The sequence below is a fragment of the Sphingorhabdus profundilacus genome (genome assembly GCF_009769755.1).
GTDB lineage: Bacteria > Pseudomonadota > Alphaproteobacteria > Sphingomonadales > Sphingomonadaceae > Sphingorhabdus_B > Sphingorhabdus_B profundilacus.
Map to the genome: position 1 here is coordinate 1437294 of NZ_SDWJ01000001.1, position 56275 is coordinate 1493568.

Below are 56275 nucleotides of genomic sequence, written 5' to 3' on the forward strand. Positions count from 1 at the left end.
TCCAATTGGCCGCGCAACACGCCGGTCACACTGCAAACACTGGCAACATGGATGATTTCATCCAGCGATAACAGCGCCACCGATGCGCTGATGCGGGTTTTGGGCCGCGATGCCGTTGAGAAAAAGCTGGCCACAATTGGCCATAGCGACCCCGACAAAGCATTGCCGATGCTCAACACAGTCGAGGCCTTTGCCCTGAAAAGCAATCCCGACCTGCGCCTTCGTTTTCAAAAGGCGACCGAGGCAGAACAGCGCAATCTGCTTGAAAATGAGGCTGCTGCGCTGGCATTTGACAAGATCATCCCATCCAATCTGGGGTCGGGCCCTGTTGCCATCGACAGTATCGAATGGTTCGCCTCACCTTCAGACATCGCCACTTTGATGCACAATATTCGCCAAACCGGCAGTCAAACCGCGCTTGATGTGATGGCGGTCAATAAAGGGGTTAGTCCGGTATCGGCCGAAAAATGGCAATATCTGGGATATAAAGGTGGCTCGGAACCCGGCGTCATTTCCATGAGCTTTCTGGCCCAATCCAAAGCAGGCGACTGGTATGCCATCACCGGCAGTTGGAATGACATCAGCAAAGACGTCAATAATGAGTTATTTGTGGCGTTGATGGCAAGGTTACTGGATAGCGTGGCAGGCTAACTGGTCCAGTTCCAGCAAAGTCAGGCAGTCAACGCCTCGACCAGCGCTTTCACCTTCTTTTGACGCCATTGAGGCAGCGGCGCGACAAGCCAATAGGCAAGTCGGCTTTCCTTGGCGTTGTCCAGCGCCTTTACCCGGCCCGCCGCGATATCGGCTTGCGCCAATAGATGCGGTACATTTGCACGGCCAAGACCGATTGCCGCGGCGTCTATTGCAAGCCCGGCATCGGAAAGCCGTAACGCTGGCAACCCGTCGGCGACGGGGCAATGCGGCCAGCTAATCGGTGTGTCGGCCCCGCCTTCGGGTGCACCAACGGAGACAAAGGCACCCTCGGCAAGACGAACGCCTTCATGCTCGCCCGGCCCATCGGTCAGGCGGATGGCCAGATCAAGATTGGCTTCGGTAAAGTCAATATCTTCATCCGCCGAAACCAGCGTAAAGCGCGTATCCGGATTGGCCTGCCCGAATTTTGCAAGCCGGGAAGCCAACCATTTGGCGGTAAAATCGCGCGGGGCGGCTATGGTCAAGGAGTTGGACGACTGCCCCGCCTGCATGGCGCGCACGGCATCTTCGAACATCAGAAAGCCCTGTCGCAAAGCCTCCAGCCCTGCGGTGCCTTCACCGGTCAATTCCAACCCCTTGGGCGTGCGACGGAACAGCACCACGCCCAGCATATCTTCCAACGCCCTGATTTGCTGACCGACCGCAGCCGGTGTTACCGCCAGTTCATCGGCTGCCTTTGTAAAGCTCAAATGCCGCGCGGCGGCGTCGAGGACGCGCAGACCATTGAGCGGCAAATGCGTCCGTTTCATCGCGCAGTCGCCGGTGCCAGCAATTTGAAGCGCGGAATTTCAGCCAAAAAGGTGCTGCCATCGGCACGGATGAAGCGATACTGCCCCTCCATCATTCCACTAGGCGTTCCCAGCGGGCAGCCCGATACATAGTCATGGCTTTCACCGGGGTTCAGCAGCGGCTGTTCACCGACCACCCCATCGCCATCGACATGGTTCACCATCGCCCGGCCGTCAGTGATTTTCCAGTGGCGGGTCAGCAATTGCACCGGTTCGTCGCCCTGATTTTCGATCCGGATATGATAGGACCAGAACCACCGCCCCTGCGCTGGCTGGGACTGTTCGTTGAGATAATTGGGCGCGACACGAACGGTGATGCCATCGGTCGTCGCGCTGGCGGTGAAGAAGGAATCCAGAATATTGCTCATAAACCGGCCACCTTTAACGCCTGATCCAGATCGTCGATCAGATCCTGCGGATCTTCCAGCCCGACGTTGATACGGATCATCCCTTCGCCGACGCCCATTGCTTCACGGCCTTCTGGCCCCATGCCATGATGTGTGGACGATGCCGGATGGCACATCAGGCTGCGGGCATCGCCGATATTGTTCGAAATATCGATCAACTGCAGGGCATTCAGCAATTGGTGCGCCTGCTTGCGTCCGCCGTCGAGGATGAAAGAAAAGATTGGTCCGCAGGCCTTCATCTGGCTCATTGCCAGATTATGTTGCGGGTGGCTGGCAAGCCCGGGATGCAGGATCGTCGGCACGCGCCCTTCCAGAAATTTGCCGACTTTCAGCGCATTCTCCGACTGCCGCATGGCGCGTAGTTCCAGCGTTTCCAGCCCCTTGTGCACCACCCAGGCATTGAAGGGGGAGAGGTTCGGCCCCGTATTGCGTTGAAACGGCAACAGCACTTCATCGATCCATTTCTGTGTCCCGCACACGGCACCGGCCAGCACGCGGCCCTGCCCGTCCATCAATTTGGTGGCACTATAGGCCACGACATCCGCGCCATAATCCATGGGACGTTGCAGCACGCTCGTCGCAAAGGCATTGTCGACAACGGTGGTGATGTCATGTTCTTTTGCCAGCCCACACACATAGGCCATATCCACGATATCCATCGTCGGGTTCGCCGGCGTTTCGAAGAAAAAGACTTTGGTATTGGGTTGGATAGCTGCTTTCCACGCGTCATTGTCGCGGCTGTCGATGGTGGTTGTCGCAATCCCCCATTTCGGCAGCAGATTGTCGGTCAGCCAGCGACAAGACCCAAAAGCCGCCCGCGCCGCCACGACATGGTCGCCCTGTTCCAATTGGCACAGCAACGCCGTCGTCATTGCCGCCATGCCCGTGGCTTGGGCTCGGCAAGCCTCGGCCCCTTCCATCAGCGCGATGCGTTCTTCCAGCATCTGCACCGTCGGATTTTGCAACCGGGAATAGGTCATGCCCTCGGCTTCACCGGCAAAGCGGGCCGCGACAGTCTCGGCATCGTCATAGGTAAAGCCGGACGACAGGAATAAAGCTTCCGACGTCTCACCATGTTCGCTGCGCCATGTGCCGCCGCGGATAGCTTGGGTGGCGGGGCGCCAAGTGCTGGTGATAGCGCGATTCTGGCCGGTGGTTTTCTTCATGGGTCGCTTTTCGGGTAGCAAAGGGTTCAGGTCAAGGCGGCAAGAACGGCATCGCCCATTTCACGGGTCGATAGCGTGCCACCTAAATCGGGGGAGCGCGCGCCACGTGCAAGGGCCTTGGCGACTGCCTGCTCGATCCGGTCCGCCTGTGATGCATATCCAAACGAGTAGCGCAACATCATCGACGCGGACAAAATGGTCGCCAACGGGTTAGCCTTGCCCTGCCCGGCTATGTCTGGGGCGCTACCGTGGATCGGCTCGTAAAGGCCCTTTTGCGCGCTGTCGAGTGAGGCGCTGGGCAGCATACCGATCGATCCGGCGCACATGCTGGCCTGATCCGACAGGATATCGCCGAACAGATTGCCGGTAACGATGACATCAAACTGCCCCGGATTACGCACCAACTGCATCGCGGCATTATCGACATACATATGGCTGAGCGCGACGTCAGGATATTCCTGCGCGGTTTCGATCACAACATCGCGCCACAATTGCGATGTTTCCAGCACGTTGGCCTTATCTACCGAGCATACCTTTTTTCCCCGCGCCATAGCGGTTTCAAATCCGACACGGGCAATCCGGCGGACTTCATCCTCATCATAGGACATGATGTCATAGCCTTCGCGCTTGCCGTCGACAGTTTTACGCATGCCCTTTTCACCGAAATAGACGTCGCCATTCAGTTCGCGCACGATCACCATATCAATCTGGCTGGCGACTTCGGGGCGCAAGGCGCTGGCATCGGCGAGTTCGGGAAATAATTTGGCAGGACGCAAATTGGCAAAAAGGCCAAGTTCTTTCCGCAAACCAAGGATCGCCTGTTCGGGGCGCAAATGCCGTTCAAGCGCATCGCAATCAGGATCGCCCACGGCACCGAATAAAATGGCATCGGCGCGTCTGGCAAGGTCCAGCGTTTCGGGCGGCAAGGGATGTCCGGTCGCCTTATAGGCCGCACCGCCGACAAGCGCCTCCTCAAAATGGAGCGAGTCGAGCGATAGTGCTTCCAGCACGCGGCGGGTCTCCGCAATGACTTCGGGTCCAATTCCGTCACCGGGAAGCAAAGCAATGAGCACGGGTCCGATATCCTTCCGGTATATGATATGAAAAGTCCGGTTTCCCTTGCCGTCCCCGCCCCGATTAGGCAACCGCCCTTTTTAGCCTGTCCACCAGTCGTTCGCGCGCCGCCATGACATCGGTACGGCGTTCCCCCAGCACATGGGCCACCAACCGCTCCCTGTTCTGCGCCATCATGGCGACAGGCGCACCATCGCGCACGCTGTCCTCAGCATAGCCCAGTTCGGCCAGCAGCAAGGTTTCATATTGCGCCACGGCCCCTGCCCAAACGCGTGCTGCGGGGGCCAGTTCTATCGCAGATAGCACGCCGTCCAGTGCACTGTGTAGCCTTGGATAGGGATGCGCTTCTGGCAGAGTCGCAGCCGTCAAGGCGGTTACCCAGTCAATCGCTGCGATCGCCAGCGGTTCGGATAGCAGATGTGCGCGGCTGTGCAGAGGTTCGGCCACAAGGGTCGCCAATTGCCCCGGTGTACGCACCCGCCATTCGCCCTTGATGACATTGCCGGGAATAAGCACGGGCCGCAAATTCCGGCCCCGCGCGCCTTGCACATATCCGGCAAGTAATCCGTCATCGGCGCTGAACGCCCTGACGATGGCCCCGGTTTCCCCGTGGCTGCGTACCGAGCAAATGATGGCGGTGGCGCTAATATGCATAGCCTATCATGCCAAGCTGGTGTCCTTAGGGGAAGCGATATCCCCTATTCGCTAAGCCGAGATTTTGAAAAGCGCTGCGCCTTCATATTTTTCGGCCTCGGGTTCGAACAGCTCATCAATTTCAAAATGGCTGTCGGTAATTTGCAGATCGTTCAGCCCTTGCAGATGGAAGGCGCCAAGTTTCCTTTCACGCGGCGGTTCGCCGTGCTTTTCAAGGGTGATGGCATCGATGAACAGCGCATTATTCTTGGTGTACAGGACATGCGGCGCAAGCTTCATGGCAACGCCATTATAGACCGCCGTTACACATTTTTTCAGCGCGATGGCTTCCAGGAGAAGTTGATTTGTAGACATGGCGACAAGTTATCGCAGCCACCGCTTCGCGCAAGTGTAAAATTGTGCAGCGCAACACAAAATCAAGCGGACTTGCAAAAATCGTGACCAGCGATATTTTGGCGCTTCATCTGAGGAATTTATGCAAGAGATTGCCACCCGTTAATCCAGCGCCTGCGGATCATCCGCAGACCTGATGATTTAGCCCCGGCCTCGCCATGCGCGCGGGCCGGTCACTAAACCTATTCAACGGGTTACATTCCATGAATATTTCAAAGCATGAACAGCGCGTACTGCACGCGCTGGCCCAAGGCGGTTCGATTATCCACCGCTTTGACGAACGCGGACATATTGTCGAGGTCGACTGCATGAACCGCGATGGCTGGCGTCTCGCCGATTGCACGCTGGCCGTCTTTCACAAGTTGCGGCGCAGGAAACTGATCGGCAGCATGGGCGGCGCGCCATATCGCATTACGCGAGAAGGTCTGCGCGCAGTCAGGTCGCAACTCGACAACCGTTAGCGTACAGAGGCCGCATGGCTGGCGATCAAGTCCACCATGCGGTCCACCTGCGACGGCGGCAGGTCGTGCGCCATGTCGTCGATAATCTCCAGCCGAGCACCCGCGATATGGCGGGCGATGTCTTCGCTGCCTTCTTTCGGGACCAGCGGGTCCGCGCCGCCATGCACGACGAGGGTCGGCACCTTGATCGATTTCAACCGGTCGACCCGGCTGCCATCCGCGACAATAGCGAGGAGTTGCCGCTTCATGCCCACCGGATAATAACCACGGTCAAAGGCCCGTGCGGCCATTTCGGCATAGGTGCTTTTTGGACGCGCCGGATCCGCAAAAGAGATGGATTCGAGTGCTTCGGTACCCAGCCTGATCGCCTCTTCGCGCGTCGGGTTGGACGGCCGCGGTGCCATCAGACGTTTGCGGATGTCAGCGCGCGGTCCGGGCAGACCCGGCTTGCCACTCGACGACATGATCGATGTCATGCTCGCCACCTTGTCGGGATGATGTGCCGCCATCAATTGCACGATCATACCGCCCATCGACGCCCCGACAATATGAGCGCGGGAGATGCCCAAGGCATCCAGCAAAGCTACCCCGTCCTTCGCCATGTCGGTCAGACTGTACGCTGTCTTTACAGGCAAACCGAAACGCGATGCGATCATGGCCCACACAAGGCTGCCCGCCGGGGCGCCATCCATCCGCTGCGATAGCCCGACGTCGCGATTGTCATAATGGATCACACGAAACCCCTGGACGACCAGTCCCTGAATAAATGCTTCGGGCCAGGCAATCATCTGCGTCCCCAGCCCCATGACGAGAAGTATCACCGGCGCATCAGCGGGGCCTGATTCTTCATAATAAATCTCTATGCCGTTGGCATTGATCGTTGGCATATATTTCCCCGCTTCTATGGATATTGTTGGCGTGCATGGACGATGTTTACAATCTCTACGGTATCCGTGCTGACGCGATAGATGATAATGTAATTAGGATGGACGACGGCTTCTCTTGTCCCGGCGACACGGCCAGCGCGATATAGATACGGATGGTCGGGCAACCGTTCCGCACATGTTTCCACCGCTAAAAGCAGATTGTTTGCCGCTGCCCAATCATGATCAGAAATGAAGGATAATATGACCTCAAGGTCCGCAATTGCGCTAGCGCGCCATATGAGTTTTAGCACCGCGCTTCGTTTCAACTATTTTACGCGCACGCCCCATAGCCTCGTCATGGGACACGGCAGGGCTGTCCTCATTTAGCGAATCTGCAACCTTCTGGTGCAGCCAAGCTTCATAGGCCTTTGCTTTTTCAACCGTGTCGAATTCGGAAACAATGGGGGAACGCAGATTCATCGCCAAAGAATACGCCTTTCATCAATAATATCAAGGGGCGCCCATCATCCGTTAGAATGATAGAAATCATGCACCGTCTGCGCCACCGCCGCCGATACGCCCGGTGTTTTTTGCAAATCTTCAAGGCTCGCGCTACGCACCGCCCGGGCGGTACCGAAGTGCATGAGAAGCGCCTTTTTGCGCGATGGGCCGATACCCGGGACTTCGTCCAAAGGACTTGCGGTGATGGCCTTGCTCCGTTTGGTCCGGTGCGCGCCGATGGCAAAGCGGTGCACCTCGTCACGCAAACGCTGGAGGTAGAACAAGACCGGCGCATTCACCGGCAAGGTGATTTCACGGCCGTCCGGGAAGTGGAAGATTTCACGCCCCTCGCGCCCATGGTTCGGGCCCTTGGCGATGGCAATCAAGGGAACATCTTCGACACCAATTTCTTCAAGTGCGGCTTTCACGGCGCTCATTTGTCCTTTGCCGCCGTCGATCAACACGAGATCAGGCCATTGTCCGTTATCCCGGTCAGGGTCCTCTTCCTGCGCCCGGCCAAAGCGCCGCTGGAACACTTCGCGCATCATGGCGAAATCGTCGTCCGTCGCCGCCTGCTTGATGTTGAACTTGCGATACTGCCCCTTGATAAAGCCTTCCGGCCCGGCAACGACCATGGCGCCAAGGGCGTTGGTCCCCTGGATATGGCTGTTGTCATAAATCTCGATCCGTTTGGGCGGTTCGGACAGTTCGAACAGGTCCGCCACTTCCTGCAAAAGCTTGCCCTGCGTGGTGCTCTCGGCCAGCCGCCGGTCCAGAGCTTCTTCCGCGTTGCGCGTGGCCTGCGCGACCAGACGCACACGGTCGCCGCGCTGGGGAACGGCAATTTCAATCTTGCGCTCGGCCCGCTCCGACAATGCCTGTGCCAGCAGATCGGCCTCGGCCAGTTCACGGTCGAGCAGGATGAGGCGTGCAGGCGGCACATCTTCGTAAAATTGCGCGAGGAAACTGGTGAATACCTCGTCTTCGCCAAGCTCCGAAACATGGGATGGAAAAAAGGAGCGGTGCCCCCAATTCTGTCCCCCACGAATGAAGAAGGCTTGAATGCCCATGACACCATTGCGGTGGGCGAGCGCAAAGATATCGGCATCGCCGATGCCCTGCGCGTTGATCGCCTGACTCCCCTGAATGAAGGTCAACGCCTTGAGCCGGTCGCGCAACATGGCGGCACGTTCGAAGTCCAACCCTTCGGCAGCCGCTTCCATCTCGGCGGCAAGCTTCGCCTGTACGCCGGAGGATTTGCCATCGAGAAAAGCTTTGGCGTCGGCAACGAGATCGGCATAGGCGCCATCATCAATCCGGCCAACGCACGGCGCGGAGCATCGCTTGATCTGGTACAGCAGGCACGGCCGGTCGCGGTTGTTGAAAAAACTGTCCGAGCAGCTGCGTAAGAGAAACAGCTTTTCGAGTGCGTTCAATGTCTGGTTCACCGACCCAGCGCTGGCAAACGGGCCATAATATTGCCCCTTATGCCGCCGTGCCCCGCGATGTTTCTGGATGCGCGGGAATTTATGATCGGCGCGCAGCAGGATGAAGGGAAAGCTTTTGTCGTCACGCAGCAGGACATTGTAGGCTGGGCGGTACCGCTTGATGAGCTGCGCTTCCAACAGCAAGGCTTCGGCTTCGCTGTTGGTCGTGACGATCGTCATCGACCGCGTCAGCGCCACCATGCGCCGCAACCGGTTCGGCAGCCGGTCAATCTGCACATAATTGTTCACGCGGTTTTTAAGCGCGCGCGCCTTTCCGACATAAAGCACATCGCCGCGCGCATCGTGCATCCGGTACACCCCCGGTTTGTGCGGCAAAGTCTTCAGGACATTGCGAATGGCCGCAACACCGGTTTCCAGATCCGGCGCATCGGCACCCCGCACCGCATAGGTCGCCTTCTCCTCGTTGAAACGGGAGGCTGCATTTGGCTGATCGGGGCGGTCGGCTTTGGACATAGGTCTAGGGTCTGGACCTCTTAAATGGGCTGGCAAAATTTGCCAGCCCTACCCTGTTTTTAATTAAACCTATTGCTCGCGCGAACTCATGAAGTGCCACACTATTCCAAAGCCCAGTGCGGCGCATATCCCGACAAGCAGCAGATTAGGCACGCTCATGAAGCATATCGATCATTATCGCCGTCCTGATCGCCGCCATCATCGCCGCCGAAGCCGAAAAAGCGTTTCAGCGAGACAAGCAAACCAACGGTGCCAAGCGCAATCAGCTTCCAGAATTTGAGGAGCAAGATCAACAGCCCCTTGAACAATCCGGTTTTCGCGACCGCTGCCGCCGCACCCCCCGTGACCAAAGCAGCGAGGCCATATTCAGAAACCTTATCGCCATCCTTATAGGCCGCATACCGTTCATCATTATTGAACGAGAAGCCCTTATTGGCCTCACGGAACGCCGCCAGATCGGATTGAAGCGTATCTTGCGAGGTGACGAGCGCGGCATCCATCACGCCGCGACGGCCCAATATCCGCATATGGTAGTTTATGTTCTGACCCGAAGGTGATGACAGGATAACCCCATATTCAAGATTATGCGTCACCTTGTCATAATGCGGTGATACGGCCCAACCGACGGTCGTCAACGGTTCCAGCCCCTGTTCCCGCCGCGCCTCATTCTGGGCAGCATCGCTGTCCTTCATTTGCTGAAGCAGCGCTTTGGCATCTATTTTTTCGTCATCGCGCACATAGCCGATGTCGGAAAAGCTATAGACTGCAAACCAATTCGAATTTTTGGATGCAATGGTGTACGAATCATTTTCCGGCAGATTACCCGTCAATTGCAGGAATTTATTGGTCCCGTCGGCATCCAGATACTGCACCATATTCGGCAACTTGATCGATGCGCGATCCGTCACCTGCGGTTTCTGCGGAGCCTCTACCCACGGTAAAGCTTGAAATTGCGCCTGTACTTGCGCCGCACTTTGATCATTTTGTGCAAGAACCGGCTGCGCTACCATGGCCAGAAAGACCAACGCCGCGCGTGTTACATAGGCTGAAAATTTCATAGCTTTCCCCTTCAATGGGCCGAAGGGTAAAAGTCAGCTCTTAAAAATCAACGATAAACATTGCGAATTTGCTTTTTTAATAATCCGCATCTGCACCGCGTCAATTTTCGCCAAATGCGGCGGCGGCATAAAATCAGTTTAGCGCGTTAATCGAGTCGTCGATGAGTGTTGCATCAGCCTTCGCATCGTGATGCGTGGCAATCAATTGCGCTGCAGCAGCTGCGGCGGCACTGGCGGCCTTGGCGCGAACGTCGGCGATGGCGGCGCGTTCAGCAGCCGCAATTTTTTCTTCCGCTGCTTTGGCACGACGCCCAATCAAAGCGGTCGCATTTTCCTTCGCTTGCGCCACGATCAGCTTGGCTTCGTCTTCAGCCGCCGCCTTCATCGATTCTGCATCGATTGCAGCTTGCTTCGCCTTGGCCTCATATTCGGCCTTGATGGCTTCAGCCTCGGTACGCAGCGCAGTGGCGTGGTCAAGCTGCTCCTTGATACCTGAAATCTGCTTGTCGAGCGCAGACGCGATCATGGCAGGAACTTTTTTCCACAGCGCCAGAGCGATGACGACAAGCATGGCCAATGCAACCAGCATCGTTGCGTCAAAACCCAATGCGGATGGCGCTGCATGTTCTTCGCCGCCCTGCGCTTCGGTCGATGCGGCGGTCGCTACTACAGGCCCGTGTCCCATCGCCGCATGATCTTCAGTGGTCAGTTCCGGAATTTTTACTGCTTCAGCCATTTGCCATTACCGCTTTCACTGCCGAAGCGGCTTGCGCCGCACTTACCTTGGCGCCTGAAACCTTTGCAACGATATCTGCCGCAGCTTCTGCCGCAACGCTTTCGATGCTGGCCATTGCAGCGGCGCTGGCCTTTGCAAGGTCAGCCTCAGCCGCCGCCAACTTCACGCCGATTTCCGCATCTGCCTTGGCAAGGCGCTGTTCCGCGTCCTTCGCAGCCTTTGCCTTTGCTTCATTTGCCTTGCCTTGCGCCACCAAACGAGCTGCCGCAAGATCAGCTTCACCGCTGTCACCCAGATTATCCGCCTCGGCGCGCGCGCCTTCGGCGGCCGCAAGGTCGTCCGCAATCTTGCGATCACGTGCGTCCATATTCGCTTCAATCTTTGGCAACATGCCTTTGCCGATCGTGAAATAGATCAGGCCAAAGACAATCAGCAGCCAAAAAAACTGCGACGCATAGGTTTCAAGAATTTGGGCAATTTGGGGCATGATACTAGGCTGTCCTTATTGAAGATTGGGCCCCGGCGATGTGCCGGGGCGAAACCGTCAATCAAGCAACGAAGATCAGGATCACTGCGACGACGAATGCGAGCAGACCGAGAAGTTCAGCAGCCGCGAAGCCGATGAACAAACGGCCCTGCTGGCCATCAGCCGCTGCAGGATTGCGAAGAGCGCCCTGAAGGAACGATCCGAAGACGTTACCCACACCACCGGCGGCAAGGCCGGCACCAATTGCTGCAAGACCGGCACCGATCAACTTTGCTGCTTCTGCGTCCATGATATTAACTCCTGTTCAAAACTAAAATGCGTGGTGGAAAAACTCAGTGTAAATTGACCGCGTCGTTAATGTAGAGCGAGGTCAAAAGCGCGAAAACATAAGCCTGAATGGCGCACACGAGCAGCTCAAGCAGGGTGATGCCGATCATCAGAATGAACGACGGTATGCTGACCACCAGCGGCACCCATGCGGCCTGTGCGTTCAAACCGTTGATGACGAAACCGGCGAGCACCTTCATCAACACATGTCCGGCGGTCATTGCCACGAACAAACGAAGTGCGAGGCTGAAAGGACGGATCAGGAAAGAGAAAAGCTCGATCAGCGGGATCAACCACAACAGCCACCAAGGCGTACCGTGCGGGACGAAGAGGCTGAAGAAATGGAGACCATGGCGCCAGAAGCCGACGACCAATACCGTGCCGAAGCTGAGCACTGCCAGTACGGCCGTGACGGTCAGGTGGCTGGTTACCGTGAAGGGATGGACGCCGGGCACGATACCGAATGGCATCATGCCCATAAAATTCGCCATGAGGATGAACATGAACAGCGAGAACACCAAAGGCACATATTTCTTGCCTTCGGGGCCGACGCTTGAGGTCACCATATTGTTGACAAAACCGGTCACGCCTTCGACCGCCATTTGCCAGCGACCGGGAACCAGATCGCGCTTCATTCCGCCCCACATGAAGAGCCAGAGAGCGCCGAGCACAATCAGCATGAACAACGAAGAGTTGGTGAAGGAGACGTCATAACCGCCAATATTGAGCGGCGCGAGCGGCTCAATCTGGAACTGGTGCATCGGATCGATTTTGCCGCTTTCGCCTGCCACGTTCACTACCCTGTATATGCGCGTCAAGCGCCCGGGCTATTCCGGACGCTCGTTGGAGATCTTTATGATATTCCTGAAGGCGACTGCGATGCCCAAAAACATGCAGACCAACAGAAGCGCAGGGGAAGTGTCGAAGAGGCGGTCAAACAACCAGCCCACTAAAGCACCACCTGCAGGACCTGCGATCAATTCGGTTAGAACCCTGTTCCCTTGCCGCATTCCTTTGGCCGGAACCTGATCCTTACCCGAACGAACCGCTTCGGCTTTCCGCGCCGCTTTCAGCTGCATGTCTAACGAATCGAGCCGAGCGTCACTTTTACCGTTGCCATCCTGCCCGGAGTTGTTCGATGCCATGTGATTCCTACCTTTTTACGAAGAGAAACCGCCACGAAATCGGGGCAACCCCGCCTAGGCACGGGCGCTTTAGGAGAGGGCACCCGACAAGTCAACAGCCGCGCCGCAAGATTGTCGCAGCGCAAAAGAAAAGAGCCGCGCCATTTGTGGCACGGCCCTGTTTCGTCTGTCCGCGTTCCTTATGATCAAGGGCAGCGCGAGTCCAATTCCGGCTTTCCGGCGTCGCGTGTTTTCCATTGTCCGCCGGGGGTCTGGTATTTTTCACCCGCCACGGTGCGTTCGGCGATCAACCGGCATCCGCTTCGCAGCGCCATTTCCTCAACCGTCGCGCCATTGGCCAGTGCTTCCTTGGAATAGGCCGCCTTGCGCTTGATGTTGATGTCATCGACCAACGCCTTGATGGCAGGTGATGGCGGGGTTACAAAACCCAGATAGCCATCGGCCTTTTCACCGACCAGCCCGCTTTCGCGTGCACCTTGATAGGCCGGATCACGTCCTGCCTGATATGCGATCGCACCCGATGCTGCGGCCCCTAACGCCAATGCGGCAATGACCATTTCAACTGACTTTTTCATCAAAATATCTCCGGATTCTCTTCAATCACCTTTTCAGACGCCGCAGCCAGCTTGTACAAAATTTCTTGCCTTATTGCGATGTTCAAGTTGATCACGATCGGTTTGTCAGGTGCCGTGACTTGCACACATCCTGACAAAACAGACACCATGACCGGTGTTAAAATGAGTATCACTTTCCCCATGTTACGGCGAATCGCACTATCCATGCAGTTCGTCAATTGCCGTTGGTTATGCCTCATTGCCGCTTTCCCTTTGCTGAATGGTTCATTCATCCTTTTGTTCATCTTTCCTGGTCGACAACTGTTCGGGCGGGATTGGAGCTTCACCCTTTTGTTGATCGATCAAAAACTTCAAATCACGCTCGGCTGCATAGCTCGGATCATAAAGGCCCCGGATCGAGCCGATGAGTTTCAGAAACTCCGCCTTCACACTCACATTGAATTTAATGGGTATCCGCGCCAATTGCTTTGTTATGAAATTCTGTTTCGCGCCGCTGCCCTGTTGAAGGCCGGTAAAGCTGATGTCGGTCACAATTTCACCGTCCAGATCGCCGCCCACGCCAATCGTGAGCGAGGTATAGCGGATCGAACGCAATGCGTTGAAAGCGAAATTGGCAAACGTGCCCATGTCCTTATAGGCCAGTTCGCCAAGATAGCTCACTTCGCCCCCGCCCGGACGTGAGATCAAAGCACCGCCAACAATCCGGCCGCCGTCCTGATTGAAAATCATCGGCAAGGTTCCATCAAAAACACCCGTTACACGCAAATTCTGAAAGTCATAACCGGCCAGGAATTTTTCAGCATCAACACCCACAACACGGAAAGTCAGCCGCCTTTCCTTTTCGACCCCGAAATCCAATATTGTCGGCTCCAATATAAGCTCGCCGCCGGCAAATGGCCAACGGCCTGATTCAATGCGGACCTGCTGATCGGGCAACAATTGATAGCGAACCGTCCCGTTCAACGCGGGAATACCAGGATTGACCGATGCTATTGTCGCAATCTGTGCCAGTCCGGTTTCAAGCCCGAGAAGGTCTGTGAACACCATTTGGGTCGTAAGGCCGTCCACCGGGCCGAAGGCAGCGGCCAAATTCATGCCATCGGTCGAGACATTGCCACTGCTTCGCACGCCCTGGCTGTCCCATTCAATCCGCCCGTCACCCGAAACTATGCCATCGACATTGGCAAAAACACCCAAGACCAGCGGTGTCAGCAAATTTGGCTGGAACCGCTCGTCAAACCGTAAGTTATCCACCGCCAAAAGGGCGCGGCCGTTGCTGTTCCCAAGATCATGCCGGATATCCAGACCGGCAATGCGGGTGCTGGTTTCTGGTTCCACCAGATTGCCGATCGCACGGATGATGTTGTTTTCCAGCGTCAGCATCATATCCGGGACGCGCATCGGCTCGAAACGGTCGACCTGTTCGGCATCAAGGACTTTCAGGCCGCTGTCCAAAGTCAGGACATTGTTCAAATACCGCCAGTTACCCGCCGCTTCATCAATCAACAAAGGTACTGCGCCAATCTTGCCGGCACCGCCGGTAAGCGTGCCGCTTATCCCTTCGGAATCAAAGCGCCCGGTGAGCGCGGCCAGAGCGAATTTTGTGAAATTGTCGGCCTGACCAATTTCGAGCGCGACGTCACGCGCGACGAACCCTTCGGCCAGGCTGAAGCGGATCGAGGCACTTTGCACCATAAGCGGTGCGTCACCCAGACTGCCGCTCGCCTTGAAATTTGCCATTTGCGCTGCAAATCGCGTTACACCATTGCCGGTCGCCAGCATCGCCTTTCCCGCATCGGGACAGAGCCGCAACTCCTGTCCGCGCAGTGCGAAATTGGCAATCCGAAGCGAATCGAAACGTACCGACTGGCACCGGTCATACAACGAAAAGACCTTGCCATCATAACGCCCCGAAAGCGGCAGGTTCAGACCATTGACCCGTCCGCCCGGAATTGGCCCCGACAGCAATGCGCGTCCATCAAAACGCCAATTGCCATAAGGTTTTCCATAGAAGGCCAGCCCGGGAACGGCGAGCCGCGCCTGACCATTTGCATAAGGCGCAATGACGAGATTGCCGCTCCATTGGTCACCGGCAGATTGACGCAGAGACAATGTCGCGCTCGGCAATGCCCGCCCGCTGAGTGCCAGATTAACCGGCGCGCCGATGCGCCAACCTGCGGCAGAAGACTGGACACTAAGCGGGCTGTTTTGCCGGATTTGAACGCCCGACGCGCTTTTCAACAGAAAAGACGCAACATTTGCCCCCATGCGCCCCTGAAAATCGCGAAACATATCGAAATCCAGATTGGCATCAAAGCGATCCCCTGTCCTTTCAAGCGCAGGAGCCATCTGCGCCATCAATGGTCCCACCGGCATAGTGCGCGTTCCTGCGACAAGTGCCTGAATGCTGCCCAAGGACCCGCGATCCAACGCCCCCCCTTTGAAGCCCAAATCCCCGCGTGCAGACAGCGCGAATTCCGCATTTTTGACGCCTGCATAGCCTTTCGCATTCAAGGAGAGACGCGGAACCGTCAGCGGTGCAGAGCGCAGGGCGGCAGAGTCCAAAGCGAGCGCAAAATTCGTCCGGCTCAAACCTCCATCAACCGACAGACGCCCTGATGCTGCTTTTAACAGCATGTTGCGATAGCGGACTTCCCGCGCCGCAAAGCTGGTAGTGCCGACCCATTTGTTCAACGCTTCCGACAATTTGACATCCACATCGAATGCAGGCGCCGATATTGCCAGCCCAAGCGGGTTGCATGATATGGACGCGGCCGACAATGGGCCGACAAGATGCGGCTGTCGCCATTCCAGCAACAATTTCCCATCAAATTTCACCAAAGGTGCGGCGCAGCCGCTTGCGACAATTGCCGATGACCGAAGCGCAAGGTCGGCCACGAACCGGTTGCGAAGCAGGCCTTTGCCATTAAGCGCAGCCGCAATTTTCCCCCAAGGCGTCTCAATCAGCGCTGTTGCGTCTTTGATCTCCAACCCGATGTCGGGCCATTCGAACGGCTCGGTGGATTCAGGGTCTGCAAATTTGTCGAGTTCGCCAAATGTCAGCTTGCCGTTGATATAACGCCCATGCAACCTCACGCCCTGCGCGCGCACATCGCGCAGGCTGGCCCCTGAAAAATTAAGCGCCACGTCGACTTCAACCTGTTTCGCGGTCAAATCGGGATTAGCGGGATCGCCGATGACGAGATTGCGGATTCGCTGGGTGCGAAACCCTATTTGGTCGATCTGGTAGGTCGCACGAACATCTCGGCTTTCCAGCGCGCTCTGCACAAAACGGTCTGCGATGCTGTTCCGCTGTCCCCATGCGATCAACAGCAGCGACACGAACAGCAATGCAACAGCGGCAAAAATAATCCGCTTCCATCGCCGGCCACGAAATGGTTCGGGCGCGCTAACTTGTGGCAAATCCGTGTCGGCAGCATCCTGCATCAGGGCCAGATGCGGGAAAGGACTTGGCGTTGCAATGCCATTTGCGTCGAGTGGCTTGATTGAGCCAAAAAAATCTTGGAAAAGGCGATGTATCGCAAAAGGATAGCCGAGATGGATGCCGCCCAAGGAAATGACACACATCATGGCGCCGGCCATCGTGCGCGATTACGGACCCGCTTGCTCGAACAGGGTGGCGATTCACTTCACGACCATGAATTGATCGAATATCTGCTCGCATTGGCGATCCCGCGTAAAGATACCAAGCCATTGGCCAAGCAGCTGATTGCCCAATATGGCGGCTTTTCCGCGCTGCTGACCGCCGATGCAGAGAGCATTGCCCGGCAACCGGGCATGGGCGACACCAGCACGGCGGCACTTAAGATAGTTCAGGCAGCGGCCCTGCGTTTGTTAAACGAACCTGTGCGCGCGCAACCCGTGCTGGCATCATGGCAGTCCTTGCTGGATTATTTACGCGCCGATATGGCCCATCTGACGATCGAACGGGTGCGAACACTTTACCTCAATAGCAAAAATATGCTGATCCGCGATGAAGTGACGAGCGAAGGCTCAGTCGACCAAGCCGCGATTTACACCCGCGAAGTCATTCGGCGCGCGATGGATCTTGGCGCCACCGCACTCATTCTCGTCCACAACCATCCCAGCGGAGACAGTGCGCCCAGCCGCCAGGACATCGCCCAGACAAGGGACATTATTAACGCCGCCAAAGGCTTTGGCATTTCGGTTCACGATCATATCATCATCGGCAAGGACGGTTTTTCCAGTATGCGGAGCGCCGGGCTCATTTAGCGGGTGGCCAAAACTGTGCGGGTGCAGCATAACCGGCCCATGCATTCTCCCCTCCCCCTAAAAACACCGATTGGTGACAAAGAACTCACGGTCATGATGGCGTCGTTAATGGCGCTCAATGCCCTTGCCATCGATTCCATGCTGCCCGCATTTCCGGCCATTGTCGGCAATCTCAGCCTCGCTGAACCCAATAGCATCCAATATATTATCTCGATTTTTCTGCTGGGCACTGGCGTCGGGGCGTTGGTTCACGGACCTTTGTCCGACCGCTATGGCCGCAAACCCATTTTGTTGATCGCCACGGTTGGCGCCGCCCTTTTTTCCCTGGCGTGCAGTCTTTCGACAAGTTTCGAAATGTTGCTGGCGATGCGTTTCTGTCACGGATTGATGGCTGCGGCGATGGGGGTTCTGGTCGTATCGGTCATCCGTGACAAATTTGAAGGCGACGCGATGGCCCGGCGGATGTCGACGATTTTCCTGATCTTCATGATCGTGCCGATCATCGCCCCGACCATCGGGCAATTCGTGCTGCTATTCGCCGGTTGGCGCACGATTTTCGATCTGATGGCTTTCATGGCACTGGCCGCCGCCATTTGGGTCTATTATCGATTACCCGAAACGCTGCATCCTGAAAATGTCATCATGATCGAACCCCATGCGCTGGCCAAGGCATGGAAAAAGGTACTGATCCACCGCAATGCCGCAGGCTATATGCTGGGCGCTGGCATCGTTCAGGGGGCGCTGTTCGGCTATCTGAACAGCTCCCCGCAATTATTTGACGAAGTGTTCAACGCGGCGGATTTTTTCACGATCGGTTTTGCTATTGTCGCACTGGGAATCGCCGCGTCCAATTTCACAAACTCTAAAATTGTCGAAAGATTTGGCGCGCGTCGTGTTTCGCAAACCGCGTTGATTAGTTTCATCATCCTCGGGTCGCTTCAGGTGGCGGCCGCCGAATTTGCACCGACGTCGCTGCCCCTGTTTCTGATTTTGCTGACTGCCAATATGGCAATGGTCGGTTTTATCGGATCCAATTTTTCGTCAATAGCAATGACGCCCTTCGGCGATGTTGCAGGGGCCGCATCGTCGTTCCAATCCTTTGTCAAAACGATATTGGCCGCCGGAATTGGCGCGGCCATCGGGCAGCAATTCAATGGCTCCGTCCTGCCCGTTGCTGCCGGGTTTGTCTTGTGCGGCCTGATCGCGCTGGGCCTTGTTCTGTGGTGCGAACATGGCAAATTGTTCACCCGCCCCGGCACTGCGCCAAAGATCCCCAATAATCCGCGCGGGTAACGATTGGGCCCTGGGCCATCGTTGGTAACCGAGCACCGTCGTGGATACATAAGCCTCGTCACCGGAGCACAAGCACCGTCACCCTGAAAACACCCCCTACACCGTCACCCTGAACTTGTTTCAGGGTCTTAGTCCTTGGACGTTGAAAACTAAGACCCTGAAACAAGTTCAGGGTGACGGTGTGGTGTTAACTCAGGGTGACGGCGAGGTGTTACGGTGGGGTGTTACGGTGGGGTGTTACGGTGGGGTGTTAACTCAGGGTGACATTATGCAAAAACAAAAAAGGGAGGCCGAAGCCCCCCTTTTCTTTTGACTGGCAGACAAGCCCTTAATTGTCGTGCACAGGGCCCGGGAACTCGCCCATGTCGGGCGCATCGTCCATCATCTGGTCATGCTGCAGGTTCGAATTCCGCATGCCATAGATGAAATAGAGCGCAATCGCACCGATCAGAAAGTAGATGAAGAACACCAGCACATTATAAGGAACGGTCGTGATCAGATAGAGGCACGACAGGATCCCCAGTGCAGGTGTGATCGGGTAAAAGGGTACCGAGAAGCCGCGTGGCAGATCAGGTGCTGCACGACGCAGATAGATGACCGACAGGCACACAATGGCGAAGGCCGCCAAAGTCCCCACCGAGGTCATGTCGCCCAGTACATTGATGTCGAAAAATCCAGCCGCAACGGCTGTAATCGTGCCGACGAGCATCGTGTTGATATAGGGTGTGTGGAACTTTGGATGCACCCGCGAGAAAATCTTGGGCAGCAAACCGTCACGCGCCATGGTGTAGAAAATACGCGTCTGGGCATACATCAGAACCAGCACAACCGACGTCAAGCCGATGATAGCACCGACCTTGATCGTCTTTGCGAGCCAAGCCCATTGCGGACCAAAGCTGTCGACAACAACAGCCACCGGATCCGGCACGTTCAGCGACGCATAGGGAACCAGCAAGGTCATGATGGCAGCAACAAGCATATAGATGACCGTGCAGACTATCAGTGACCCGATGATACCAAAGGGCATGTCACGTTTCGGGTCCTTGGCCTCCTGACCCGCAGTCGATACGGCTTCAAAACCGATATAGGCGAAGAACACGATCGATGCCGCACGCATGATGCCTTCGACACCGAATTCGCCGTCACCGGTGTTTTCAGGAATGAACGGCGTCCAGTTGGTCGCGATATATTCGTTAAGGTTCGACAGAACGATAAAGCCGCCAACAAGAATGAAGGCCGCCAAAACGCTGACCTTGATGGCCACGATGATATTATTGACCTTCGCCGATTCCGACACGCCCACCATCAACAGCAACGCAAGCGCCATGCAGATAAGGAAGGCAGGAAGGTTGAAGATCGCCGTTACGGTTGCGCCATTGACCAGCACGGGCGCGCCATCACGCATCAACATCTGACCGGTAGGCCCGGTAAGTTGCGCCGGTATAACAAGCCCGAAATCCGCGAGCAAACTGACCACATAGCCGCTCCATCCGACCGCGACCACCGACGCGGCAAGGCCATATTCGAGCAGCAACAAAGCCCCCATGATCCAGGCAACAAATTCGCCCAGCGTGGTGTAGCTATAGGTGTAGGCGGAGCCGGATACCGGCAAAGTCGACGAAAGTTCGGCGTAACACAAGCCTGCAAAAGCGCAGACAAGGCCGGCAACAACAAACGACAGCATGACCGCTGGCCCCGCGTGCAGAGCAGCCGCGCTGCCGGTGCGGACGAAAATGCCTGCCCCGATAATACAGCCAACCCCCAGCAACAGCAGGTTCCATTTGCCCAGCGAACGTTTCAATTCGCTGCTGGCCGTTTCTCTTTGGACTTGCGCGATCGTTTTGCGCGCGAACATGCGCTGCATCACGGTTTGCGGTTTACTCGCCATCTTCTTCTCCCCGAAGGATTGTTATTTAGGGGAAACTAACCGCAAATGCGAAGCGCGCAACTTAATTTCAACGAACAAGCATCGGCCCCAAGGGTTTTCCACCAAAAATGTGGACATGCAGGTGCGGAACTTCCTGATGTGCGTCAAATCCGGTGTTTGCCAAAAGACGATAGCCAGGCTCCACCAGACCCAATTCGCGTGCGACATGCCCTACCGCCCTTGTAAATCCTGCTATTTCCGCATCACTCGCCTTGGCGCTGAAATCATCCCAGCACACATAGGCACCCTTGGGAATGACCAGAACATGGTCGGGTGCCTGCGGATTGATATCGTGAAAGGCCAATGCCCATTCATCTTCATATACCGTCCGGTTGGGAATTTCCCCACGCAGGATTTTGGCGAAGATATTCTGGTCGTCATAGGGCTGTGTCGCATCAATGGGCATAGGTCACTCCGTTCTGCTGGCCTTTTCTGCTATTCCCGATATGCCGTCGCGGCGGTCCAGCTCGGTCAGCACGTCGTCGACCGACACGCCGCCTTCTGCCAAAAGGATCAACAGATGAAATATCAGGTCGGCGGCTTCGGCAGTCAATTGGGCGGCGTCGCCGGATAGCGACGCAATCACCGTTTCCGTCGCTTCTTCCCCGACCTTCTGGGCAATTTTTTCGCGGCCCTTGGCAAATAGAGCGGCGACATAGCTGCTGTCGGCAGACGCGCTGCGGCGTTCGGCAATTACCGTTTCCAGCCTGTTGAGCGTATCGCGCATCATATATCCTTTTGTAACGCAGCCACCATAGCGCGGTCTTCTGCCGGAATTAGCCCTTCGAGTACGCGCCAGAATCCGGTGACGGATTCCTGTCCTGCCGCAGCATAGGCGGTCGCAAGGCTGGTCCGCAACGCTTCGAACAACTGGGCTTCGAAGGTTTTGCCTTCCCCGGTCAGCCGCAAAAGCTTTTGCCGCCTGTCCGCAGACCCGCTGCGCGTCTCGACCAGATTGCGGGCGGACAGATCGTTCAGCACACGCCCAAGCGATTGTTTTGTGATCGCCAATATCTTCAGCAACTCGCTGATTGTCAGGTCCGGTTGCCGCGCAATAAAATAAAGCGCACGGTGATGCGCGCGGCCCAGTCCGTGCTCGGCCAGTCCTTCATCAATCGACCGCGTCAGCCGAGTGTATCCGAAAAACAGCAGCTCCACACCGCGGCGCACCTCATGCTCACGCAAAAAGAGCGGCGAAGCAGCGGGCGTTGCAGGTGCGAGAGATGGGACAGCCATATTGACGTATCTTGGCGCAGCCCATAGGACAGTGCAAGCCCTTAAGGGACGAACACAACAACGTATCGAGAGCAGATATGACCGCTGGCGCATTTCCATTTGAGGCGAACCCGAATCCGGTTGATGCCGCCCGCCGTACAGAACTGCTCGCCGACCCCGGCTTTGGCCGCGTCTTTACCGATCATATGGTCACCATCCGCTATTCCGATAGCAAAGGATGGCATGACGCCAAGGTCGGCCCGCGCGGCCCTTTGACGCTCGATCCGGCCACCGCAGTCCTCCATTATGCCCAGGAAATTTTCGAAGGGCTGAAAGCCTATCGCCTCGCCGATGGCACGATGGCCCTGTTCCGCCCCGAACAAAATGCGCGCCGGTTCCAACGCTCGGCCAAGCGCCTTGCCATGCCGGAATTGCCGGAAGACCTGTTTCTGCAATCCTGCCGCCAACTTGTTGAAGTCGATCAGATTTGGTTTCCGCCGGTTGAGGGCGGATCAATCTATCTGCGCCCCTTCATGATCGCCAGCGAAGTGTTTCTGGGCGTTAAGCCGTCGGCGGAATATCTCTATATGGTCATCGCCTCGGCCGCCGGTAATTATTTCAAGAGCGGCGCGCCCGCCATCAAAATCTGGGTATCGGAACATTATACCCGCGCCGCGCCGGGCGGCACAGGCGCGGCCAAATGTGGCGGCAATTATGCCTCCAGTCTGGTCGCCCAATCGGAAGCCATCCACAACGGATGCGATCAGGTCGTCTTTCTCGACGCGGCGGAACATCGCTGGATCGAAGAATTGGGCGGCATGAACCTGTTCTTCCTCTTTGATGACGGTACACTGATTACACCGCCGACGGACGGCACAATCCTTGAGGGCATCACCCGCGAATCGATCATCATGCTGGCCCGCGAACAGGGATTGAACGTGCGTGAAGAACGCTATGCCATCGACCAATGGCGCGCCGATGCAACCTCAGGCAAGTTGGTTGAGGCTTTCGCCTGCGGTACCGCTGCGGTAGTGACACCTGTCGGCAGTGTGCACAGCCAAAACGGCAGTTTCACCATTGGCGCCGGTGGTCCCGGGCAAATAACCCAGCAATTGCGAGCCAAACTGGTCGATATCCAGCGCGGCACCGCGCCCGATCCACATGGATGGGTGCAGCCGATAATTTGATCGAAAATACCTGCTTTTCAGCAATTGCCATTGCCGAAACTCGCGCTATAAGGCCGCCGCAGCACAGGAGGCGCAAGTCACCTTATTGCGTTAAATGCCAAGATGATGGGGCGTCGCCAAGCGGTAAGGCAGCGGCTTTTGATGCCGCCATTCGCAGGTTCGATCCCTGCCGCCCCAGCCATCTTCGCTTTTTACACCGCTTCACACATTAGCAAGCTTTGTAAATGGTTGTAACAATCGGCAACCCGCACTGGTGCTGATAATGATTACCTTATATTCGACCATCGGAAGGATGAGGGAGCTGACAAACGTTCAGAGATTCTATTCTCTACCGTCACCCTGAACTTGTTTCAGGGTCCATCGTGAGGCTTTGACAAAAGATTGAGACCAAATGTCTCCTTATGTCTTGGCCCTGTTTGCAGGTGCTTCCCGGCTATTGCGGAAGTGAACTGGGAAATGGACCCTGAAACAAGTTCAGGGTGACGGTGAGAGCGAACGTAGCGTGATGCCGGGTTAACTTGTCAATGACGAAAAGAAACTAAAAAAGTGCCATTGGGTAGGGTCAAACATATGCGTGTTGTAATAGCCGACGACGAAACGGATGTCGTTGCATTTCTGAAATCGATTGTGGAAGAAATGGGCCACATCGCCGTTAGCTATGCAGACGGCAATATCTTGGCGCAGGCGCTGATGCGGGAGACTTTCGATCTCGTCATATTGGACTGGAACATTCCGGGGAAAGACGGAATCGCTTTATTGAAATGGATGCAGTCCGCCCTGCCCGACCATCCGCCGGTCATCATGATGACCAACCGTTCGGCAAAAAAGGACATCAGCGATGCCTTGAACGCGGGCGCCGATGATTACATCACCAAGCCGGAAGACCGGTCGGTCGTCGCCGCCCGCATCAACGCCATGTTGCGGCGCAATGCAGGTGCAGGCGCGTTCGATACAGAGGCGGTGTACGGTAAATACCATCTCAACCGGCTGGACCAAAATGTTACGGTGAACGGTCGCAGCATCACCATGACCGCCAAAGAATTTGAACTGGCCGATCTTTTTTTCCGCAACGCCGACCGCACTTTATCGCGCAACTACATCATGGAAACAATCTGGCGCACCAACGCTATACTGGCCACACGCACGCTGGACATGCATATTTCGCGCGTCAGGGCGAAGCTTGATTTGCAACCCGAAAACGGATTTCGGATTTTTACCGTATTCGGCTATGGCTATCGTCTGGAGACCATCGCAACAAGCAATTGACGGGACAATTTATGCGGCCAACCATCAAACGGCTTGCAACAGCTTTTTCTATTTTTCTATTTGGCCTTTGCGGCACCAGTCCCGCCTCAGCGCAGGCGGATGACGGCCCGATCGAATATATCGTCCGCAAGGGCGATACATTGATTTCGCTGGGCCAGCGTTACTTCCTGTCTCCACAAAGCTACAAAATGGTCGCGCAGCAAAACCGGATCGCCAATCCGCATAAAATTCCTGTTGGCAAAAAACTCGCCATTGCGCGACATCTCTTGAAGTTTCGCGCCGCATCTGCAGAGCTTATCGCAGTTCGGGGCCGGGTTACACTGGGCGAAAGCACGGCAATCACCGGGCAGAAGTTGCAGGAAGGGGCTGCGATCGCCACGGGCCCTTCCTCCTTTGCGACCATGATGCTTGACGATGGCTCGCGCGTTTCCTTGCCGTCCAACAGCGCCATTCGTATCCGTCGGCTGCGTACCTATGTTCTGGGCGGTATATTGGACTATGATTTCGATGTGGAACGGGGCGGTGTCCGGTCATCGGTTGTGAAACAGAAATCAACAGATGACCGTTATCGCGTACGGACTCCAAAGGCCGTTTCCGCCGTGCGCGGCACCGATTTCCAATCCCGTTTCGACCCCGAAACCCAAAATGATTTTGCCGAAGTTGTAGAAGGCGCGCTATCGGTTGACGCAGGTGACGCAAATGCGCGCGCACTTCCCGCTGGCAACGGACTGGCGGTAACGGCCGATGGCGGCGTTATCACAGAGGCGCTGCTCGGTCCGCCGGAGATATTGCAGTCGGGCAAATTGCAGTCGGACGACATGGTAAGCTTCGTCGCTGCGCGCGCCATTCCCGTGCGCTACACCATTGCAGCCGATTCCGGATTTATCGAACAGATTGCAGACAGCATCGCGCCAGATGGAAAGGCGCTATTTGCCGGCCTTGCAGATGGCAATTATTTTGGCCGCGCGCGCGCCATTTCGGCAACCGGGATTCAGGGCTTACCTGCGACCTTCACCTTCAAACGCCGCCTGAACAGCATTTCGGGCAGCGCCGGAAAGGAGGATCAGGGCTTTGTCTTTCGCTGGCGTGCCGAAGGTTCGGGTTTGAAACGCTATCATTTCCAATTATTTCGCAACAGCACAGACAGCGTCGCTTTTGTTGATGAAGCGGGGCTGGATGCCACGATGGTGACATTGTCTGATCTGCCGCTGGCCGATTATTTCTGGCGGGTAGGCTCGGTGCAATATGGCGAGGCTGAGGTTGCGATCAGTTGGACCCCGTTGGAGAAAATCGCGGTGTCGAGTCCCTGACCATGACGATATTCTGTCTTTGCGATAACGGCCACGCACGCAGGTGAATTTGCGGCTTCGCCTTGCGGTTGAATGGGTGCTGATCGGGATGTTCGCGACATCCATTCTGGTCGCCGCCCTCCACTGGAAGGGAACTGCATCGTTCGACCATCTGCTCTATGACCAGCTAACGGCTGCCCAAAGACCCGCAGCGGACGGCGATATTTTAATCGTGGCAATCGATGACCCCAGCCTTTTGGCGCTGGGCAAATGGCCATGGGACCGCAAACTGCACGCGCGTCTGATCCGCAAGATCCAGGGAAAGCAGCCACGCGCCATTTTCTTTGACATTCTGCTCAGCGAGCGGAGCGAACCGCAAGCCGACCAAAGTCTGGCGGCGGCAATGGCTTCAGGTCCAGCCCCCCTGTTCATCCCCCTGCATTTCAGCACACCAGGAAACAACGGGCATGATTATGACACGATTTTTCCGGTTCCCGCCTTTGTACAAGCGGCAAGCGGATTGGGTCATGTAAACATTGCGTTCGATGATGACGGCATCGTGCGCCGCACATCGCTGTGTTTTGCGCCCGATCCAGACGGGAAATCCTGGCCGCATCTGATGACCCTGACCGCCAAGGCCGATCGCGCGGACATTACCGGGCCCCGATGCGCTGTGCCGCGGCTCATTCCCTATTCGCACCGTGGCAGCTTTGCCGAAATTTCTTATGCCGATCTATTGGCAGGGGAAGTGCCAGATGCCCTGATCCGAAACAAATTTATCATCATCGGGGCAACGGCTGCGGGAATGGGCGATAATTTCCCGACACCCAATGGTGAAGGCGGGATGCTGTCCGGTGTTGAAATCATGGCCAATGTTCTGGCCGCCACACGTCGTGGCGATTTTATCCGCCCTTTGTCCGATATACCCACATATGCACTCTCTTTGTTACCCATGTGGGTGCTGATGATCATTTTCTTACGTTTTCGTCCGCAATTGGTGCTGACCATTTCATTGGCGACTTTAATCGGCATTTTGGCGGTCAGCATTCTGTTGCTGACAAACCGTATCTGGTTTCCCCCAGGAACGGCGTTGTTGGGCGTGTTGATGGTCTACCCACTGTGGGGCTGGCGCAGGCTGCAGGCGATCAGCACATTCATGGACACCGAACTGCGGTCATTCGACCAAAGCGACGACATGCGGGTATGGCCGATTTCCTATAGTCAGGCGACGGACATTGTCGGCCGGCAAAGCGAAGCCCTTGCCCATGCAATCGATCATATGCGCGACCTGCGACGTTTCGTATCAGACACCCTTGCCGACCTGCCCGACCCGATGTTCGTCACTGATCCCGATGATCGCGTCACCTTGACGAACAAGCTGCTCGATGAACGTCTGGGGGTTGATATATATGGTCGGCTGCTGACCGATGCACTCGATCTGATGGTGGTTGCAGAGCAGCGGCCACAGGTTGACCGATATCTCGGCCAACCGCCTAAGAAGGATCAGGAATTTGTAAGGTTCGTGTCACCTGCCCAACTGACCTTTGTGATGCGCCGGTCAGAAGTACGCAGCGATTCCGGCGATTTGCGCGGTCATATCCATTATCTTACCGACATAACGGCGCTGGCCAAGGCAGAGGTCGATCGCGAAGAGGTGTTGCAATTGCTATCCCACGATATGCGCGCACCGCAATCCACGATCATCGCCCTGCTGGATAGCCCGATCAATGCCGATGCCAAAAAAAGGATTGAACAGAACGCGCGGCGGACGATGCAATTGGCGCAAGACTTTGTCGAAATCGCGCGCATGGGGGAAAGCGATTTTGGCGGCGAAGACGTGCTTCTGGTCGATCTTGTCCGCGAATCAGCGGACAGCTTATGGCCATTGGCGCACGAACGCGGCATCCGCTTTTCATTTCATGACACGAGTGACAGCGCCTTTGTCTGCGCCGAACCTGAAAGCCTGCACCGCGCGATGTGCAACCTGATCGACAATGCAATCAAATTCAGTCCGGATAATGGCGTTATCCGGGTCGAGATATCCCATCATGCCAAGGCCTATGTTGCCGTCACGATTTCGGATCAAGGTTCGGGAATTGATGCGGACATATTGCCAGCGCTATTTTCCCGATTTGCAACGACCAGGCATCAAACGGGCCGCTTTCGGGGCGTTGGGCTAGGCCTTGCGTTTGTGCACGCGGTCATCACCCGCCACAAGGGCAGCGTGACCGCGCAAAATGGGGAGAATGGCGGTGCCCGGTTTACCGTTACCTTACCGGAAGCGAGGGACGAATAAGATCATGAAATTATGGGGTTATGTTGCAGATCTAGGACGCCAGGTTAAACATATCGGACCTTTGCGCTTTAACCAGCCGCGCTAGGTTTTTCGTCAGAAGGAAAAAGAAAAGAAGGAATAATGGGATGCGCTAAAACGTAGAATTGCAGTATTTCTCCTTTTTTTCTTTTTCCTTCTGACGAAAAAATTGCTCGACACCGGAAATCACAAACTTCCCATGCAACCCCAAAAAACCTATTCGACAGCGTTCCGCCGGATCAGGTAACTTCCCCGGGGCTTGCCCAAATCTGCCACAGCCGCGTCGACCATTGATGGCATCGCGTCTGACAAGGGCATTTTGCAATGATATTCCGCGACGCGGCTGCGGTAAATTTCGGCTCCGTCGGCGATCCGCGTCATCGTTAGTCCGAGCCGGAATTCCTTGTCGGCACAGTTTTGAAGGGGTTTGCGGCCTTTTGCAGCGGACAGATTTTGCGGTCCAGTGGTGCCCAAGGCCAGCGCAGCATCGCGGGAATCGACCGTGATTTGCAAAAGAATTGCGGCATCATCTGCGGGCGCAAACCCTTGCGCTGACAGGGCATCCTGAACAAGAACATAAGCGCGCCTGACATCGGCGGACGCCCCTTCGGCCATTGCAATATGATAGGTCTGTGCGCTCAGCGGACCTGTGCCAGAGCTATGGATCCGGGTTTCCACACCCGAAGAACAAGCCGTAACGAAAAGGGTGATGCCGATGAGTTTAAATAGGCGCTGCATGGAGCGGCAATATCAACGCCTGTACCCAACATGCAACAGTTACATCGTCTCGCGCTTATTTATCGGGTGACAACAAAATACACGACATAAAACCAGCTGAAAATTCCGTGGATTATAGCCCATAATACAGATTGATGCGTGGTGTAGCTGATAACCATTGCGAGCGCGCTTCCGAATCCGATACCTGATTTGACCACTGTACCTTGCATGGCAAAACTCCTTTTCATGCGGCTTGCCGGGCGCGTTCATGCAGTTCCTGGTTCAGCATTTCAGCCAGCAAGAATGCCAGCTCAAGCGACTGCGCCGCATTCAACCTCGGGTCGCAATGTGTGTGATAACGGTCGGCCAACCCTTCATCGGTAACTGCAACCGCACCGCCTGTGCATTCGGTCACATTCTGGCCCGTCATTTCGATATGGATACCGCCACCAAAGCTGCCTTCGGCACGATGAACAGCAAAGAAACCGCGCACTTCGGCCAAAATGCGCTCGAAAGGCCGGGTTTTGTAACCGCTGGCTGATTTCACGACATTGCCGTGCATCGGGTCGCACGACCAGATAACAGGGTGGCCTTCCTGCATTACCGCGCGAACCAGCTTGGGCAGGCCGCTTTCGACCTTGTCATACCCATAGCGCGAAATCAGCGTTATCCGCCCTGCTTCGCGTGTTGGGTTTAGCGTGTCGAGCATCAGTAACAAGGCGTCGGGTTCCAGACTGGGTCCGCATTTAATGCCGATGGGGTTGCCGATTCCGCGCAGATATTCGACATGAGCAGACCCTTCGAAGCGGGTGCGGTCGCCGATCCACAAGAAATGGGCGGACGTATCATACCACCGGCCGGTCAGGCTATCCTGACGGGTCATGGCTTGTTCGTAGGGCAGCAACAATGCTTCATGGCTGGTGTAAAAACTGGTCCCCTTGATCTGTGGAACTGTCTCGGGCGTGATTCCGCAGGCCTCCATAAAGGCCAATGCCTCCCCGATGCGGTCGGCGGTTTCTTTGTATTTCTGCGCCCATGGTGACCGCCCCATATAGTCATGGGTCCATGCGTGCACTTGCTGCAGATTGGCATAGCCGCCGTTGGAAAATGCACGCAGCAGGTTAAGTGTCGATGCCGCCTGGCTGTATGCGCGCACCATTCGCGCAGGGTCAGGTGCGCGACCGGCTGCGTCAAATTCGATATCGTTGATGATGTCGCCGAAATAGCTGGGCAATTCGACACCATCAATGGTTTCGGTCGGGGTGGAACGCGGCTTGGCAAATTGCCCGGCCATCCGGCCAAGCTTTACAACAGGCACCTTACCGGCGAACGTCAGCACGACCGCCATCTGCAAGATGACGCGGAATGTATCGCGGATATTGTTGGGGTGAAATTCGGCAAAGCTCTCGGCACAGTCGCCGCCTTGTAAAAGGAAAGCCTTGCCCTCGACGACCTTTGCCAGATCAGCGGTCAGGTTGCGCGCCTCCCCTGCAAACACCAGCGGCGGGTAATTGCGAAGGGTTTCCTCGGTCGCGGCAAGCGCGGCGGAATCCTGATATTCGGGCATGTGAATGCCCTTGGCGTTTCTCCAACTATCGGGCGTCCAATCCGTCGCCATGCCCATCACTCCAGCTTTTATCATTTCAAAGGGGCGCCCTTTAGGCTCATTTTCTATGCACTAGCAAGCAAAAGCGGCAATTTTCCGCCACTTTTGCAATTTGCAACTGTGTCGCAGTGTTTTAGTATAATAACTGCCAAATTCCCTGTTGGCAAATTTGCCAAAAGGCGTCTATCAGACCGGCTGAATCGCCCTGACAATGAAGGTGAAATTGCCTCCTATGTCAGGATATCATGGGGTTTCGACGGTATTGCGGACTTCAAATCCGCGTCGGTAATAAGGGCAGCATATGGCTACGGTCAAAAAGACAACAGGCACATCCAAAGCTCCACGCAAAAAAGCGTCTGAAGCTTCAGCCGAATTAACAGAAACAACATCCAACGCGTCTGCACAAGACAGCGAAACGTCGCACAGCGAAGGCGAAGGCGTTCGTCGCCGCGACTTCATTCACATTGCAACGGTTAGCTTTGCCGGTGTCGGCGCAGCTGCGGTTGCCATCCCTCTTGTCTCACAAATGAGCGCCAGCGCAGATGTCCTTGCGATGGCGTCCATCGAAGTTGATGTGTCCGCTATTCAGTCCGGACAGGCCATTAAAACAAGCTGGCGCAAGCAACCGGTGTTCATCCGTAACCTGACCGCACCGGAAATTGCCGAAGCGAACAAAGTAAACATCGGTTCATTACGCGAACCGCAGACACTTGCCGAGCGGACCCAGCCGGGGAAGGAAAACTGGCTGATCACAATGGGGGTTTGCACCCATTTGGGTTGTGTCCCGCTTGGTGCCGCAGCTGGCGAGGTAAAGGGTGAATATGGTGGCTATTTCTGCCCATGCCATGGTTCACATTATGATACAGCAGGCCGCATCCGCAAGGGGCCTGCTCCGCTGAACCTGAAGGTTCCAGAATATGCATTTCTTTCCGACACAGTCGTAAAAATAGGTTGAGGAGCTAAAACAAGATGAGCTTCCCTTGGGCAAATGAGTATAAGCCGCAAAGCGCAGTGACCAAATGGGTGGACGAACGTCTGCCTTTACCACGTCTTGTGTATAACGCGATTGGCGCAGGCTATCCCGTTCCGCGTAACCTTAACTATTTCTGGAACTTTGGTGTGCTTGCCGGTGTTGCTCTGGTCATCCAGATTGTAACCGGCATCGTTCTTGCCATGCATTATTATGCCAGCGTTGAAGGTGCATTCAATTCCGTTGAACATATCATGCGTGATGTGAATGCTGGCTGGTTTGTCCGTTATGCACATATGAACGGGGCCAGTTTCTTCTTCATCGTGGTGTATATCCATATCTTCCGCGGACTTTTCTATGGCTCTTACAAGGCGCCGCGTGAAATGATCTGGTTGCTGGGTGTGGTCATCTTCCTGTTGATGATGGCAACTGCCTTCATGGGTTATGTACTGCCTTGGGGCCAGATGAGCTTTTGGGGCGCGCAGGTGATTACCGGCTTTTTCTCCGCAATTCCGTTGGTCGGCGAGCCCTTGCGGCAGCTGTTGCTCGGTGGCTTTGCCCCCGATCAGGCGGCATTGAACCGCTTTTTCTCGCTGCACTATTTGCTGCCCTTTGTGATCGCAGGCGTCATCATTCTGCACATTTGGGCATTGCACATTCCAGGTTCATCAAATCCAACGGGCGTAAGTATCAAGGGTGAGCAGGACACTGTTCCTTTCCACCCTTATTATACGGCCAAGGACGGCTTCGGCTTGGGTGTATTTCTGATCGCTTTTGTCGCCATTACCTTCTTTACGCCAAATCTTCTGGGTCATCCGGACAATTATATTCCGGCCAATCCACTATCTACGCCAGCCCACATCGTGCCTGAATGGTATTTCCTTCCATTCTACGCGATCCTGAAGGCATTCACGGTCAATTTCGGTATCCCGTTCACAGGCATCGTGCTGATCGAAGCCAAGTTGATGGGCGTGTTGGCGATGTTCGGCTCGATCCTGCTGTTGTTCTTCCTGCCTTGGCTGGACACATCGCCGGTGCGCTCTGGACATTATCGTCCGCTGTTCCGCAAATTCTTCTGGTATGGCTTGATTCCAAGTCTGGTCGTACTGACATATTGCGGCGCTCAACCACCCTATACCCAATGGGTTGTTCTTAGCCAGGTTGCGGCGGCCTATTATTTCGCGCACTTCTTAATCATCCTGCCCATCGTTTCGCGTATCGAGCGGCCGCTTCCGCTGCCAAATTCGATTACCGAAGCAGTGACGGGTAAGCCGCTCCAAACGGCAACGGCGTAAAACAGGGAAAGCCTCTATAATGGTTCGTTTAATTGCTTTTTTGGTAGGCGTGTTTTTCAGCGGAATGCTGCTCATCGGCCTTGTTGACACCGTCGTCGGTGCTATCAAGGAACCTGCCCTGCCGACCGCCGAACATGAATTCCACAAGACGCCGAAAGCAGTAAGCTTCGCGCATGATGGTCCTCTGGGTAAATTCGACACCGCCCAACTGCAACGCGGATTGAAAATATATGCAGAGGTATGTTCGGCCTGCCACAGTCTGAAACTGGTATCATTCCGTGATTTCGCGGCGCTTGGCTATGATGAGGATCAGGTTAAGGCCATCGCAAAGGGCTGGAAAACCGAAGTTCCATCACTCAATCCGGAAACAGGCGAACCGGCAACGCGCCCTGCCATTCCTGCGGATAAGATTCCTTCGCCTTTTGCGAATGAAGTCGCGGCACGTGCCGCAAACAACAATGCACTGCCACCTGATCTTTCGTTGATTACCAAAGCGCGTGCCAACGGCCCTGCTTATGTCTATTCGTTGTTGATCGGTTATGAGAACGGGCAGCCTGCGGAACTTCTGAAAAAATTTCCTGATGCGAAGACTCCCGACGGTTTGCATTACAATCCGTATTTTGCCAATCTCAACATCGCAATGGCGGCTCCGCTAACTGCCGATGATCAGGTTACTTATGACGACGGCACCAAAGCAACCAAGCAGCAGATGGCCAAGGATGTTGCCGCTTTCCTGACCTGGACCGCTGAACCGAAGCTGGAAAACCGGAAAAGCGCTGGCTGGGCGGCTCTGGGCTTCCTGATCATCTTCACCGTTCTGGCATGGATGTCTTACAAGAGCATCTGGGCGGACAAAAAGCATTGATCGCCTGACGCACGAGGATCGAGTATCAAAGAGGCTGCGATTTGCAGCCTCTTTCTTTGCAATCGACCCGTTGACGACAGGCCAAGTTGCTGGCAATAGCAGCGCGCTCATGGGTTAAACCGAGAGATGCGGGTATAGCATAGTGGTAATGCACTAGCCTTCCAAGCTAGCTAGAGGGGTTCGATTCCCCTTACCCGCTCCACCGTTAACCCCTGTCGGGGCGAGCACGGATTGGAAGCGTCGCGTCGCCATTATCAAAACAAAGCTCGGGATTGATCGTGCCTGTCTCGATCAGACAGCAAAATAACTGTCGGCCTCCGGTCGCGTGGATGTGGGATCGCGTCCGAAGGCCGATGTTTTTGAGCGTAGCGGGTTCCCGCCAACCTCTGCAGACTGAATAGAAAGCCACTTCAGATGGACCAGTATCGCGGCAAACGCCGCTCAAGAAATGGCTGACGTACCAGTCTATCAGGTAAAACGGCATCGCCATCTGATAGTTTAAGGTTTTTCGAACTTTTTTTCCGAAATATGATTTTAAAGCAAAGGAGAACGGAAAAAGGAAACCCGACGTTCAGCGCCCTTTCTCGTTTCGAAATCACATCAACCCGTTGGCTGCGCTTTCCAGCTACCGCTGTTTTGATATTCCGGCTTTATATTCGTCGCCTGCGGCAGTTTCTCGCCACTAAATTCAGTGTTGCTGAGATAATTAGGCATTTCCCGACCATGTTCCAATGTCGAAAATGCAGGCGTCGCCCTGTGTTGCGTTGCGCCGGCGTCTGGGTTTGAGTAGGATTTCAGTGCCCGTTCGGCATCAGCCTCCGCCTTTAGCCGTGCCGCAGCAAACTCCGTTTCATACCGCTTTTGTAGTTCGACCGGATCAAGGCTATCAAATATCAAAGGTTGCGATGTCCTCGGTTTTGGGCCGGGAAAGGGTTCGATACCTGCATATTTGCGAAAGAATGCGGAGAGCCGACCAGCGTTGCCTTTCCAACTATAAAATCTGTGAGCGCCAATTGTTGAAATGAAGTTCAAGCTGGGAGCCCAATAGGGATATACATAAGTTGCATGATAATGTGTCGCCGTACCGACGGGTGCGTAAACATAACCAGCCAAAGCTTGGGCTGCCACATTTTGGGCACGCAGCCAAGATGTTCGCGCTGGTACCCGCGCCATGGATCCGTCACAGCTATAACTAAACTGGCAACCGGTTGCGCGTTCAGAACCTTGATAAATGACGCCGCAAACGCTGTTAGGAAAGACTGGGTGGCGCATTCTATTCAGAATAACTTGAGCAACAGCACGCTGGCCAGCCTCTGGTTCATTTGCGGCTTCGTAATAAAGGGCATCGGTCAAACATTTCAACGCGCGACTATGTTCAGCGGTACCTGAACGCAGCACGAAAGGTCGTGCAGCATTGACGGTAGCTTCTGTTCCAGTTGTGGAATCCTGAATACCGTTCAAAATAGTTTCTTCACCCTGGTTTGCGTTAAGCGGAGTGGGAGTTGCAGATAAACTTTGATCGATGTAAAATAATGCCGATCCGGGGAAATTTTCAGCGGGAAATTCCGCATCCCATTTCATCGCGGAGCGCTCCATCACATTATCAGTCCGGCCAAACGGCGCTATCTGTGCCACTGAAGGCACCAGTGCCAAAAGTGCAAATGCCAGCAAAACAAGCATAATCTCGCGGGTTCCAATGAAACGCCGGTGCGATTGCTTTCGCGTAGCTCTTTTGCGCGGTGCATGCACTTCGTTAATCGGTTCGTGGATCATATGGCACTTTACAAAACAAAGTCGGACAGCGTTAGAAAGCTTGCCATTACATGAATATGCCGCACGAAGCGCCTGCGTTTTTCAGGCTGTGCCAGTGTGGGACGAGGACCATCGAACATGTTAAATGATGTAAAATAAACAACGTTATGAAGTGCTTATTACTAATCCTGCAACCGCCGATGCCAGAATGAAAGCCCGCACCAAACGCCCTTTCCGGCCCAAGCGCAAAATGGTCCGCACGGCGCCATCAAAGCCTTGTCCAGCGCGAACCTGTTGAACCATCATGTTGAATTCTGGGCCCTCGAGCATTTCATTCGAATAGCGCAACCTTTCAACCATCTTGCGCCGAACATAGGCGGCTGCTTGTTGATCGCCAAATAGGGTACCGATCTCTTCAAATCGGGGGAGCGTGTGTCTATCGTCGAACAGACTGCCTTTTCCTCCGGACCGCCTGATATGATCGAGCCATGCAATTGCTGCGGCTTTTGCCTGTTCACCCGCATGCTTTTGACTAATCTGGGTCGCACTTCTGCGATACAGTAAAAGCCGTTCTGGCAGATTACAAATGTCAGTGCATAAGGATGCCCTGAGCCATAAGTCATAATCTTCCGCATGGCGGAAAGCTGGGCGGTAGGCGGATAGGCGGCGGATGAGCGTTGTTCGCATCATCACCGAAGGGTGACAAACCGGGGGGCCTTGTTCCAGCGAAAGCCGCGCTGCAACTGGGGTCAGCGGATATTTCTCCCTTGCGCGTGTAAGTACCCCATTTTCGTCAAGATCGTGGGTGTTGCACCCCAAAATACCGACGTGCGAATGGTCCGCAAGATAGGCAACCTGTCGTGACAGTCGATCCGGCATGGAGATGTCGTCGCTATCCATTCTTGCCAACAAGGGCGCGCGGGCCGCGGCCACCAGTTCGTTCAGACTGGCCACAAGGCCACGATTTTCCCTCTCAATCAACCGAATGCGATCATCGGTTTTGGCTAGATTACGCAAGATTTCCGAACTGCCGTCGGTCGACCCGTCATTCACAATCAGAAATTCGAAATCCCTAAAATGTTGCTGCAATATAGATTGCACACAGGCATAGAGATGCGGTGCGCCGTTATAGACGCTCATAATTACGGAAACGCAGGGCCCTGTTGCCATCAGGCGTTACTAACCGCTAATCGTCACAAATTGGTTTCCAATGGACAGGAATATGCATGCGGATTGCGCTTTATCAGCCAGACATCGCCGGGAATGTCGGCGCAGTTTTAAGATTATCGGCCTGTTTTGGAGTTCCTTGCGACATCATCGAACCCTGTGGCTTCGCCTTTTCCGAACGCGCATTGAGACGCGCCGGCATGGATTACGCCATCAAAGCGGACATAAAGCGTCACGCCGACTGGAATGCATTTTCCAATGCTATAGCGCCGGCAAGACTGGTGCTGATGACTACCAAAGGTTCAATCTCGCTGCCGAAATTCTCGTTTCAGAAAGAGGATATCATCCTGATGGGTTCAGAAGGTTCGGGGGTCCCCGAACATGTCCATAGCCATGTGACCGCGCGCGTTCACATTCCTCTTCGTCCTGAGTTTCGATCCTTGAATGTTGCCGTATCGGCTGGCATCGCATTGGCCGAAGCATTACGACAAACCAGTCAATTTCCCGGAGAGTGTGCGTGACCTTGACATTAGACACCCGCCAGCAAGCCGCCCGCACGTGGTTTGAATCGCTCAGAGACCGGATATGCGCCGCATTCGAAGAAATTGAACGTGAGGCAGGGTCATCTGCTGATTTTCAATATTCGCCTTGGGACCGCACTGACCATGACGGATCGCCCGGCGGCGGCGGTGTGCGCGGCGTAATGAAAGGGCGTGTTTTTGAAAAAGTCGGGGTAAATGTTTCAACCGTAGGCGGACGCTTCAACCCGGAATTTGCAAAAACAATCCATGGCGCCGCAGAAGATCCGAATTTTTTTGCAACCGGCATCAGCCTTGTTGCCCATATGTCCAACCCGCATGTTCCAGCTGTCCACATGAACACGCGATATCTGGTCACGACCAAAAGCTGGTTTGGAGGAGGCGCAGATTTGAACCCGCCTATTCCTTATGAAGAAGATACAGCCGATTTTCATGCGCGGTTGCGGGCCGCCTGCGCCCCATATGGCCCCGATGTTTATGAAAAATATCGGGCGTGGGCCGAAGATTATTTCTGGATACCACATCGTGGCGTCCACCGCGGCGTCGGCGGAATTTTCTACGACCATCTTGAAAACAGCAGCGACGCCCTGTTCGAACAGAATTTCGCCCTGACACGCGATGTTGGCGATGCGTTTCTGGACATTTTCCCCAAACTGGTTCGCCGCCGAATGTCGATGGAATTTACACCGGAGCAAAAACAGGCCCAGCGCAGATGGCGTGGTTTATACGCCGAATTCAATTTGGTTTATGACCGGGGCACGACTTTTGGACTGAAAACCGGCGGGAATGTCGACGCCATATTGATGAGCCTGCCACCTGACGTGGCGTGGGATTGAGTTTTAATGCCCGAATATTATCAAATCCGGACCATTGGTCCCGACCTATCCGCAAACATCGATTGGGAAATCACCCATGGTTTAACCCCATATCCCGAAGCGGTGGCACATATGGAAGGGTTGCAGACAGCCATTCGCGAGAATGGCGCGCGAGAACTGGTGTGGTTGCTGGAACACCCGCCTTTATATACCGGTGGAACGAGTGCAGATCCGACAGAACTGCTCAGTCAACAATTCCCTGTTTACAATAGTGGACGCGGCGGTCGCTACACCTATCATGGTCCGGGTCAGCGGGTAGGTTATGTCATGCTGGACCTGGCAAAGCGTGGCAAAGATGTTCGCAGCTATGTCCACGCCCTGGAAGGCTGGGTCATCGATGCACTGGCGCAATTTGACGTCAAGGCCCGCCGAGCCGATGGACGCATAGGAATTTGGTGCGACACGCCTATGGGGCAAGAAGCCAAAATCGGTGCGATTGGGGTCCGCATCCGGCGTTGGGTAACAATGCACGGCTTCGCGGTAAACATCGCGCCCGACCTTGGACATTTTGGGGGCATTGTTCCATGCGGTATTGCCGAATATCCTGTGACCAGCCTTGCTGATTTAGGTATCGGGGTATCTTTGAAAGACTTTGACGATGCGCTTGCTTCGACATTTACCAAATTCCTCGACACCCTTGCCAAATCAGGCTGAAAATATAGGGTCGCGACGCAGCCACCGGAGAAACATAAATGCGTGCCTATTTATTGATTGCGGCCATTTTCTTGCCGGGCCTTTCGGCCTGTAGCGACAACAAAGAAGATAATCAGGTCACTGCAACCCGAATGGATGATCTGGGCAGTTTGGAAGGCACGATTAGCGACGATATGATCAACACCGATATGTCGACGGATGAAGGACCCTATGAATCGGTTGTACCGGCCGAAGTAAAGCCGGAAGCTAAAGCGGAAGAAAAACCGTTGGAGGAAGCAGAGATGCCGATACCGGTTGTTACGGACGAAAAAGCGACCACCGAATGAAACTGTCTGATCCATTGACACTGCCCTGCGGTGCCCGATTGCCGAACCGCATTGCAAAGGCCGCGATGACCGAAGGGTTGGCCAATATTTATGGACAGCCGACGGCTGAACTCGAAAAATTATACAGCATCTGGTCCGATGGCGGCGCCGGGCTGCACATTTCCGGAAATATACAGATAGATGGCGACCATCTTGAAAGGCCAGGGAATGTTATAATTGACCGGATGCCATCGCCCGAAATGCGCGCGGCACTTATGCGATGGACCGCTGCGGCAGCACGGGGCGGCAATCATTTTTGGGCGCAGATCAGCCATGCCGGACGGCAGACAATGAAGACGGTCAATCCAAAACCCAAGGCCCCATCTGCTGTAAAACTCGGGTTGCCGGGCGGACAATTTGGAATGCCGGTCGCTCTTGCCGAAACAGAAATTCTAAATTTGATAAGCCGCTTTGGCCAGGCCGCACAAATCTGTCGGGATAACGGGTTTACCGGTGTTCAAATCCACGCCGCCCATGGCTATCTTATTTCCCAATTTTTGAGCCCGCTCAGCAACCTTCGGCGGGACCGATGGGGTGGCAGCCTGGAAAACCGTGCCCGGTTCTTATTGTTCACGATAAACACTGTCCGCCAGTTGGTCGGACCGACTTTCCCCATTTCAGTGAAGCTCAACAGCGCAGATTTCCAGCGCGGCGGCTTTGCTTTTGAAGATAGCCTTAAAGTGGCCCGATGGCTGCAAGAGGCGGGGGTTGATCTCATCGAGATATCCGGCGGTACTTATGAACAACCCAAATTATTAGGCTTGGAAGGCATCGACGCTGCAGAACCGCAGTCGGTTGCCGAAACAACGCTCGCCCGCGAAGCTTATTTCGTCGACTTTGCAAAAGCCATGAAGGACGAAATTACCATAGCATTGATGGTGACAGGCGGTTTTCGCAGCGCCTCGGCCATGGAGCAGGCGCTTCGCTCAGGAGCGGCCGATGTCATCGGTTTGGCCCGGCCGCTATGTGTTATGCCCGATGGACCAAAGCGATTGCTAAGCGGCGTTGCGATTCTGCCGAAAACGGAAACACAATTGGCGTTGTTGCCCGACTGGCTGTCAGGGCTGCGTAAATTCAAGATGATCCGCGCCATTGATGGCTTTGCAGTGCAGTTCTGGTATTATAGCCAGATATATGCCTTAGGCCGGACAGGACGGACAAATTTGAATATGTCCGTCTTTGCCGCGTTGCGCGAAGTCGAAAGCTATCAGAAAAAATGGTTACGCGGACGTCACTCTTAGTCGCCCTCACCAGGATCCGCTGAAAAATATTTGTCGAATTTGCCTTCTTCACCCTTATGTTCATCTGCATCGGCCGGTGGTTCCCGGCTGCTGGTGATGTTCGGCCATTCGGCGCTGTACGTTGCGTTGAGTTCAAGCCATTGCTCCAGACCGCTTTCAGTGTCGGGCAAAATGGCTTCGGCGGGGCACTCAGGTTCACAAACGCCGCAATCAATGCATTCATTGGGGTTGATGACCAGCATATTATCGCCTTCGTAGAAACAATCCACCGGACAAACTTCTACACAATCCATATATTTGCAGCGGATGCAGGCATCGGTAACAACATAAGTCATCGGTGGAATTCTCCCAAATGCGGCGGCGAATTGGCCGCTTCACAATTCCTGCCTATTGTCAGTCGCACGGTCAAGTCAACGCCGTTGTGTAGCCGACATTAAATATTTAGGCCATGAAAGCATACATATCATCTTCGCATTCAGTTTGACGCCTCCCAAGCGCATTTAAGGGGTCCTGACCCTAGCCCAGCATCTGATAGCATGCCATTGCCTCAGCTGCTGGGCCGCGCCTTACGGGCATTGCCAGGAGCTTGAATATGACCACCGCTTCATCCCGCGGCATGGTTATGACGTCGCCCACGCTGACCGTTGCGCTACCCTTTTCTATTCTGCGGCCATTGACGCGAATATAACCACTTTCGGCCCAACCCTGTGCCAAGCTCCTGCTTTTCGCGATCCTCAGAAAGAACAGCAATTTGTCGATCCGCAGCGCAGTTTCTGGCATGGCGGGTTAGAATTTCAGGCCCTTTAATGCCGCTAGTTGCAAGGCGAGTGCCGACGGTGGTGAAGCATCTTTCGCTTTGGGCGGGACACGTTCAGGGTTAGCTTTCGAATTGGCCGTGTCTTTTGGTTTTGGACGGACGGGTCTGGCGCGTTGCGTCCGCTGCTCTTGTGGCCTTGGTTTAGGAAGCCCGACCCAGCGCCAATGGGTCAGATGTACAGGTTGCGCCAATGGAACCGCCTGCATCGCATCCACTGGATTGTTATCAGGCGTAGCGCCTTCGCTCTCTGTTTGATCGTGGATGACCAATCCGTCCTGATCATTTCCGGAAACAGGGCATTGTACGGCAGTTGCGTCCAATTCTTCCTGCGTCTCGGCTTTTTCGGCGGGCGCCTCCATATAGCGGAATCCTGCATCGCGCATCAACGCTTTCAATCCGGCATCGCTCAGGCCCAAGGATGTCGCAAAAGCCATATCCATGCTAAAGCTATTTACCTGCCCGCGCGCTTCATGCGCTTTTTTGATAACGCGTTCAGCCAAATCAATACGCACATATTCATCGCCGACCCGCCTGTAGCCGGCATTTCGTGCTTCGCCTGGATGTGCAAATTTCCATTCTTTCAAATGGACGGCGCTCTCCGGCGGTAACTGCGGCATCGATCGTCCGTCTCTGGCAGCGAATAACGCGGCACGCCATTTCGCAGCGGCCGGCTTTAAAGCAGCATGATGATAAATATCGAGCGCTCCAAAGACGATCCCGCCTTTACGCGCAGCGCCTCTCGCGTCTTTGGGAAGGGCGGCGATGGCGTCGGCGAGATAATGACGACCTGCGATACCGCCAGCTTCGGCCAACTGCACGGCCAGCGCACGGACATTACCGTCGACGTCGGCCTGTTGAGACAATTGCTGCAGGCCGACAATCCCGCCCATGGCTTTTGCCAATTGCGTCTCGATCCAGCTTTCAGCGCGAACAGCTATTTCGCGTAACGCGTCGCCTTCCAAACCCGCAACTGCCTTAACCGGGGTGAATACAGGCTGCATCAGGCTGCGCCCTTTGGTCAATAAACCAAGCGGCTCTCCCTTCCACAAGATTGCCGGCTTACCGTCGCCGTCGCTCGCCAGTGCAAAATCGCTGTCTTCAGCCATTGCTACATCCCTTGCCTTTTGCCTTAATAATCCTGTCAGATGCCGTTCTGCTGCAGCCAATAACAGCTTACGGTCACCTGCTTTTGCTGACGGGTCAACCCGAAACGAAAAGCCCTGTAAAGTTCCAATATCTTCTCCGTCGACCAGAACACGGTTAGCTCCATCAATCTCCACTGGAAAAAGCGCAGAATCACCAACTGTTTTTCGCAGCAGCATTGCTGTTCGCCTGTCGACAAAACGTTGCCGCAGCGCATCGTGGAGCGCGTCTGAGAGCTTGGTTTCCAACGCCCGGGCTCTTTCCGCCATGACCGCAGGATCCGCCAGCCAATCGATGCGGTGAGCGATATAGGTCCATGTGCGGACACCCGCGATCCGGGCCGAAAGCGTATCGACGTCGCCTTGGATGTTATCCAGCCGCGCCAATTCACCGGCAAAAAGGGATTGCGGCAGCACGCGATCTCCCTGACCTAAATAATGCCATAAGGAGCCGACAAAGCGGCTGTGATGCTCCTCACCCATCTGACGGAAATCGGGGAGGCTGGCGACCTCCCAAAGCCGCGCCACATCTACCGGATGTCGGATGAGTGCTTGGACATCAGGCATTTCGGACAATCGCTTCAGGACCGAAAGATCAATGGCTCTGGGCGCCGGCATCAAGCCGGGGCGATCTGGCCTGGATTCCAGGTCCGCGATCAGGGTTGCGACCGAATCGAGTCTTGGCTCTGCATCACGCCAATACAGCCAGTCCAGTCGCGGGAATTCGTGGTTCTCGATCGCCAGCACCTCTTCGGGTGAAAATTCGCTGCCTTCGCCCGCCAATGTTCCGAAACTACCATCGCGCTGATGGCGGCCGGCCCGGCCTGCAATCTGAGCCATTTCTGCTACGGTCAGGCGCCTGCGGCGCGTTCCGTCAAATTTCGACAAGCTGGCAAAAGCAACATGGGACACGTCCAAATTGAGGCCCATGCCGATGGCATCGGTCGCCACCAAATAATCCACCTCGCCCGACTGGAACATTGCGACTTGGGCGTTGCGTGTGCGCGGGCTGAGCGCCCCCATGACCACGGCCGCTCCGCCCCGCATGCGGCGAAGCGTTTCGGCCACTGCATACACCTGCTCGATAGAGAATGCTACAATCGCAGACCGTTTAGGCAACCGGGATAGCTTTTTGGTCCCGGCATAGCTCAAGACCGAAAATCGGGGGCGGGAAATGATTTCCGCTTCGGCAAGCAGGGTGCGGATCAGCGGCCGAAGGCTTTCCGATCCCAATATCATCGTCTCCTCGCGGCCGCGCGCATGGAGAATCCGGTCGGTAAAAATATGCCCCCGTTCCGGGTCGGCGCCCAATTGCCCTTCGTCTATTGCGACGAAAGCAAAATCCTTTTGAACAGGCATTGATTCGACGGTGCAGCAATACCACCGCGCATGAGGGGGTTCGATCCGCTCTTCGCCGGTGATTAAAGCAACTTGATTTACGCCCTTGATGGCAACGACACGATCATAAATTTCCCGTGCCAGCAAGCGCAATGGAAAGCCGATCATACCGCTGGAATGGGCGCACATACGCTCTACGGCGAGGTGGGTTTTGCCGGTGTTGGTGGGACCAAGAATGGCCGTCAGGGAAACTTTTTCTTGGGGCAAATTTCAGATGCTGGCCGTGCCTGCCGCCAGTTCCTTCAGGGTGATCGACGTGTCAGCCAACTGCTCCTTTGTAAAGCGCATACCTTCGACGACCAGCGCTTTTCCCTGCACATAATCCTTGGTCATATTGACGCAATCCAGTGCAACGACTTTGCCGCCTTTCAGGTAGATCACCGAAAAACTGCGTGTTTGCGGATCGCCCCTGACAACATGATCGTCATATCCTACCGACAGGCCCACGGTTTGTAGCCGCAAATCATATTGGTTGGACCAGAACCAGGGTACCGAGTGATAGACCGTAAGTTCGCCAACGATGCTTTTGGCAACCGTATTGGCCATATCATTGGCATTCTGGACCGATTCGACCCGCATAACCACGCCCCCGGCAAAGCTATTCGAATGGGCAGCACAGTCGCCGATTGCGAAGATATCGGGCAGTGAGGTGCGGCAATTTGCGTCGACATCGACCCCAGCGCCACCCGCCGCCCCTGCATTCAACAGTGGTGCAACCGCGGGGATGATACCGATTCCGACTATCACCATCTGTGCGGCAATAACCTCACCATCGGAAAGACGGACACCTTCCACATTATCGTTACCCGTCAACGCCTCAACGGTCACACCCAACCTTATTTCCACGCCATGTGCGCGGTGCTCCGCTTCGAAAAAGCGCGACAATTCCTCTCCTGCGACACGGGCAAGGACACGATCCATCGCTTCAAGGACCACCACCTGCTTACCCATCTTTCGCAAGACAGCCGCCGCCTCAAGACCTATATATCCGCCCCCGATGATCGCAACGCGGGCAACATCGTCAAGTTCGCAGATCATTGCATCAACGTCCGACTTGTTCCGAACGACGTGCACGCCCGCCAATTGTGATCCATCGCACAATAGCCGACGCGGAGAGCCACCGGTTGCCCAAAGCATTTGGCCATAACCGATTTGCTCGCCATCCGAAAATGCGACTGTATGCGCGACAGGATCAACGCTTTCAACGCGCTTGCCCAACAGCATATCAATCGAACGCTCCGCCCAAAAGGCGGGAGGGCGGATCAATATCCGCTCAAATGCCTTTTCCCCAGCAAAGTAATCCTTTGACAGCGGCGGGCGCTCATAGGGATATTCCGCCTCATCACCAATAATGGCGACGGTGCCTTCAAACTTGGCTTGGCGCAGCGCAATTGCCGCCTGTGCGCCACTATGGCCGCCGCCGACAATTAACACGTCATAATGCTGCATTTGACCGCATCCTTATTTCCCATTCTTTGGATTAGCGGTAGGCAGATGACATCAGAATTGCCAGCCCTAAGCTTGCAGAACTGCCAAATAGATGGCAGGACATTGCCATGACAACATATATGAATCTAGATTTTGGCCTCGGTGAAAATGCCGAGATGATTCGCGACACCACGCACCGATTCGCCACCGACAAAATTGCGCCTTTGGCTGCAAAAATCGACGCAGATGACTGGTTTCCGCGTGACGAATTGTGGACCGCTATGGGCGATCTAGGTCTGCACGGCCTAACCGTTGGTGAAGAAGATGGCGGCTTGGGGTTTGGCTATCTGGAACATGTCGTCGCTGTGGAGGAAGTCAGCCGTGCGTCGGCATCGATCGGTTTGTCCTATGGCGCGCATTCCAACCTGTGCGTCAATCAAATCCGTCGCTGGGCATCTGCGGAGCAAAAGGCGAAGTATCTGCCCAAGCTGATTTCCGGCGAGCATGTCGGTAGTCTGGCGATGTCGGAAGCAGGCGCCGGATCGGACGTTGTTTCAATGAAGCTAAAGGCCGACGCCGTTCAGGGCGGATATGTGCTGAACGGGACGAAATTCTGGATCACCAACGCCCCTTATGCCGACACGCTGGTCGTCTATGCCAAGACATCGCCGGAAGCCGGTTCGCGCGGCATAACCGCTTTTCTGATTGAAAAGGAAATGGAAGGTTTCTCGATCGGTCAGAAGATCGATAAAATGGGTATGCGCGGCTCTCCGACGGCAGAGCTTGTTTTCAACGACTGTTTTGTCAGCGAAGAACAGATTATCGGACCGCTGCACGGTGGTGTCGGTGTGCTGATGTCCGGGCTGGATTATGAGCGGGTCGTGCTTGCCGGGTTGCAACTTGGTATCATGCAAGCGTGCCTTGATGTTGTCCTGCCGTTCGTGCGTGAGCGGCAGCAGTTCGGCAAACCCATCGGCGCGTTCCAATTGATGCAAGGCAAAATTGCCGACATGTATGTCGCGCTGAATTCGGCGCGTGCCTATACTTACGCCGTTGCCCGCGCCTGTGACTCTGGCCAGACCACGAGATTTGATGCCGCGGGCGTGATTTTGCTCGCCTCGGAAAATGCGGTGCGAGTCGCCGGTGAAGCTATTCAGGCACTCGGCGGTGCTGGGTATACCAAAGATTGGCCAGTTGAACGGCTGTTCCGCGATGCGAAGCTGCTCGATATTGGCGCAGGTACCAACGAGATCCGCCGGATGCTGATCGGGCGGGAATTGATCGGCGCAGCGTGAGCAGCCGTCCCGTCCTTGGCGTAATTGCTTGCAATCGCATTGTTGGCACCGAAAGCGCGCAGGCGGTGATGGACCGTTATATCCGTTCCGCTATGCGGTATGCCAATGTCGCGGCGCTGATTGTGCCGTCGCTACCTGATCTCATGACCGCAGCAGAAGTCGCGCCGAGGCTTGACGGCATATTGCTGACCGGCAGCCCGTCCAATGTCGGCACACGGCGCTATGGAGCGGATGGCGGCGAAGGGCCATTCGATGATGCACGCGACGAAATCGCCATTTCAATGGTGGATCGAATGATCGACGCACAAAAACCTGTCTTCGGCATTTGTCGGGGTTTTCAAGAAATCAACGTGGCCATGGGAGGAACATTGCGCCGCGACACCAGTACCAGTGATGAACTCATCAGGCACCATGCGCCGGATGGCGTCAGTTTTGATGCCATGTTCAGCCACAGGCACCCCGTTGAACTGGTCGGTGGGGGCTTGCTCGCCAACGCTTATTCCAAAGCCGGGCTCGATGTGAACTCCGTCCATTATCAAGGTATCGGGCAATTGGGCGAAGGTTTGTCGGTCGAGGCCCGCTCGCCCGATGGCCTGATCGAAGCATATAGCGCCCGACCCAATGGGGCACCGTTGCTAGCCGTGCAATGGCATCCTGAATGGGGCACCGAAAATGACCCGGATTCGCAAACCTATTTTCACCTGCTGGGAAAGGCGTTAAGAGGGGAGCTATGAACTGTTGTGTCACCCGTTATAACCGCTACCAGGCGCGAATAGGCTTTTCACCCTGATATCCCTTTGAATCGCGCAGAAGCCGGTAGCCCGCCAGATTTTGAATGCAGCATCTACCGTGAAGTTTCAGCGCACTCTTTGCTCGCTGTGCAAACCCATTTCAAAGGATAGATTTATGCCCCGTAATTATGACATCGCCGAACTTCGTCGTCTCGACATTGCCCATCATCTTCCAGCACAAGCCGACTGGCAGGAAATTGAAGATTTGGGCGGCAGCCGGATCATCACCCATGCCGACGGATGTTACATCCATGATGGCGACGGCAATCGCATTTTGGATGGCATGGCAGGTCTGTGGTGCGTCAATATCGGTTATGGTCGCGACGAGCTGGCCGACGTTGCTCGCGAACAAATGCTGGAGCTGCCTTATTATAACAGCTTCTTCAAAACCGCGAACCCGCCTGCCGTCATGCTGGCGGATAAGATTGCGAGCCTGACGGGTGGTCGTCTGCCCCATGTGTTCTTCAACAGCTCCGGTTCCGAAGCCAATGACACGATCTTGCGTATGGTTCGCCACTATTGGCAAGTGAAGGGCCAGCACAGTCGAACCATCTTGATTAGTCGCCACAATGCCTATCATGGCTCGACCGTCGCTGGTGTCAGCATGGGCGGGATGAAGGCGATGCATGGTCAGGGCTTCCCTGCCCCCGGCATTTTGCCGCTTTCCGGTATCGAACATGTTCGCCAACCTTATTGGTATAATGAAGGCCGGGATATGACTCCCGAGGATTTCGGCACCGCTTGCGCTCAGGCTATCGAAGACAAAATTATCGAAGTGGGGCCGGAAAATGTCGCCGCCTTTATCGGTGAGCCAGTGCAAGGTGCAGGCGGCGTCATCATTCCGCCCGCCAATTATTGGCCGCAGGTCGAAGCCATCTGTCGCAAATATGGTATCCTGCTGGTTTGTGACGAGGTCATTTGCGGTTTCGGCCGGACCGGCAATATGTGGGGCCATGAAACAGTTGGCGTCAAACCTGATATCATTGCGATGGCCAAGGGTCTTTCGTCAGGATATCTGCCCATATCTGCCGTGGCGGTCAGTGCCGAAATCATCGCGGTTATGAAAACTGGCGGTGATTTTGTGCATGGATATACCTATTCCGGTCATCCGGTCGCATCCGCAGTCGCTCTTCGGAACATCGAAATCATGGAACGCGAAGGATTGGTCGAACGGACGCGCAGCGAAACCGGACCATATCTGGCAAAGGCTCTCGCGACTTTGAACGACCATCCGCTGGTCGGCGAAGCGCGTTCCGTCGGGCTGCTTGGAGCAGTTGAGATTGTAGCAGACAAATCGACAGGCGCTCGCTTTGGCGGAGCGGAGGGAACCGCAGGACCAATGGTGCGCGACATCTGTATTCGCAACGGCCTGATGGTTCGCGGCATTCGCGACAGCATTGTCATGTGCCCGCCACTAATCATCTCTACCAGCCAAATTGACGATCTGGTCGGCATAATTTCGAAATCGCTGGACGAAGCGGAGCCGAAGTTAAGGGCGATCTGATCGTTTCCGGAAGTTTGTTCCGATTAGACCCTAATATACCGCGAGATCACATGACCTATATTTCAATCAAACGTGCGACAATCGCACTCATATTAGCGCCCGCTATGGTTTTGGGCACATCGCCCGTCGCTGCGGCCGCGCCCGGTGCCCCTAAAGCCAAGCCACCGGTTCTGACATGCACCACAACCACGCCGGAGGGACTGTCTTATTCGGTCATTAAAGCCGGGAAAGGCGAAAAACCCGGAGCGGATGCGAAAGTAAAGGTCAACTATAAAGGCATGCTGACATCTGATGGCAGCATGTTCGATTCCGGCGAGGGCACAGAATTCAAAGTCGGTGCGGTTATCGCCGGTTTCGCCCAAGGCTTGCAACTGATGCAACCGGGCAGCAGCTTCCGCTTCTGCATCCCTTCCAAGCTCGGATATGGAGAAAATGGTTCTGGGCCAATCCCTGCCAATGCCGATCTGGTATTTGAAGTAGATCTGTTGTCGTTCACGTCGCCGCCACCCAAGCCGATCATACCGGTCGCGCAGCGCGCTTGTGATACGACTACCGGGTCCGGATTACGCTATTTTGTCATTCAATCGGGAACAGGGGAAATTCCCACAGCATCGGATATGGCATTGGTCGATTTTGCAACATTCGATGCAAAAACTGGCGTCACGCTGGAACAACGCGAATGGGAAAAGATCACATTGGCCCAAGCTACTCCGGTATTTGTTGAAGCGTTGAAACTGATGAAAGCAGGTTCAAGCTACACCTTTTGCTTGCCGGTACCAAAAACCGACGTGGCGAAGGATCCGGCGACACCGGAGATAAACATCAGGATAAATCTAATTGATGTGCGGCCTGCGCCTGAACTGGATTTCTAGGGTCAGGACCTAGGGTCAGGACCACTGAAATACACTTGCGAGGCGTCAAAATGGCTTCGATCTCGAACCAAATTGCGCTTGCCGGTAGAATGACTATCGGCGGCGCGCATTTTGGTTCGATATCTTCGCCATTTTGACGTCCGAAGGATTTGACCCATTTTGCAGATGGCCGCGTCAGAAAACCTTGAGATACATCTAAGTCCCTGCGGCTTCCTTCCTTGCCCTGTGCAAAATGGCCTCAAACCTCGCAAGTGTATTTAAGTGGTCCTGACCCTAGCTCAAAAGGACGACCGGGCTATCGGCGCGCCAGTGCATGCTGACCTTGTCGTCCCAGGTGAAGTCCTCCTGGTCATGGCGGGACAGGTTAGGCCGCGAAACGCGGATAACCTGCCCGCCCTCGAGCTGAATTTCGTACAGCGTGATATCGCCTAAATAGCTCATGCCCTTGATTGTGCCACGGGCAAGATTATGCCCATCGGGTGCATCTTGTGCCGCGGCGCGAATGGCTTTTCCTGCACCGGGAACGTGGAGATAGATTTTCTCGGGCCGCAATGCGACCCATACATCAGCGCCATGTGGGCCAGTGACACCGTGGTTGAGGTAGATTTTTCCAAGCCCGGGGCAATCAACCGCAGCCTTGTCCGGTTCATCCAATGTCAATTTGCCCTCAAATATATTTACTGACCCGACAAAGTCCGCAACGAAGCGGTTGGCGGGATATTCATAGAGATCGGATGGCCCGGCCAGTTGCGCGACCTCACCTTTATTGATGACCGCTACACGGCTGGCCATAGACAATGCCTCATCCTGGTCATGCGTGACGGTAACGAATGTAATCCCGACCTTGTCCTGCAAGTCCGAAAGTTCAAATTGCATCTGTGCGCGCAGCTTCGCATCCAGCGCCGAAAGCGGTTCATCCAGCAACAAAACCTTCGGCCGCATAACGAGGCTGCGGGCCAAGGCGACACGTTGCCGCTGTCCACCCGACATCTGGTCAGGCATCCTGTCTTCAAACCCGCCCAGCTTTACCAGTTCCAAAGCCTCTGCCACGCGGTCCCTGATTTCGCCCTTGCCAACCCCTGCAATCCGCAAGCCATAACCCACATTATCAGTGACGTTCATGTGCGGAAACACCGCGTAGCTTTGGAACACCATGTTGACCGGCCGTTTGTTCGGCGGCACCAGACTCATATCCTGACCATCAATGATGATCTGTCCTTCAGTCGGCATTTCAAAGCCGGCAATCATACGCAACAAAGTCGTCTTGCCGCAGCCGGAAGGGCCGAGCAGCACAAAAAATTCACCCGCCAGAATGTCGAGGCTGATATTGTCGACCGCCGTGACCTTGCCAAAGCGTTTGGACACGTTGCGGATCTGGATGATGGGCTGTTTTGTTTCGGGCATTAGTGAGTCTCCGTAATACCCTTCACCCCTTGCACCTTCAGTGCAATGAAGGTGAGGATGACGGTCAATAGGATGAGCAAAGTCGAGGCGGCGTTCACTTCGGGTGTGACCGAAAAGCGTACCATGGAATAGACCTTTACCGGGAACGTGATGGTATCGGGGCCGCTCGTGAAAAATGTAATCACGAAATCGTCGAGGCTGAGGGTAAAGGCAAGCAACGCCCCGGCGACAAGGCCTGGCTGAATATGCGGCAAAAGAACATCGCGAAAGGCTTGCCACTCGGTCGCCCCCAAATCCTTCGCCGCCTCTTCCTCCTCCTTGTTAAAACTGGCCAGCCGGGCGCGCACGACCATGGCTACGAACGGGAAGCAGAAAGTGATGTGGGCGATCGTAATCGCCGACAGGTTAAGTGGCCACATGAGATCGGTTGGCCATTCGACCTTGGCGAAGAAGATCAGGAAAGCGACGCCAAGGCAAATTTCCGGCACGATGATGGGCAACGACATCGTGCCTTCGACAAGACCCTTGAACGGAAATCGGAACCGCCAGAGCATGACCGCAGCCAAAGCCCCGATAACGAGGCTGATGATCGTTGCCAGAAAAGCGATCGTCAGCGAATTGACCAACGCCTCCACCAGACTGTCGTTATTGAGTGCTTTTTCGTAATATTTAAGCGTGAAGCCTTTCCACACGACATTGCGCTTGCTGTCGTTGAAGCTGAAAACCATCAAAACGAGCAACGGCGCATACAGAAACAACATGGTCAGGCCGACCCAACCGCGCATCCATAGCTTTCGGGTATATTCGAGCGGTGCAATCGGTGCAGAGCGGAACAAAGCCATCAGCGCACCTCTTTCGTCTTGTTCGCTTTCATCGATTGCAGGGCAATCAGGATGAACATCGCATAGATCAGCAAGAACGAGAGCGCCGCGCCAAAAGGCCAGTCGTTGGCGCGTTTGAACTGCCGTTCGATGACGTTGGCGATCATCTGGCTATCGGTCCCGCCCATAAGGTCGGGTGTCAAATACGCCCCCAACGCCGGGACGAGCGTGATCATGACACCGGCAACAATCCCCGGCGCGGCAAGCGGTACTACAATCTGCATGAATGTCTTGAAATGCCCTGCCCCCAGATCGAGGCTGGCCTCGATCAGGCTTTTGTCCAGCCGGTCAAGCGCGGAATAGAGCGGCAGGACCATGAACGGGAGGTGCACATAGACCAGCCCCAATACAACGGCGAAATTGTTATAGAGCAACTGGATTGGCGTCCATGCCTCCAACGGTTGCATTCCAACCAAAGTCCGCAGCCAGCTGGCACCCTCCCAAAGTCCACCCAGTCCTTTGTTCATATAGCCATTTGTTCCCATCAAAGCCATCAATGCATAGGTACGGATCAGCAAATTGGTCCAGAAAGGGAGCATGATACCAAGCAACAGCCAGGGCCGCCATTTAGGGGCGGCAAAGGTGATGGCCATGGCGACGGGAAAGCCGATAATTAGGCAGATAAGTGTTGTAAGCGCCGCAACCGCAAGGCTTTTGAGGAATATCGACAGATACAGCCATTCGATTGCGCGTTTATAATTATCGAGTGTTCCGGAAATATTGATATCGGCAGGGCCTGCATTCTCGCCAAAGCTATAGAGCCAGACGATAGCCATGGGCGCCACAAAGAACAGGGCGAGCCAGAACACCGGCACCGACGCAATCGCGGCGAATGGCTTTTTCTGGCTTTTCCAGTCCTGCAACGCCCCCGACATGACTAAGCCGCCCGCACGCGCGTAAATGCCTCCTCATATTTCGGCTGAAGCTCTGGGTTGAACTTCGCATATTCGCACTTCGCCAGCACGTCGGCGGGCGGGAATATGACGGTGTTGTTTTTATAGGCATCGGGCATCAACGCCTTGGCCGCGTCATTGGGCGTTGGATACAGGATGGTTTCGGTAATCTTTTTACCCGCCTCGGCGTCCAGCAGATAGTTGATAAATGCATGGGCATTCTTCGGGTGCGGTGCGCCTTTTGGAATGCACAGATTGTCGGAATTCAGTTGACCACCTTCTTTGGGGATAATGAATCCGATGTCGGAATCCTCAACCATCGCCTGCGCGATATCGCCATTATATTCCAGCACCAGATCGACTTCGCCCTTCAGCAGCAAATCCTGACCATTATCCTCATGGAAGGATTTGATATTCGGCTTTTGCTTGATCATCATGGCCTCGATGGCTTTCAGGTCGTCATCGGTAAGTCCGTTGACCGACTTGCCCATATATTTGCCATAAAGCCGGAACATGTCGCCTGCTTCGGACAGGACCGCGATGCGGCCTTTATACTCATCGCTGTCGAACAAAACCTTCCAGCTATCGGGAACACCATTCACTTTTGATTTGCGATAGCCAATACCAAGCGCCAGCCAGGTATAAGGCATCGAATATTTGCGCGCCGGATCATAAGGCACATCCTGATAGTCTTTTGCGACATTTTTGAAATTCGGGATCTGCGCCTGATCCAGCGGCATCAACATATCTGCCGCTGCCATCCGCTCGACAAAATCGTTGGAAGGAACAATGACGTCATAGCCTTGATTGCCTGCACGCAATTTTGCGAACAATTCGTCATTGCTGGCAAAAAGCGTCATGTTCACATCAACGCCCGAGCTGTCCTTATAATCTTCCAAAGTGGTCTCACCGATATAAGTGTCCCAGTTATAAAAGTTCAGCTTTGCCTCTTCGCCATTGGCGAGTTTCTTGGCTTCCTTTTCACCACACCCGGCAAGCGCACCGGTTAAGCTGAACCCGACCGCAGCTACGCCCATGCCTTTTAACATTGCGCGACGGCTATTGCCTGCTTGCAAAAAAGTTTTGAAATCCATCTTTTTTCTCCGGCTGACCCTCTTGATTTAATTGACTATGCTGGACCAAATTCAGCTTTAGGAAAAGCCTTTTTTTCCGTCCCTTGCACGCCTTAGGAGACGGCAATTTTATTACACCCCGTCACAATAAAATATGGTTGGATAACTTATTTGGGCGGAACCACCGCCGCGGTTTCGGCGTCTATGGCGGCTTGGACAGACCTGTAAAAAGCCTCGCGCTGTTGCCCCACTTTGTCATCGGTTGCTTTCGGCCAATTGCTATTAGACGCGATCACGAGCTTACGTTTCGGGTCGATAAATATCCCCTGTCCGAAAATACCCTGCGCGGCATAACTACCGTCGTCATATGTCCACCACTGATATCCATATCCTTTACCCGGATCGCCAATGTCCGCCTGTTTGGTGGTTGCAGACAAAATCCAGTCGGCAGGCAATATCGATTGACCTTTCGCAATCGCACCCCCCAGCATGAACTGGCCAAAGCGCGCATAGTCGCGCGTTGAGGCCTGTACACAACAGCCGCTGATTTCATGGCCCGTGGACCCCAACAACCAACTGCCATCCTGTTCCATTCCGAATGGAACCCAGACCTTTTCCGACAGATATTCCGATAATTTTTTGCCCGTGGCCGAACTGACCAGAACACCTATCAAATTGGTCTCACCGGTTTTATATACCCATTTGGTCCCGGCAGGTGCTTCGCGCGGTAATTTCCGCATATAACTGACGGTCACATCCATACCGTCTTTCGCCTTATGCTGGTTAAAAAGCGCGACATCGGATTTCGGGTCTGCATAATCTTCATTCCATTTGACCCCCGATGTCATCGTCAACAACTGGCGAATAGTCACATCGTCATAGGCCGAGCCTTTAAGGTCGGGTATGTAGGTCGACACCTTATCTTCGATACTTTTGATAAAGCCGTCTTTGATGGCCGCCCCGACCAGTGTCGATGTGAAGGATTTTGCGACCGAAAAACTGGTCCATTTGCCATCACCGGTAAATCCGAGGCCATATTTTTCAAGGCGGATTTTGCCGTCCTGCACGATGACCAGCCCAGCCGTGCGCTGCGCCTTCATATAGGCGTCGACATCGGTATTGATGGTAATCGGCGACCCTTTGGGCAACGGATAAACATCGTCGCCTGTTTCAATAATATTGGCTTTGGCGAGAATCGGGATGCGATCCATTGTGCGGAAGGCGGCGTCGCGTTGTTTGGTATTCCAGAACAGGACATTTGCATCGGTCGGCATGCTGGAAACCAGCGCCTTCATATCGTCGTCTGTCGTCGCCCAAAAACCACCCGCTGCGCCGGCCAGCACCAGAAAGAGTGCCAGTATAAACTTTTTCATTGCTTCCCATCCCCCTCAAAACCACCGATGGCGGTATCAATCCCGTTCAATCGTCGTGCCGCCAATTTATTGCTTCACCAATGTGACTTGTGCAACATTGATGCCGCCACCCCGAAATCCTCCCTCACAATACATCAGATAATAGCGCCACAGGGAAATGAATTTTTCATCGAAGCCGCTGGGCAGGCCGCCCTGTTCCACCGCAGCATCAAAACGGGTGCGCCACCGTTTGAGCGTTTCGGCATAATGGAGGCCGAAGTCGTGCTGGTCCTGCCACGACAGACCGTTGGCATTTGCCAATGCACGGAACCTGCTTTCCGACAAAAGCATACCACCGGGGAAGATATAGTGCTGGATGAAGTCAGTGCCAAAGGCATAGGCATCGAAAACATCATCCTCGATCCGGATATATTGGATGGCGGCTCGACCACCGGGTTTTAGGCAGCGGGACAGGGTTGCAAGATAGTCGGGCCAGTATCTCTGCCCCACAGCTTCGACCATCTCGACACTGGCGATGGCGTCGAATGTTCCGGCGACATCCCGATAGTCTGTTAATTCGGCTGAAGCTTGGGGCGCCATTTTGAGGCGGGCGTTGGTGTAGGATTTCTGGGTTGCCGACAGGGTGATGCCCTCATATATAACCCTATGTTTTTCAACAGCTATTTCGGCCAAACTGCCCCAGCCGCAGCCGATTTCCAACAGAAAATCCCCCGGTTTCAAATCCAACCGCGCCAGCAGCGTCTCGATCTTGCGCGCCTGCGCCGCCTCAAGGGGTTCGTCCGCCGACACCGGCTCCGCAAAAAGCGCGCTCGAATAGGTCATGCTGCGGTCCAGCCACGCTGCGTAAAAGTCGTTGCCGAGGTCATAATGCGCCTCGATGTTCCGCCGCGCCCCGCTGCGGCTATTGTCGCGCAGGCGGTGGACGATCTTGCCCACAATCTTTGCAAGGCCCGACGGTCGCCCCACATTGCCGAGCTTCACCCGGTTCCGCATGAACAGGTCAAATATCAAAACCGGATCAGTGCTGCTCCACTCGCCCGCCGCCCAGGCTTCATACCAGCCGATGGACCCGCCGCGCACCAGCCGGAACAGTGCATTCCAATGGTGGATCGTGATATGCGCCATAGGCCCCGGTCCACGGCCGCCGACAATCCGCACCGAACCATCAGGCAACACACCCTCGACAGTACCAAATTCAAACCCGCGATCGATGCGGTCGACAATCCTGTCAAAACCGCGTGCAAAAAGGCCGCCGGTCAACGCGCGCAATCCCTTTGCGCGGGTCAAATGGCGGCCTCTT

The 56275-nt window shown here is 55.1% G+C and carries 57 protein-coding genes and 2 tRNA genes (2 of these 59 only partly in view); 22 read left to right on the top strand and 37 right to left on the bottom strand.

The window, feature by feature from the left end; genetic code table 11:
- Nucleotides 1–651: the 3' portion of a serine hydrolase gene (locus EUU23_RS06665; RefSeq protein WP_160353262.1), read on the top strand. Its footprint begins 648 nt before the window's first position; 651 of the gene's 1299 nt are visible here — the last part of the coding sequence; the start codon falls outside the window, past its left edge; it ends in the stop codon at nucleotides 649–651.
- 20 nt (nucleotides 652–671) lie between these two features.
- Here EUU23_RS06665 and EUU23_RS06670 read toward each other — a convergent pair whose 3' ends face one another.
- From EUU23_RS06670 to EUU23_RS06695, 6 genes are all read right to left on the bottom strand, one after another.
- On the bottom strand, nucleotides 672–1463 hold the full coding sequence (locus tag EUU23_RS06670; RefSeq protein ID WP_160353263.1) for a LysR family transcriptional regulator: 792 nt from the start codon (nucleotides 1461–1463) through the stop codon (nucleotides 672–674).
- Nucleotides 1460–1870, bottom strand: a complete 411-nt coding sequence (gene apaG / locus EUU23_RS06675) for a Co2+/Mg2+ efflux protein ApaG (protein WP_160353264.1) — start codon at nucleotides 1868–1870, stop codon at nucleotides 1460–1462. Before apaG ends, EUU23_RS06670 begins: the two co-directional genes overlap by 4 nt.
- Nucleotides 1867–3075 (bottom strand): trans-sulfuration enzyme family protein, encoded by a 1209-nt coding sequence (locus EUU23_RS06680; protein WP_160353265.1) that lies wholly within the window; start codon nucleotides 3073–3075, stop codon nucleotides 1867–1869. The genes apaG and EUU23_RS06680 overlap by 4 nt, the downstream gene beginning before the upstream one ends.
- Nucleotides 3076–3101: 26 nt before the next feature.
- Nucleotides 3102–4148, bottom strand: a complete 1047-nt coding sequence (leuB, locus tag EUU23_RS06685) for a 3-isopropylmalate dehydrogenase (RefSeq protein WP_160353266.1) — start codon at nucleotides 4146–4148, stop codon at nucleotides 3102–3104.
- Nucleotides 4149–4212: 64 nt separating this feature from the next.
- Nucleotides 4213–4803 carry a DNA repair protein RecO gene (gene recO, locus EUU23_RS06690; protein WP_160353267.1) on the bottom strand — a complete coding sequence of 197 codons (591 nt, stop codon included), beginning with the start codon at nucleotides 4801–4803 and terminating at the stop codon, nucleotides 4213–4215.
- A 51-nt stretch (nucleotides 4804–4854) separates the two neighbouring features.
- Nucleotides 4855–5157: a hypothetical protein gene (locus EUU23_RS06695; RefSeq protein ID WP_160353268.1), complete on the bottom strand. Its 303-nt coding sequence runs from the start codon at nucleotides 5155–5157 to the stop codon at nucleotides 4855–4857.
- A gap of 242 nt (nucleotides 5158–5399) precedes the next feature.
- Between EUU23_RS06695 and EUU23_RS06700 the strand changes: the two genes are divergently transcribed.
- Complete coding sequence (locus EUU23_RS06700) at nucleotides 5400–5657, top strand: YjhX family toxin (protein ID WP_160353269.1); 258 nt, start codon at nucleotides 5400–5402, stop codon at nucleotides 5655–5657.
- On the opposite strand, the gene EUU23_RS06705 is transcribed toward EUU23_RS06700, so the two are convergent.
- The 13 genes from EUU23_RS06705 to EUU23_RS06765 form a co-directional block, all read right to left on the bottom strand.
- Nucleotides 5654–6544, bottom strand: a complete 891-nt coding sequence (locus EUU23_RS06705) for an alpha/beta fold hydrolase (protein WP_160353270.1) — start codon at nucleotides 6542–6544, stop codon at nucleotides 5654–5656. The two genes, EUU23_RS06700 and EUU23_RS06705, sit on opposite strands and share 4 nt — an antisense overlap.
- A 14-nt stretch (nucleotides 6545–6558) precedes the next feature.
- Nucleotides 6559–6834 carry a type II toxin-antitoxin system RelE/ParE family toxin gene (locus EUU23_RS06710; RefSeq protein ID WP_160353271.1) on the bottom strand — a complete coding sequence of 92 codons (276 nt, stop codon included), beginning with the start codon at nucleotides 6832–6834 and terminating at the stop codon, nucleotides 6559–6561.
- The gene (relB, locus tag EUU23_RS06715; protein WP_160353582.1) at nucleotides 6809–7003 is read right to left on the bottom strand and encodes a type II toxin-antitoxin system RelB family antitoxin; all 195 of its coding nucleotides are present in this window, start codon (nucleotides 7001–7003) and stop codon (nucleotides 6809–6811) included. The genes EUU23_RS06710 and relB overlap by 26 nt, the downstream gene beginning before the upstream one ends.
- 44 nt (nucleotides 7004–7047) lie before the next feature.
- Nucleotides 7048–8985 (bottom strand): excinuclease ABC subunit UvrC, encoded by a 1938-nt coding sequence (gene uvrC / locus EUU23_RS06720; protein WP_160353272.1) that lies wholly within the window; start codon nucleotides 8983–8985, stop codon nucleotides 7048–7050.
- Between the two features lie 155 nt (nucleotides 8986–9140).
- Complete coding sequence (locus EUU23_RS06725) at nucleotides 9141–10043, bottom strand: DUF2167 domain-containing protein (protein ID WP_160353273.1); 903 nt, start codon at nucleotides 10041–10043, stop codon at nucleotides 9141–9143.
- Nucleotides 10044–10176: 133 nt separating this feature from the next.
- Nucleotides 10177–10728, bottom strand: a complete 552-nt coding sequence (locus EUU23_RS06730) for a F0F1 ATP synthase subunit B family protein (protein ID WP_425505103.1) — start codon at nucleotides 10726–10728, stop codon at nucleotides 10177–10179.
- A gap of 43 nt (nucleotides 10729–10771) precedes the next feature.
- Nucleotides 10772–11266: a F0F1 ATP synthase subunit B family protein gene (locus EUU23_RS06735; protein ID WP_160353275.1), complete on the bottom strand. Its 495-nt coding sequence runs from the start codon at nucleotides 11264–11266 to the stop codon at nucleotides 10772–10774.
- Between the two features lie 61 nt (nucleotides 11267–11327).
- The gene (locus EUU23_RS06740) at nucleotides 11328–11555 is read right to left on the bottom strand and encodes a F0F1 ATP synthase subunit C (RefSeq protein WP_160353276.1); all 228 of its coding nucleotides are present in this window, start codon (nucleotides 11553–11555) and stop codon (nucleotides 11328–11330) included.
- A 43-nt stretch (nucleotides 11556–11598) separates the two neighbouring features.
- Nucleotides 11599–12354: a F0F1 ATP synthase subunit A gene (locus EUU23_RS06745; protein ID WP_179956529.1), complete on the bottom strand. Its 756-nt coding sequence runs from the start codon at nucleotides 12352–12354 to the stop codon at nucleotides 11599–11601.
- Between the two features lie 66 nt (nucleotides 12355–12420).
- Nucleotides 12421–12738 carry an AtpZ/AtpI family protein gene (locus EUU23_RS06750; protein ID WP_160353278.1) on the bottom strand — a complete coding sequence of 106 codons (318 nt, stop codon included), beginning with the start codon at nucleotides 12736–12738 and terminating at the stop codon, nucleotides 12421–12423.
- A 185-nt stretch (nucleotides 12739–12923) separates the two neighbouring features.
- The gene (locus EUU23_RS06755) at nucleotides 12924–13313 is read right to left on the bottom strand and encodes a YdbL family probable chaperone protein (protein ID WP_160353279.1); all 390 of its coding nucleotides are present in this window, start codon (nucleotides 13311–13313) and stop codon (nucleotides 12924–12926) included.
- Entirely contained in the window at nucleotides 13313–13519 is a 207-nt protein-coding gene (locus tag EUU23_RS06760; protein ID WP_160353583.1) for a YnbE family lipoprotein, read from the bottom strand. Before EUU23_RS06760 ends, EUU23_RS06755 begins: the two co-directional genes overlap by 1 nt.
- Before the next feature lie 58 nt (nucleotides 13520–13577).
- On the bottom strand, nucleotides 13578–16904 hold the full coding sequence (locus EUU23_RS06765) for an intermembrane phospholipid transport YdbH family protein (RefSeq protein WP_160353280.1): 3327 nt from the start codon (nucleotides 16902–16904) through the stop codon (nucleotides 13578–13580).
- Here EUU23_RS06765 and radC point away from each other — a divergent pair.
- Both radC and EUU23_RS06775 read left to right on the top strand, forming a co-directional pair.
- Nucleotides 16872–17567, top strand: a complete 696-nt coding sequence (gene radC / locus EUU23_RS06770; RefSeq protein WP_160353281.1) for a RadC family protein — start codon at nucleotides 16872–16874, stop codon at nucleotides 17565–17567. The genes EUU23_RS06765 and radC overlap by 33 nt on opposite strands.
- Before the next feature lie 39 nt (nucleotides 17568–17606).
- A complete protein-coding gene (locus EUU23_RS06775) occupies nucleotides 17607–18860 on the top strand; it encodes a multidrug effflux MFS transporter (RefSeq protein ID WP_160353282.1) in 1254 nt (417 codons plus the stop codon).
- Nucleotides 18861–19188: 328 nt separating this feature from the next.
- Here EUU23_RS06775 and EUU23_RS06780 read toward each other — a convergent pair whose 3' ends face one another.
- From EUU23_RS06780 to EUU23_RS06795, 4 genes are all read right to left on the bottom strand, one after another.
- Nucleotides 19189–20748, bottom strand: coding sequence for an amino acid permease (locus EUU23_RS06780; protein ID WP_160353283.1), 1560 nt, complete (start codon nucleotides 20746–20748; stop codon nucleotides 19189–19191).
- 67 nt (nucleotides 20749–20815) lie between these two features.
- A complete protein-coding gene (locus EUU23_RS06785) occupies nucleotides 20816–21193 on the bottom strand; it encodes a histidine triad nucleotide-binding protein (protein ID WP_160353284.1) in 378 nt (125 codons plus the stop codon).
- 3 nt (nucleotides 21194–21196) lie between these two features.
- Nucleotides 21197–21514 carry a phosphoribosyl-ATP diphosphatase gene (locus EUU23_RS06790; protein ID WP_160353584.1) on the bottom strand — a complete coding sequence of 106 codons (318 nt, stop codon included), beginning with the start codon at nucleotides 21512–21514 and terminating at the stop codon, nucleotides 21197–21199.
- Nucleotides 21514–22023, bottom strand: a complete 510-nt coding sequence (locus EUU23_RS06795) for a MarR family winged helix-turn-helix transcriptional regulator (protein ID WP_160353285.1) — start codon at nucleotides 22021–22023, stop codon at nucleotides 21514–21516. Before EUU23_RS06795 ends, EUU23_RS06790 begins: the two co-directional genes overlap by 1 nt.
- A 77-nt stretch (nucleotides 22024–22100) precedes the next feature.
- Between EUU23_RS06795 and EUU23_RS06800 the strand changes: the two genes are divergently transcribed.
- The 5 genes from EUU23_RS06800 to EUU23_RS06820 all read left to right on the top strand — a co-directional run bounded on the left by EUU23_RS06800 (nucleotide 22101) and on the right by EUU23_RS06820 (nucleotide 28040).
- A complete protein-coding gene (locus EUU23_RS06800; protein WP_160353286.1) occupies nucleotides 22101–23189 on the top strand; it encodes a branched-chain amino acid aminotransferase in 1089 nt (362 codons plus the stop codon).
- Between the two features lie 106 nt (nucleotides 23190–23295).
- Nucleotides 23296–23370 (top strand) — tRNA-Gln (locus EUU23_RS06805).
- 389 nt (nucleotides 23371–23759) lie between these two features.
- Entirely contained in the window at nucleotides 23760–24455 is a 696-nt protein-coding gene (locus EUU23_RS06810) for a response regulator transcription factor (RefSeq protein ID WP_160353287.1), read from the top strand.
- 11 nt (nucleotides 24456–24466) lie between these two features.
- Nucleotides 24467–25765: a FecR family protein gene (locus EUU23_RS06815; RefSeq protein ID WP_160353288.1), complete on the top strand. Its 1299-nt coding sequence runs from the start codon at nucleotides 24467–24469 to the stop codon at nucleotides 25763–25765.
- A gap of 43 nt (nucleotides 25766–25808) precedes the next feature.
- Entirely contained in the window at nucleotides 25809–28040 is a 2232-nt protein-coding gene (locus tag EUU23_RS06820) for a CHASE2 domain-containing protein (RefSeq protein ID WP_160353289.1), read from the top strand.
- Between the two features lie 234 nt (nucleotides 28041–28274).
- Here the strand turns inward: EUU23_RS06820 and EUU23_RS06825 are convergent, their stop codons facing one another.
- A complete protein-coding gene (locus EUU23_RS06825) occupies nucleotides 28275–28796 on the bottom strand; it encodes a hypothetical protein (protein WP_160353290.1) in 522 nt (173 codons plus the stop codon).
- Nucleotides 28797–29019: 223 nt separating this feature from the next.
- Entirely contained in the window at nucleotides 29020–30393 is a 1374-nt protein-coding gene (locus tag EUU23_RS06830; protein ID WP_160353585.1) for a class II 3-deoxy-7-phosphoheptulonate synthase, read from the bottom strand.
- Nucleotides 30394–30682: 289 nt separating this feature from the next.
- On the opposite strand from EUU23_RS06830, the gene petA reads away from it, so the two are divergent.
- The 4 genes from petA (at nucleotide 30683) to EUU23_RS06850 (ending at nucleotide 33713) form a co-directional block, all read left to right on the top strand.
- Nucleotides 30683–31336, top strand: a complete 654-nt coding sequence (petA, locus tag EUU23_RS06835; RefSeq protein WP_160353291.1) for a ubiquinol-cytochrome c reductase iron-sulfur subunit — start codon at nucleotides 30683–30685, stop codon at nucleotides 31334–31336.
- 14 nt (nucleotides 31337–31350) lie between these two features.
- Entirely contained in the window at nucleotides 31351–32646 is a 1296-nt protein-coding gene (locus EUU23_RS06840) for a cytochrome b (RefSeq protein WP_160353292.1), read from the top strand.
- Nucleotides 32647–32665: 19 nt separating this feature from the next.
- Entirely contained in the window at nucleotides 32666–33511 is an 846-nt protein-coding gene (locus tag EUU23_RS06845) for a cytochrome c1 (RefSeq protein WP_160353293.1), read from the top strand.
- A gap of 128 nt (nucleotides 33512–33639) precedes the next feature.
- A tRNA-Gly gene (locus tag EUU23_RS06850) sits at nucleotides 33640–33713 on the top strand.
- 398 nt (nucleotides 33714–34111) lie between these two features.
- Here EUU23_RS06850 and EUU23_RS06855 read toward each other — a convergent pair.
- Together EUU23_RS06855 and EUU23_RS06860 are read right to left on the bottom strand one after the other, a co-directional pair.
- Complete coding sequence (locus tag EUU23_RS06855; RefSeq protein ID WP_160353294.1) at nucleotides 34112–35284, bottom strand: cell wall hydrolase; 1173 nt, start codon at nucleotides 35282–35284, stop codon at nucleotides 34112–34114.
- A 144-nt stretch (nucleotides 35285–35428) separates the two neighbouring features.
- Entirely contained in the window at nucleotides 35429–36403 is a 975-nt protein-coding gene (locus EUU23_RS06860) for a glycosyltransferase (RefSeq protein ID WP_160353295.1), read from the bottom strand.
- An 86-nt stretch (nucleotides 36404–36489) separates the two neighbouring features.
- Here EUU23_RS06860 and EUU23_RS06865 point away from each other — a divergent pair, with 86 nt between their 5' ends.
- Genes EUU23_RS06865 through EUU23_RS06885 form a run of 5 tightly spaced genes read left to right on the top strand, consistent with a single transcriptional unit; the run spans nucleotide 36490 to nucleotide 40104 of the window.
- A complete protein-coding gene (locus EUU23_RS06865) occupies nucleotides 36490–36951 on the top strand; it encodes a tRNA (cytidine(34)-2'-O)-methyltransferase (RefSeq protein WP_160353296.1) in 462 nt (153 codons plus the stop codon).
- Complete coding sequence (gene hemF, locus EUU23_RS06870; RefSeq protein ID WP_160353297.1) at nucleotides 36948–37805, top strand: oxygen-dependent coproporphyrinogen oxidase; 858 nt, start codon at nucleotides 36948–36950, stop codon at nucleotides 37803–37805. Before EUU23_RS06865 ends, hemF begins: the two co-directional genes overlap by 4 nt.
- A 6-nt stretch (nucleotides 37806–37811) precedes the next feature.
- Nucleotides 37812–38498, top strand: coding sequence for a lipoyl(octanoyl) transferase LipB (gene lipB / locus EUU23_RS06875; protein WP_160353298.1), 687 nt, complete (start codon nucleotides 37812–37814; stop codon nucleotides 38496–38498).
- 38 nt (nucleotides 38499–38536) lie between these two features.
- The gene (locus EUU23_RS06880) at nucleotides 38537–38824 is read left to right on the top strand and encodes a hypothetical protein (RefSeq protein WP_160353299.1); all 288 of its coding nucleotides are present in this window, start codon (nucleotides 38537–38539) and stop codon (nucleotides 38822–38824) included.
- On the top strand, nucleotides 38821–40104 hold the full coding sequence (locus EUU23_RS06885; RefSeq protein ID WP_160353300.1) for an NADH:flavin oxidoreductase/NADH oxidase family protein: 1284 nt from the start codon (nucleotides 38821–38823) through the stop codon (nucleotides 40102–40104). The genes EUU23_RS06880 and EUU23_RS06885 overlap by 4 nt, the downstream gene beginning before the upstream one ends.
- Here the strand turns inward: EUU23_RS06885 and fdxA are convergent.
- From fdxA to EUU23_RS06905, 4 genes are all read right to left on the bottom strand, one after another.
- Nucleotides 40101–40439, bottom strand: coding sequence for a ferredoxin FdxA (fdxA, locus tag EUU23_RS06890; protein WP_160353301.1), 339 nt, complete (start codon nucleotides 40437–40439; stop codon nucleotides 40101–40103). The two genes, EUU23_RS06885 and fdxA, sit on opposite strands and share 4 nt — an antisense overlap.
- Nucleotides 40440–40620: 181 nt before the next feature.
- Entirely contained in the window at nucleotides 40621–40884 is a 264-nt protein-coding gene (locus EUU23_RS06895; protein ID WP_160353302.1) for an RNA-binding S4 domain-containing protein, read from the bottom strand.
- A gap of 6 nt (nucleotides 40885–40890) precedes the next feature.
- Nucleotides 40891–43668, bottom strand: a complete 2778-nt coding sequence (locus EUU23_RS06900) for a helicase-related protein (protein ID WP_246156157.1) — start codon at nucleotides 43666–43668, stop codon at nucleotides 40891–40893.
- Nucleotides 43669–43671: 3 nt separating this feature from the next.
- Nucleotides 43672–44910: an NAD(P)/FAD-dependent oxidoreductase gene (locus EUU23_RS06905; RefSeq protein WP_160353303.1), complete on the bottom strand. Its 1239-nt coding sequence runs from the start codon at nucleotides 44908–44910 to the stop codon at nucleotides 43672–43674.
- Nucleotides 44911–45017: 107 nt separating this feature from the next.
- On the opposite strand from EUU23_RS06905, the gene EUU23_RS06910 reads away from it, so the two are divergent.
- The 4 genes from EUU23_RS06910 to EUU23_RS06925 all read left to right on the top strand — a co-directional run bounded on the left by EUU23_RS06910 (nucleotide 45018) and on the right by EUU23_RS06925 (nucleotide 49351).
- Nucleotides 45018–46184, top strand: a complete 1167-nt coding sequence (locus EUU23_RS06910; RefSeq protein WP_218939513.1) for an isovaleryl-CoA dehydrogenase — start codon at nucleotides 45018–45020, stop codon at nucleotides 46182–46184.
- Nucleotides 46181–46918 carry a gamma-glutamyl-gamma-aminobutyrate hydrolase family protein gene (locus tag EUU23_RS06915; protein ID WP_160353304.1) on the top strand — a complete coding sequence of 246 codons (738 nt, stop codon included), beginning with the start codon at nucleotides 46181–46183 and terminating at the stop codon, nucleotides 46916–46918. Before EUU23_RS06910 ends, EUU23_RS06915 begins: the two co-directional genes overlap by 4 nt.
- Before the next feature lie 172 nt (nucleotides 46919–47090).
- On the top strand, nucleotides 47091–48479 hold the full coding sequence (locus EUU23_RS06920; protein WP_160353305.1) for an aspartate aminotransferase family protein: 1389 nt from the start codon (nucleotides 47091–47093) through the stop codon (nucleotides 48477–48479).
- A 50-nt stretch (nucleotides 48480–48529) separates the two neighbouring features.
- Nucleotides 48530–49351: an FKBP-type peptidyl-prolyl cis-trans isomerase gene (locus EUU23_RS06925; RefSeq protein WP_160353306.1), complete on the top strand. Its 822-nt coding sequence runs from the start codon at nucleotides 48530–48532 to the stop codon at nucleotides 49349–49351.
- 273 nt (nucleotides 49352–49624) lie between these two features.
- Here the strand turns inward: EUU23_RS06925 and EUU23_RS06930 are convergent, their stop codons facing one another.
- The 6 genes from EUU23_RS06930 to EUU23_RS06955 form a co-directional block, all read right to left on the bottom strand.
- Nucleotides 49625–50755, bottom strand: a complete 1131-nt coding sequence (locus EUU23_RS06930; RefSeq protein ID WP_160353307.1) for an ABC transporter ATP-binding protein — start codon at nucleotides 50753–50755, stop codon at nucleotides 49625–49627.
- On the bottom strand, nucleotides 50755–51597 hold the full coding sequence (locus EUU23_RS06935) for an ABC transporter permease (protein WP_160353308.1): 843 nt from the start codon (nucleotides 51595–51597) through the stop codon (nucleotides 50755–50757). Before EUU23_RS06935 ends, EUU23_RS06930 begins: the two co-directional genes overlap by 1 nt.
- Nucleotides 51597–52511 (bottom strand): ABC transporter permease, encoded by a 915-nt coding sequence (locus tag EUU23_RS06940; protein ID WP_160353309.1) that lies wholly within the window; start codon nucleotides 52509–52511, stop codon nucleotides 51597–51599. The genes EUU23_RS06935 and EUU23_RS06940 overlap by 1 nt, the downstream gene beginning before the upstream one ends.
- Before the next feature lie 2 nt (nucleotides 52512–52513).
- Nucleotides 52514–53623, bottom strand: a complete 1110-nt coding sequence (locus tag EUU23_RS06945; protein ID WP_160353310.1) for an ABC transporter substrate-binding protein — start codon at nucleotides 53621–53623, stop codon at nucleotides 52514–52516.
- Nucleotides 53624–53769: 146 nt separating this feature from the next.
- On the bottom strand, nucleotides 53770–54975 hold the full coding sequence (locus EUU23_RS06950) for a serine hydrolase domain-containing protein (RefSeq protein ID WP_160353311.1): 1206 nt from the start codon (nucleotides 54973–54975) through the stop codon (nucleotides 53770–53772).
- A 66-nt stretch (nucleotides 54976–55041) separates the two neighbouring features.
- A protein-coding gene (locus tag EUU23_RS06955; RefSeq protein WP_160353312.1) for an SAM-dependent methyltransferase crosses the window boundary here: on the bottom strand, nucleotides 55042–56275 show its 3' portion. 20 nt of this gene lie beyond the right edge of the window; 1234 of the gene's 1254 nt are visible here — the last part of the coding sequence; its start codon lies beyond the right edge, outside the window; the stop codon is at nucleotides 55042–55044.

Excerpts from the sequence above, each read along its gene's own strand:
- EUU23_RS06670 (WP_160353263.1), bottom strand. The coding sequence starts at position 1,463 with ATGAAACGGACGCATTTGCCGCTCAATGGTCTGCGCGTCCTCGACGCC.
- apaG (WP_160353264.1), bottom strand. The coding sequence starts at position 1,870 with ATGAGCAATATTCTGGATTCCTTCTTCACCGCCAGCGCGACGACCGAT.
- EUU23_RS06680 (WP_160353265.1), bottom strand. The coding sequence starts at position 3,075 with ATGAAGAAAACCACCGGCCAGAATCGCGCTATCACCAGCACTTGGCGC.
- recO (WP_160353267.1), bottom strand. The coding sequence starts at position 4,803 with ATGCATATTAGCGCCACCGCCATCATTTGCTCGGTACGCAGCCACGGG.
- EUU23_RS06695 (WP_160353268.1), bottom strand. The coding sequence starts at position 5,157 with ATGTCTACAAATCAACTTCTCCTGGAAGCCATCGCGCTGAAAAAATGT.
- EUU23_RS06700 (WP_160353269.1), top strand. The coding sequence starts at position 5,400 with ATGAATATTTCAAAGCATGAACAGCGCGTACTGCACGCGCTGGCCCAA.
- EUU23_RS06705 (WP_160353270.1), bottom strand. The coding sequence starts at position 6,544 with ATGCCAACGATCAATGCCAACGGCATAGAGATTTATTATGAAGAATCA.
- relB (WP_160353582.1), bottom strand. The coding sequence starts at position 7,003 with ATGAATCTGCGTTCCCCCATTGTTTCCGAATTCGACACGGTTGAAAAA.
- uvrC (WP_160353272.1), bottom strand. The coding sequence starts at position 8,985 with ATGTCCAAAGCCGACCGCCCCGATCAGCCAAATGCAGCCTCCCGTTTC.
- EUU23_RS06725 (WP_160353273.1), bottom strand. The coding sequence starts at position 10,043 with ATGAAATTTTCAGCCTATGTAACACGCGCGGCGTTGGTCTTTCTGGCC.
- EUU23_RS06730 (WP_425505103.1), bottom strand. The coding sequence starts at position 10,728 with ATGGGACACGGGCCTGTAGTAGCGACCGCCGCATCGACCGAAGCGCAG.
- EUU23_RS06735 (WP_160353275.1), bottom strand. The coding sequence starts at position 11,266 with ATGCCCCAAATTGCCCAAATTCTTGAAACCTATGCGTCGCAGTTTTTT.
- EUU23_RS06740 (WP_160353276.1), bottom strand. The coding sequence starts at position 11,555 with ATGGACGCAGAAGCAGCAAAGTTGATCGGTGCCGGTCTTGCAGCAATT.
- EUU23_RS06745 (WP_179956529.1), bottom strand. The coding sequence starts at position 12,354 with ATGCACCAGTTCCAGATTGAGCCGCTCGCGCCGCTCAATATTGGCGGT.
- EUU23_RS06750 (WP_160353278.1), bottom strand. The coding sequence starts at position 12,738 with ATGGCATCGAACAACTCCGGGCAGGATGGCAACGGTAAAAGTGACGCT.
- EUU23_RS06755 (WP_160353279.1), bottom strand. The coding sequence starts at position 13,313 with ATGAAAAAGTCAGTTGAAATGGTCATTGCCGCATTGGCGTTAGGGGCC.
- EUU23_RS06760 (WP_160353583.1), bottom strand. The coding sequence starts at position 13,519 with ATGGATAGTGCGATTCGCCGTAACATGGGGAAAGTGATACTCATTTTA.
- radC (WP_160353281.1), top strand. The coding sequence starts at position 16,872 with ATGGATGCCGCCCAAGGAAATGACACACATCATGGCGCCGGCCATCGT.
- EUU23_RS06765 (WP_160353280.1), bottom strand. The coding sequence starts at position 16,904 with ATGATGTGTGTCATTTCCTTGGGCGGCATCCATCTCGGCTATCCTTTT.
- EUU23_RS06775 (WP_160353282.1), top strand. The coding sequence starts at position 17,607 with ATGCATTCTCCCCTCCCCCTAAAAACACCGATTGGTGACAAAGAACTC.
- EUU23_RS06780 (WP_160353283.1), bottom strand. The coding sequence starts at position 20,748 with ATGGCGAGTAAACCGCAAACCGTGATGCAGCGCATGTTCGCGCGCAAA.
- EUU23_RS06785 (WP_160353284.1), bottom strand. The coding sequence starts at position 21,193 with ATGCCCATTGATGCGACACAGCCCTATGACGACCAGAATATCTTCGCC.
- EUU23_RS06790 (WP_160353584.1), bottom strand. The coding sequence starts at position 21,514 with ATGCGCGATACGCTCAACAGGCTGGAAACGGTAATTGCCGAACGCCGC.
- EUU23_RS06795 (WP_160353285.1), bottom strand. The coding sequence starts at position 22,023 with ATGGCTGTCCCATCTCTCGCACCTGCAACGCCCGCTGCTTCGCCGCTC.
- EUU23_RS06800 (WP_160353286.1), top strand. The coding sequence starts at position 22,101 with ATGACCGCTGGCGCATTTCCATTTGAGGCGAACCCGAATCCGGTTGAT.
- EUU23_RS06810 (WP_160353287.1), top strand. The coding sequence starts at position 23,760 with ATGCGTGTTGTAATAGCCGACGACGAAACGGATGTCGTTGCATTTCTG.
- EUU23_RS06815 (WP_160353288.1), top strand. The coding sequence starts at position 24,467 with ATGCGGCCAACCATCAAACGGCTTGCAACAGCTTTTTCTATTTTTCTA.
- EUU23_RS06825 (WP_160353290.1), bottom strand. The coding sequence starts at position 28,796 with ATGCAGCGCCTATTTAAACTCATCGGCATCACCCTTTTCGTTACGGCT.
- EUU23_RS06830 (WP_160353585.1), bottom strand. The coding sequence starts at position 30,393 with ATGGCGACGGATTGGACGCCCGATAGTTGGAGAAACGCCAAGGGCATT.
- petA (WP_160353291.1), top strand. The coding sequence starts at position 30,683 with ATGGCTACGGTCAAAAAGACAACAGGCACATCCAAAGCTCCACGCAAA.
- EUU23_RS06840 (WP_160353292.1), top strand. The coding sequence starts at position 31,351 with ATGAGCTTCCCTTGGGCAAATGAGTATAAGCCGCAAAGCGCAGTGACC.
- EUU23_RS06845 (WP_160353293.1), top strand. The coding sequence starts at position 32,666 with ATGGTTCGTTTAATTGCTTTTTTGGTAGGCGTGTTTTTCAGCGGAATG.
- EUU23_RS06855 (WP_160353294.1), bottom strand. The coding sequence starts at position 35,284 with ATGATCCACGAACCGATTAACGAAGTGCATGCACCGCGCAAAAGAGCT.
- EUU23_RS06860 (WP_160353295.1), bottom strand. The coding sequence starts at position 36,403 with ATGAGCGTCTATAACGGCGCACCGCATCTCTATGCCTGTGTGCAATCT.
- EUU23_RS06865 (WP_160353296.1), top strand. The coding sequence starts at position 36,490 with ATGCGGATTGCGCTTTATCAGCCAGACATCGCCGGGAATGTCGGCGCA.
- lipB (WP_160353298.1), top strand. The coding sequence starts at position 37,812 with ATGCCCGAATATTATCAAATCCGGACCATTGGTCCCGACCTATCCGCA.
- EUU23_RS06880 (WP_160353299.1), top strand. The coding sequence starts at position 38,537 with ATGCGTGCCTATTTATTGATTGCGGCCATTTTCTTGCCGGGCCTTTCG.
- EUU23_RS06885 (WP_160353300.1), top strand. The coding sequence starts at position 38,821 with ATGAAACTGTCTGATCCATTGACACTGCCCTGCGGTGCCCGATTGCCG.
- fdxA (WP_160353301.1), bottom strand. The coding sequence starts at position 40,439 with ATGACTTATGTTGTTACCGATGCCTGCATCCGCTGCAAATATATGGAT.
- EUU23_RS06895 (WP_160353302.1), bottom strand. The coding sequence starts at position 40,884 with ATGCCAGAAACTGCGCTGCGGATCGACAAATTGCTGTTCTTTCTGAGG.
- EUU23_RS06905 (WP_160353303.1), bottom strand. The coding sequence starts at position 44,910 with ATGCAGCATTATGACGTGTTAATTGTCGGCGGCGGCCATAGTGGCGCA.
- EUU23_RS06910 (WP_218939513.1), top strand. The coding sequence starts at position 45,018 with ATGACAACATATATGAATCTAGATTTTGGCCTCGGTGAAAATGCCGAG.
- EUU23_RS06920 (WP_160353305.1), top strand. The coding sequence starts at position 47,091 with ATGCCCCGTAATTATGACATCGCCGAACTTCGTCGTCTCGACATTGCC.
- EUU23_RS06925 (WP_160353306.1), top strand. The coding sequence starts at position 48,530 with ATGACCTATATTTCAATCAAACGTGCGACAATCGCACTCATATTAGCG.
- EUU23_RS06930 (WP_160353307.1), bottom strand. The coding sequence starts at position 50,755 with ATGCCCGAAACAAAACAGCCCATCATCCAGATCCGCAACGTGTCCAAA.
- EUU23_RS06935 (WP_160353308.1), bottom strand. The coding sequence starts at position 51,597 with ATGGCTTTGTTCCGCTCTGCACCGATTGCACCGCTCGAATATACCCGA.
- EUU23_RS06940 (WP_160353309.1), bottom strand. The coding sequence starts at position 52,511 with ATGTCGGGGGCGTTGCAGGACTGGAAAAGCCAGAAAAAGCCATTCGCC.
- EUU23_RS06945 (WP_160353310.1), bottom strand. The coding sequence starts at position 53,623 with ATGGATTTCAAAACTTTTTTGCAAGCAGGCAATAGCCGTCGCGCAATG.
- EUU23_RS06950 (WP_160353311.1), bottom strand. The coding sequence starts at position 54,975 with ATGAAAAAGTTTATACTGGCACTCTTTCTGGTGCTGGCCGGCGCAGCG.